The 56,793-nt window shown below is 73.2% G+C and carries 52 protein-coding genes and 1 rRNA gene (1 of these 53 only partly in view); 33 read left to right on the top strand and 20 right to left on the bottom strand.

Annotated elements, in window-relative coordinates; translation table 11 throughout:
• Positions 1-561, bottom strand: the 5' end (the start) of a protein-coding gene (locus AB0C87_RS39555) for a SpoIIE family protein phosphatase (RefSeq protein WP_353832472.1). 1,767 nt of this gene lie to the left of the window's left edge; the window shows 561 of its 2,328 coding nt (coding positions 1-561); its start codon is at positions 559-561; its stop codon lies off the left edge, out of view.
• Positions 562-747: 186 nt separating this feature from the next.
• Complete coding sequence (locus tag AB0C87_RS39550; RefSeq protein WP_353832471.1) at positions 748-1,449, bottom strand: iron dependent repressor, metal binding and dimerization domain protein; 702 nt, start codon at positions 1,447-1,449, stop codon at positions 748-750.
• A gap of 99 nt (positions 1,450-1,548) precedes the next feature.
• Between AB0C87_RS39550 and AB0C87_RS39545 the strand changes: the two genes are divergently transcribed.
• The gene (locus tag AB0C87_RS39545) at positions 1,549-2,253 is read left to right on the top strand and encodes a UdgX family uracil-DNA binding protein (protein ID WP_345173206.1); all 705 of its coding nucleotides are present in this window, start codon (positions 1,549-1,551) and stop codon (positions 2,251-2,253) included.
• Positions 2,254-2,260: 7 nt separating this feature from the next.
• Here AB0C87_RS39545 and AB0C87_RS39540 read toward each other — a convergent pair whose 3' ends face one another.
• Complete coding sequence (locus AB0C87_RS39540) at positions 2,261-3,658, bottom strand: MFS transporter (protein WP_360581746.1); 1,398 nt, start codon at positions 3,656-3,658, stop codon at positions 2,261-2,263.
• On the bottom strand, positions 3,655-4,314 hold the full coding sequence (gene pdxH, locus AB0C87_RS39535; protein ID WP_345173203.1) for a pyridoxamine 5'-phosphate oxidase: 660 nt from the start codon (positions 4,312-4,314) through the stop codon (positions 3,655-3,657). The genes AB0C87_RS39540 and pdxH overlap by 4 nt, the downstream gene beginning before the upstream one ends.
• 183 nt (positions 4,315-4,497) lie before the next feature.
• Here pdxH and AB0C87_RS39530 point away from each other — a divergent pair, with 183 nt between their 5' ends.
• Complete coding sequence (locus AB0C87_RS39530; protein ID WP_345173201.1) at positions 4,498-5,610, top strand: citrate synthase 2; 1,113 nt, start codon at positions 4,498-4,500, stop codon at positions 5,608-5,610.
• A gap of 117 nt (positions 5,611-5,727) precedes the next feature.
• Here AB0C87_RS39530 and AB0C87_RS39525 read toward each other — a convergent pair whose 3' ends face one another.
• Positions 5,728-8,610, bottom strand: a complete 2,883-nt coding sequence (locus AB0C87_RS39525; protein ID WP_345173200.1) for an ABC transporter substrate-binding protein — start codon at positions 8,608-8,610, stop codon at positions 5,728-5,730.
• Positions 8,611-8,772: 162 nt separating this feature from the next.
• On the opposite strand from AB0C87_RS39525, the gene AB0C87_RS39520 reads away from it, so the two are divergent.
• The gene (locus tag AB0C87_RS39520; RefSeq protein WP_345173198.1) at positions 8,773-9,156 is read left to right on the top strand and encodes a hypothetical protein; all 384 of its coding nucleotides are present in this window, start codon (positions 8,773-8,775) and stop codon (positions 9,154-9,156) included.
• Positions 9,157-9,200: 44 nt separating this feature from the next.
• Entirely contained in the window at positions 9,201-10,337 is a 1,137-nt protein-coding gene (gene serC, locus AB0C87_RS39515; protein ID WP_360581745.1) for a phosphoserine transaminase, read from the top strand.
• 48 nt (positions 10,338-10,385) lie between these two features.
• Here serC and AB0C87_RS39510 read toward each other — a convergent pair whose 3' ends face one another.
• Entirely contained in the window at positions 10,386-11,297 is a 912-nt protein-coding gene (locus AB0C87_RS39510) for a hypothetical protein (RefSeq protein ID WP_345173196.1), read from the bottom strand.
• 625 nt (positions 11,298-11,922) lie between these two features.
• On the opposite strand from AB0C87_RS39510, the gene AB0C87_RS39505 reads away from it, so the two are divergent.
• From AB0C87_RS39505 to AB0C87_RS39455, 11 genes are all read left to right on the top strand, one after another.
• On the top strand, positions 11,923-13,182 hold the full coding sequence (locus tag AB0C87_RS39505; RefSeq protein WP_345173194.1) for a hypothetical protein: 1,260 nt from the start codon (positions 11,923-11,925) through the stop codon (positions 13,180-13,182).
• A gap of 65 nt (positions 13,183-13,247) precedes the next feature.
• Positions 13,248-13,922 carry a Flp pilus assembly protein CpaB gene (cpaB, locus tag AB0C87_RS39500; protein WP_345173193.1) on the top strand — a complete coding sequence of 225 codons (675 nt, stop codon included), beginning with the start codon at positions 13,248-13,250 and terminating at the stop codon, positions 13,920-13,922.
• 5 nt (positions 13,923-13,927) lie between these two features.
• On the top strand, positions 13,928-15,505 hold the full coding sequence (locus AB0C87_RS39495) for an AAA family ATPase (protein ID WP_360581744.1): 1,578 nt from the start codon (positions 13,928-13,930) through the stop codon (positions 15,503-15,505).
• A 5-nt stretch (positions 15,506-15,510) separates the two neighbouring features.
• On the top strand, positions 15,511-15,888 hold the full coding sequence (locus AB0C87_RS39490) for a TadE family protein (RefSeq protein WP_345173190.1): 378 nt from the start codon (positions 15,511-15,513) through the stop codon (positions 15,886-15,888).
• Between the two features lie 3 nt (positions 15,889-15,891).
• Complete coding sequence (locus tag AB0C87_RS39485; RefSeq protein WP_345173189.1) at positions 15,892-17,247, top strand: CpaF family protein; 1,356 nt, start codon at positions 15,892-15,894, stop codon at positions 17,245-17,247.
• Entirely contained in the window at positions 17,244-18,176 is a 933-nt protein-coding gene (locus tag AB0C87_RS39480) for a type II secretion system F family protein (protein WP_345173187.1), read from the top strand. The genes AB0C87_RS39485 and AB0C87_RS39480 overlap by 4 nt, the downstream gene beginning before the upstream one ends.
• A 15-nt stretch (positions 18,177-18,191) precedes the next feature.
• Entirely contained in the window at positions 18,192-19,082 is an 891-nt protein-coding gene (locus AB0C87_RS39475) for a type II secretion system F family protein (protein ID WP_345173186.1), read from the top strand.
• A gap of 22 nt (positions 19,083-19,104) precedes the next feature.
• The gene (locus tag AB0C87_RS39470; RefSeq protein WP_345173184.1) at positions 19,105-20,358 is read left to right on the top strand and encodes an ATP-binding protein; all 1,254 of its coding nucleotides are present in this window, start codon (positions 19,105-19,107) and stop codon (positions 20,356-20,358) included.
• Positions 20,359-20,361: 3 nt separating this feature from the next.
• The gene (locus tag AB0C87_RS39465; RefSeq protein WP_345173183.1) at positions 20,362-21,120 is read left to right on the top strand and encodes a response regulator transcription factor; all 759 of its coding nucleotides are present in this window, start codon (positions 20,362-20,364) and stop codon (positions 21,118-21,120) included.
• A gap of 159 nt (positions 21,121-21,279) precedes the next feature.
• Complete coding sequence (locus AB0C87_RS39460; RefSeq protein ID WP_345173181.1) at positions 21,280-21,558, top strand: hypothetical protein; 279 nt, start codon at positions 21,280-21,282, stop codon at positions 21,556-21,558.
• A gap of 328 nt (positions 21,559-21,886) precedes the next feature.
• On the top strand, positions 21,887-23,206 hold the full coding sequence (locus tag AB0C87_RS39455; RefSeq protein WP_360581743.1) for an OmpA family protein: 1,320 nt from the start codon (positions 21,887-21,889) through the stop codon (positions 23,204-23,206).
• Positions 23,207-23,261: 55 nt separating this feature from the next.
• Here AB0C87_RS39455 and AB0C87_RS39450 read toward each other — a convergent pair whose 3' ends face one another.
• The 3 genes from AB0C87_RS39450 to AB0C87_RS39440 all read right to left on the bottom strand — a co-directional run bounded on the left by AB0C87_RS39450 (position 23,262) and on the right by AB0C87_RS39440 (position 28,607).
• Positions 23,262-25,529 (bottom strand): fused MFS/spermidine synthase, encoded by a 2,268-nt coding sequence (locus tag AB0C87_RS39450; protein WP_360581742.1) that lies wholly within the window; start codon positions 25,527-25,529, stop codon positions 23,262-23,264.
• Between the two features lie 235 nt (positions 25,530-25,764).
• On the bottom strand, positions 25,765-26,838 hold the full coding sequence (locus tag AB0C87_RS39445) for a hypothetical protein (RefSeq protein WP_345173177.1): 1,074 nt from the start codon (positions 26,836-26,838) through the stop codon (positions 25,765-25,767).
• Between the two features lie 104 nt (positions 26,839-26,942).
• Positions 26,943-28,607: a hypothetical protein gene (locus tag AB0C87_RS39440; RefSeq protein WP_345173175.1), complete on the bottom strand. Its 1,665-nt coding sequence runs from the start codon at positions 28,605-28,607 to the stop codon at positions 26,943-26,945.
• A gap of 247 nt (positions 28,608-28,854) precedes the next feature.
• On the opposite strand from AB0C87_RS39440, the gene AB0C87_RS39435 reads away from it, so the two are divergent.
• From AB0C87_RS39435 to AB0C87_RS39410, 6 genes are all read left to right on the top strand, one after another.
• Positions 28,855-29,289, top strand: a complete 435-nt coding sequence (locus AB0C87_RS39435; protein WP_360581741.1) for a hypothetical protein — start codon at positions 28,855-28,857, stop codon at positions 29,287-29,289.
• Between the two features lie 180 nt (positions 29,290-29,469).
• Positions 29,470-30,669, top strand: coding sequence for an NlpC/P60 family protein (locus tag AB0C87_RS39430; protein WP_353832458.1), 1,200 nt, complete (start codon positions 29,470-29,472; stop codon positions 30,667-30,669).
• A gap of 91 nt (positions 30,670-30,760) precedes the next feature.
• Positions 30,761-32,185, top strand: coding sequence for a hypothetical protein (locus AB0C87_RS39425; RefSeq protein WP_353832457.1), 1,425 nt, complete (start codon positions 30,761-30,763; stop codon positions 32,183-32,185).
• 10 nt (positions 32,186-32,195) lie between these two features.
• Entirely contained in the window at positions 32,196-32,726 is a 531-nt protein-coding gene (locus AB0C87_RS39420; RefSeq protein WP_345173169.1) for a hypothetical protein, read from the top strand.
• Between the two features lies 1 nt (position 32,727).
• Positions 32,728-33,132 carry a hypothetical protein gene (locus AB0C87_RS39415; protein WP_345173168.1) on the top strand — a complete coding sequence of 135 codons (405 nt, stop codon included), beginning with the start codon at positions 32,728-32,730 and terminating at the stop codon, positions 33,130-33,132.
• Complete coding sequence (locus tag AB0C87_RS39410) at positions 33,132-33,551, top strand: DUF3592 domain-containing protein (RefSeq protein WP_353832456.1); 420 nt, start codon at positions 33,132-33,134, stop codon at positions 33,549-33,551. Before AB0C87_RS39415 ends, AB0C87_RS39410 begins: the two co-directional genes overlap by 1 nt.
• Before the next feature lie 31 nt (positions 33,552-33,582).
• Here the strand turns inward: AB0C87_RS39410 and AB0C87_RS39405 are convergent, their stop codons facing one another.
• Positions 33,583-33,957 carry a hypothetical protein gene (locus AB0C87_RS39405; protein WP_353832455.1) on the bottom strand — a complete coding sequence of 125 codons (375 nt, stop codon included), beginning with the start codon at positions 33,955-33,957 and terminating at the stop codon, positions 33,583-33,585.
• Between the two features lie 312 nt (positions 33,958-34,269).
• On the opposite strand from AB0C87_RS39405, the gene AB0C87_RS39400 reads away from it, so the two are divergent.
• The 4 genes from AB0C87_RS39400 (at position 34,270) to AB0C87_RS39385 (ending at position 38,379) form a co-directional block, all read left to right on the top strand.
• A complete protein-coding gene (locus tag AB0C87_RS39400; protein WP_360581740.1) occupies positions 34,270-34,893 on the top strand; it encodes an A24 family peptidase in 624 nt (207 codons plus the stop codon).
• Between the two features lie 10 nt (positions 34,894-34,903).
• Positions 34,904-35,035, top strand: coding sequence for a hypothetical protein (locus AB0C87_RS39395; protein WP_268248262.1), 132 nt, complete (start codon positions 34,904-34,906; stop codon positions 35,033-35,035).
• Between the two features lie 49 nt (positions 35,036-35,084).
• Positions 35,085-36,098, top strand: a complete 1,014-nt coding sequence (locus tag AB0C87_RS39390; RefSeq protein WP_360581739.1) for a hypothetical protein — start codon at positions 35,085-35,087, stop codon at positions 36,096-36,098.
• Positions 36,099-36,264: 166 nt separating this feature from the next.
• Positions 36,265-38,379 (top strand): hypothetical protein, encoded by a 2,115-nt coding sequence (locus AB0C87_RS39385; RefSeq protein ID WP_360581738.1) that lies wholly within the window; start codon positions 36,265-36,267, stop codon positions 38,377-38,379.
• Here AB0C87_RS39385 and thpR read toward each other — a convergent pair.
• The 3 genes from thpR to AB0C87_RS39370 all read right to left on the bottom strand — a co-directional run bounded on the left by thpR (position 38,316) and on the right by AB0C87_RS39370 (position 41,288).
• Positions 38,316-38,939: an RNA 2',3'-cyclic phosphodiesterase gene (gene thpR, locus AB0C87_RS39380; RefSeq protein ID WP_353832451.1), complete on the bottom strand. Its 624-nt coding sequence runs from the start codon at positions 38,937-38,939 to the stop codon at positions 38,316-38,318. The genes AB0C87_RS39385 and thpR overlap by 64 nt on opposite strands.
• Positions 38,940-39,055: 116 nt before the next feature.
• Positions 39,056-40,333 carry an MFS transporter gene (locus AB0C87_RS39375; RefSeq protein ID WP_345173594.1) on the bottom strand — a complete coding sequence of 426 codons (1,278 nt, stop codon included), beginning with the start codon at positions 40,331-40,333 and terminating at the stop codon, positions 39,056-39,058.
• Positions 40,334-40,817: 484 nt separating this feature from the next.
• Entirely contained in the window at positions 40,818-41,288 is a 471-nt protein-coding gene (locus AB0C87_RS39370; RefSeq protein WP_345173153.1) for a MarR family transcriptional regulator, read from the bottom strand.
• Positions 41,289-41,389: 101 nt separating this feature from the next.
• Between AB0C87_RS39370 and AB0C87_RS39365 the strand changes: the two genes are divergently transcribed.
• On the top strand, positions 41,390-41,962 hold the full coding sequence (locus AB0C87_RS39365; RefSeq protein WP_345173151.1) for a TetR-like C-terminal domain-containing protein: 573 nt from the start codon (positions 41,390-41,392) through the stop codon (positions 41,960-41,962).
• A gap of 4 nt (positions 41,963-41,966) precedes the next feature.
• Entirely contained in the window at positions 41,967-42,227 is a 261-nt protein-coding gene (locus AB0C87_RS39360; RefSeq protein WP_353832450.1) for a DUF2530 domain-containing protein, read from the top strand.
• A 6-nt stretch (positions 42,228-42,233) separates the two neighbouring features.
• On the opposite strand, the gene AB0C87_RS39355 is transcribed toward AB0C87_RS39360, so the two are convergent.
• A complete protein-coding gene (locus tag AB0C87_RS39355) occupies positions 42,234-45,206 on the bottom strand; it encodes a hypothetical protein (RefSeq protein WP_360581737.1) in 2,973 nt (990 codons plus the stop codon).
• 4 nt (positions 45,207-45,210) lie between these two features.
• Positions 45,211-46,071, bottom strand: a complete 861-nt coding sequence (locus AB0C87_RS39350; protein WP_345173145.1) for a DUF3027 domain-containing protein — start codon at positions 46,069-46,071, stop codon at positions 45,211-45,213.
• Positions 46,072-46,229: 158 nt separating this feature from the next.
• On the opposite strand from AB0C87_RS39350, the gene AB0C87_RS39345 reads away from it, so the two are divergent.
• Positions 46,230-47,624, top strand: a complete 1,395-nt coding sequence (locus AB0C87_RS39345; protein ID WP_345173143.1) for an MFS transporter — start codon at positions 46,230-46,232, stop codon at positions 47,622-47,624.
• Between the two features lie 48 nt (positions 47,625-47,672).
• On the opposite strand, the gene AB0C87_RS39340 is transcribed toward AB0C87_RS39345, so the two are convergent.
• Positions 47,673-48,068, bottom strand: a complete 396-nt coding sequence (locus AB0C87_RS39340) for a cold-shock protein (protein WP_345173141.1) — start codon at positions 48,066-48,068, stop codon at positions 47,673-47,675.
• A gap of 176 nt (positions 48,069-48,244) precedes the next feature.
• Positions 48,245-48,886, bottom strand: a complete 642-nt coding sequence (locus AB0C87_RS39335; protein WP_345173139.1) for an HAD hydrolase-like protein — start codon at positions 48,884-48,886, stop codon at positions 48,245-48,247.
• A 212-nt stretch (positions 48,887-49,098) separates the two neighbouring features.
• Between AB0C87_RS39335 and AB0C87_RS39330 the strand changes: the two genes are divergently transcribed.
• Positions 49,099-49,464, top strand: a complete 366-nt coding sequence (locus AB0C87_RS39330; protein WP_353832448.1) for a hypothetical protein — start codon at positions 49,099-49,101, stop codon at positions 49,462-49,464.
• Between the two features lie 4 nt (positions 49,465-49,468).
• Here AB0C87_RS39330 and AB0C87_RS39325 read toward each other — a convergent pair whose 3' ends face one another.
• Positions 49,469-49,951, bottom strand: a complete 483-nt coding sequence (locus AB0C87_RS39325; RefSeq protein ID WP_345173135.1) for a GNAT family N-acetyltransferase — start codon at positions 49,949-49,951, stop codon at positions 49,469-49,471.
• A gap of 170 nt (positions 49,952-50,121) precedes the next feature.
• Here AB0C87_RS39325 and AB0C87_RS39320 point away from each other — a divergent pair, with 170 nt between their 5' ends.
• The 4 genes from AB0C87_RS39320 to AB0C87_RS39305 all read left to right on the top strand — a co-directional run bounded on the left by AB0C87_RS39320 (position 50,122) and on the right by AB0C87_RS39305 (position 55,594).
• The gene (locus tag AB0C87_RS39320; RefSeq protein WP_345173134.1) at positions 50,122-50,739 is read left to right on the top strand and encodes a TetR/AcrR family transcriptional regulator; all 618 of its coding nucleotides are present in this window, start codon (positions 50,122-50,124) and stop codon (positions 50,737-50,739) included.
• Positions 50,740-50,833: 94 nt separating this feature from the next.
• Entirely contained in the window at positions 50,834-53,194 is a 2,361-nt protein-coding gene (locus tag AB0C87_RS39315) for a helicase-associated domain-containing protein (protein WP_360581736.1), read from the top strand.
• Positions 53,195-53,332: 138 nt separating this feature from the next.
• On the top strand, positions 53,333-53,764 hold the full coding sequence (locus AB0C87_RS39310) for a DUF4190 domain-containing protein (RefSeq protein WP_360581735.1): 432 nt from the start codon (positions 53,333-53,335) through the stop codon (positions 53,762-53,764).
• Between the two features lie 177 nt (positions 53,765-53,941).
• Positions 53,942-55,594 carry a DNA repair helicase XPB gene (locus AB0C87_RS39305; RefSeq protein ID WP_360581734.1) on the top strand — a complete coding sequence of 551 codons (1,653 nt, stop codon included), beginning with the start codon at positions 53,942-53,944 and terminating at the stop codon, positions 55,592-55,594.
• Between the two features lie 72 nt (positions 55,595-55,666).
• Here the strand turns inward: AB0C87_RS39305 and AB0C87_RS39300 are convergent, their stop codons facing one another.
• Together AB0C87_RS39300 and rrf are read right to left on the bottom strand one after the other, a co-directional pair.
• On the bottom strand, positions 55,667-56,626 hold the full coding sequence (locus AB0C87_RS39300; RefSeq protein WP_360581733.1) for a hypothetical protein: 960 nt from the start codon (positions 56,624-56,626) through the stop codon (positions 55,667-55,669).
• Between the two features lie 79 nt (positions 56,627-56,705).
• Positions 56,706-56,793 (bottom strand): 5S ribosomal RNA (rrf, locus tag AB0C87_RS39295); the annotation flags it as partial.

The following is a 56,793-nucleotide window of genomic DNA, read 5'->3' as shown; positions in this document are numbered from 1 at the left end:
GTGCCGCGACACCCGCCGGTAGAGGCGGTCTCCGCTGTAGAGGTCGATGAAGCAGTGGTCGGCGAACTGCGGGACGAGCGTGTCGGCGACGCGGCGCAGGGTGCTCTCCAGCTCCAGGGACCCGGCGAGCCGCTCCCCGATCCGCTCCAGGAGGCCGTAGCGGTCCTGCTCGCGCTGGTTGGAGCGCAGCGCCTCGCGCGCGAAGATCACCACTCCGTCGACGGCGCCGGAGGGGTGGCGCAGCGGGACGGCGTGCGCCCGCGTGTACACGGTGGTGCCGTCGGCGCGCAGGTTGCAGAAGGTGCCCTCCCACACCCCGCCCTTGAGGACGTGCTTGGCCAGCTCGGTGGCCTGCTCGTGGTCCTCCTCGGCGATGCCGAGCGACAGGATGGAGTGGCCGATGATCGCGTCGCCGCCGAAGCCGAACAGCTGCCGGGCGAACGCGTTGCCGTAGATGATGTTGCTGAACCGGTCGCAGACGATGACCGCCATCTCCATCTGCGCGAGGACGGTCTCGGGCGGCAGGTGCGCCTCGTCAGGCGCTTCCCCCCAGTGGCTCATCTCCCCATCCCGATACCCGTCCCGATCCTCGCCCCGATGACCACCGCGCGTCGCGGCGCGGACGTCCTACGTGGTTGCCTCGTCGTATTGAACGACGAACCCGCCGCCGGGATACGCCCGAAAGGCGCGATGTTATGGAGATCTTCGGTATAGACCGTCGAGGCGGGGGTGCACACGCCGACCGTGTCAGCGCCTGCTGACGAAGACGTGCTCGGCGATGCCGCGTGACAGCTCCGTCGCGGGACTGTCGTCCTCGTCGTCACCGATCACCCGTACCCCGTCGTCGGTCGCCCGGAGAATCACCTCTCGTCCCGGTTGTATCCCTATCTGCTTGAGTCTAAGCATCAGGTCGCTGTCGCTCTGCACCTGCTCGCTGATCCGGCGGATCACCGCGCCCGCGCCCTGCGGGCTCGCCACCGCGGTCATCACCGCGAGCGGCGGCTCCTCGGCGTCGTCGCCGTGCCCGCCGAGCTCGTCCAGGCCCGGGATCGGGTTGCCGTGCGGGCAGGTGGTCGGGTTGTCCAGCAGCGCGACCAGGCGGCGCTCGACGTCCTCCGACATCACGTGCTCCCATCGGCACGCCTCGATGTGGACGTCCTCCCAGGGCAGTCCGATGACGTTGACCAGGAGGCATTCGGCGAGGCGGTGCTTGCGCATGACGCGCGTCGCGAGACCCCGCCCGCTGTCGGTCAGTTCGAGGTGCCGATCGCCCTCGACCCGCAGCAGCCCGTCGCGCTCCATCCGCGCGACCGTCTGGCTCACCGTCGGGCCGCTCTGGGAGAGCCGCTCGGCGATGCGCGCGCGAAGAGGGATGATCCCCTCTTCCTCCAGCTCGAAGACCGTCCGGAGATACATCTCCGTGGTATCGATCAGGCCGTGTGAGGTCACAGCTCCCTCCAGTCTTATGGGCAAGAGTCTACTTGCTCGGGCCCCACGTCGCCGGGCCCTGCGAATATCCCCCTGAAGCCGGGTACCAGGAAACGCGAGATGAACGCGAAACCTTCCCACGACGCGGAGCCGTTCCTGCCCGGGACACCCGAGGAGCGGGCCGACCTGGACGCGCTGCGCCGCGCGGCGGCCGACTGCCGGGGCTGCGACCTCTACCGGAACGCCACCCGCACGGTCTTCGGCGAAGGCTCCCCCGGCGGGCGGATGCTGCTCGTCGGCGAGCAGCCCGGCGACCAGGAGGACCGCAAGGGCCATCCCTTCGTCGGCCCCGCGGGGCGCGTCCTCGACCGGGCGCTGGAGGAGGCCGGGATCGAGCGCGGCGACGTCTACGTCACCAACGCCGTCAAGCACTTCAAGTTCAAGCGGCAGGAGGGCGGCGAGCGGCGCATCCACGAGACGCCGAACGCCGGCGAGATGCGGGCGTGCCGCCCCTGGCTCCTCGCGGAGCTGCGGCTCCTGGACCCGGAGGTCGTCGTGGCGCTGGGGGCGACGGCGGGCAAGGCGCTGCTCGGCTCGTCGTTCCGGGTGACCAGGCAGCGCGGGCGGCTGCTCCCGCTGCCCGACCTGGAGGCGGTCGGCACTCCGGCCGCCGGGCGGGAGTCCGGGGACGAGCCGTCCGCCGAGGACGGCGCACGGCTCCTCGCGACGATCCACCCGTCGGCGGTCCTGCGCGCCGAGGACCGGGAGGACGCCTACCAGGGCCTCCTGGACGACCTGAGGATCGCCGCCTCGGCCCTGCGCTGACGGCGGCTCAGTCCTCGACCCGCACGGGCTCGGCCGGCACGGCCTCGGCGGTGCGGGTGTCGTAGCGGAGCAGGGAGGGGACGGCGAACCCCGCGACGACGACGAGCGCGGCGCAGGCCAGCCCGCCGCCGACCCAGGAGGCGGTCGCGCCCGCGACGCTCGCGGTCGCCCCCGCCCGCACGTCCCCGAGCCGGGGGCCGCCCGCGACGACGACGGTGAAGACGCCCTGGAGCCGTCCGCGCATCCGGTCGGGCGCGTACGTCTGGAGCATGGACTGGCGGAAGACCGACGACACCAGGTCGGCCGCGCCGCCGACGGCGAGCAGGACGACCGCGAGCCAGAGGCGGCCGGCCAGCCCGGCGGCCGCGACGGCGAGGCCCCAGACGGCGATGGCCGCCACGAGCGCGATCCCCTGCCGGTGCACGCGCCCTATCCAGCCGGACGACAGGCCGCCGAGGAACGCCCCGACCGCGATCGCGGCGAACAGGTAGCCGACCGCGCCCTCGCCGCCGAACCGGGTCTCGGCCACCTCGGGGAACAGGGCGCGCGGCATGGCGACCGACATCGCGATGACGTCCACCACGAACGACATGAGGAGCACCGGCTGCGTCGCGAGGTAGCGGAGCCCGGCAAAGACCGACCGCAGGCCGGGCGTGCCGGTGACGTCGCCGAGCGGCGGGATCGGCGGCAGCCTGAGCGCCGCGTACAGCACGACGGTGAACAGCACGGCGTCGAGCGCGTACGCCGCCGCATAGTTCCAGTGGGCCAGCAGGACGCCGGCGAACAGCGGCCCGGACAGCATCCCGAACTGGCTCGCGGTGAAGTTGAGGGTGTTGGCCGCCGGGACGAGCGGCCGGTCGACCAGCCGGGGGACGATCGCACTGCGGGTGGGCGAGGACACCGCGAACCCGACCGCCTGGACCGCCACCACGACCATGATCAACGCGAGGCTGCCGACCCCCAGCAGCGCCTGGACCAGCAGCAGCAGCGTGGCCGCCCACATGACGCAGGACGAGGCGAACAGCAGCCTGCGGCGGTCCATGTGGTCGGCCACCGCGCCGCCCCAGAGCCCGAAGACGATCAGCGGGACGAGGTTGACGACGCCGAGGGCGCCCACCCAGGCCGAGGAGCGGGTCATGTCGTAGACCTGGACGGGGACGGCGACGGCGGTGACCTGGAACCCGACGAACGACACGCCCTGGCCCAGCCACAGCCGCCGGTAGGCCGGGTGCCGGAGCGGCCGGGTGTCGATCGCGAGCCCCCGCAGCCGCCTGCGGCGGACCGTTCCAACGGGCGGCGGGGGTTTCTCCGGCTCGGCGTCGTCCTGCTCGGCGGACCGGCCGTGCCTTCCGGTCTCCCGTGCGTCGGCGCCGTCGGCGGGGGGCGGCTGCTGTTCGGGTGTCACGGAGCCAGTCTCTCCGTCACCCATCCCTCCGGGTCCCCGGGGGTCGCCCTCCGGTAGCGGATCCGGTCGTGCAGCCGGTCGCGGCGGCCCTGCCAGAACTCGATCGTCTCGGGCTCCACGCGGTAGCCGCCCCAGAAGTCCGGCAGCGGGACGGCGCCGGCCGCGTCGCCCTCCGGCGCCTCCGCCCCGCCGAAGGGGGACGCGGCCGGATCCGGCCAGCGCTCGGCCGCCTCGGCGTAGCGGCGCTCCAGCACCTCGCGGTCCCGGATGACGCCCGACTGGTCCTCGCTGGCCCACGCGCCGATCCGGGACCCGTACGGGCGGGTCCGGAAGTAGGCGGCCGCCTCCTCGCGCGAGAGCTCGGACACCGGCCCCGCGACCCTCACCTGCCGGTACAGGGGATGCCAGGGGAACACCAGCGCCGCGCGCGGGTTCTCCGCGAGGTCGCGGCCCTTGTGGGACGTCAGGTTCGTGAAGAACCGGAAGCCCTGCGGCCCGTAGCCCTTGAGCAGGACCGTCCGGGCGCTCGGGACCCCGTCGCCGGAGGCGGTGGCCAGGATCATCGCGTTCGGCTCGGCCAGCCCGGCGGCGTGCACCTCGGCGAACCACACGGCGAACAGGGCGAGCGGGTCGGCGGGGAGCGCCGACTCGGACAATTCGCCCACCTCATAGGATCTGCGGAGCCGTGCGGGGTCCGGCGTTGGGGAATCCACAGCGTCAGAGCCTCTCACCCCGAGCCCTGTGCAACTTGCAGGACCCCGGGGTACTGGTCAGTAAGGCGGGCAGGGTTCAATGGCACGGCACCGCCTTATCACACGGGACGAAAGGCAGGACGACACATGTCCGACTTCAAACCCGGTCTCGAAGGAGTCGTCGCCTTCGAGACGGAGATCGCGGAACCGGACAAGGAGGGCGGCGCCCTCCGCTACCGGGGCGTCGACATCGAGGAACTCGTCGGGCGTGTCTCCTTCGGCGACGCCTGGGGGCTCCTCGTGGACGACAGCTTCACCCCCGGCCTGGCCCCCGCCGACCCCCACCTGCTCCCCGTCACCTCAGGGGACGTGCGGGTGGACGTGCAGAGCTCCCTCCCCACCCTCGCCACCGCGTACGGGATGAAGCCGCTGCTCGACATCTCCGACGAGGAGGCCCGCGCCGACCTCGCCCGGGTGTCGGTGACGGCGCTGTCGTTCGTGGCGCAGTCCGCGCGCGGCGTCGGCAAGCCGATGGTCCCGCAGCGCCGGATCGACGAGTCCGGAACCATCACCGAGCGGTTCATGGTCCGCTGGCGCGGTGAGCCCGACCCCAAGCACGTCCGGGCCATCGACGCGTACTGGGTCTCCGCCGCCGAGCACGGCATGAACGCCTCCACCTTCACCGCCCGCGTCATCGCCTCCACCGGCGCGGACGTGGCGGCCAGCATGTCCGGCGCGATCGGCGCCATGTCGGGCCCGCTGCACGGGGGCGCCCCCGCCCGCGTCCTGCCGATGATCGAGAAGGTCGAGCAGCTCGGCGACGCCCGCAAGGTCGTCACCGACATCCTCGACTCCGGCGACCGGCTGATGGGCTTCGGGCACCGCGTGTACCGCGCCGAGGACCCGCGCGCCCGCGTGCTGCGCCGCACGGCCAGGGAGCTGGACGCGCCCCGCTTCGAGGCCGCCAAGGCCCTGGAGGACGCGGCGCTGGCCGAGCTGCGCGAGCGCCGCCCGGACCGCCCCATCGAGACGAACGTGGAGTTCTGGGCCGCGGTCATCCTCGACTTCGCCGAGGTCCCGACCTCGATGATGCCCGCGATGTTCACCTGCGGCCGCACCGCCGGGTGGGCGGCGCACATCCTGGAGCAGAAGCGCACCGGCCGCCTCGTCCGGCCGAGCGCCCGCTACACCGGCCCCGGCAGCCGCTCCCTCGACGAGGTCGCCGGTGCGGCGGAGGTCCTCAAGCGCCAGGCCGGCTGACGCGGCCGGTCCCCCGCCCCAACGCGCCTGAGGCCCCCGGTCGAACCGGGGGCCTTTGCCGTGCACGGAGGCGCCGGCCCGTCCGAGCCGCTTCGCGCAGGCGCCGCCGTGCCCGGGCTACTTCACGGCGGCGCCGCTCCCCTCCCCCGGCGGGCAGTCGGCCCGGCCCTGCCCGCGGGCGACGAGGCGGCCGCACACCTGCCTGACCTCCGTCGTCCCGTCCTGCCGGATCGTCGCGAGGATCACCGGCCGGTCGATCACCTGGTGGCCGGCGCCGCGGGAGGCGAACCGCAGCACGCCGCTGGCGCCGTTGCGCAGCACGTCGTGGTCGGGGTCGTTGAGCGCCGCGAACACCGAGCCCGCCGACGGCAGCGCCTTCTCCTGCCAGTACACCTTGCTCGCCACGGTCGCCACGAGGGTCGCCGCGTCGTAGCCGACGGCGGCGCGGGTGATGGACGGGCGCCGCCCCGACGGATCGTCCTCGTCGTCGGTCATCTCCCGGACCCCCGGGTCGTAGTCGGAGTAGAACGTCTGCGGCGACTGGTCGCCGATCCACCGCCACGTCCACGCCTCCCGGGCGGCCAGCGGCGTGAAGTACAGGTCGAAGGTGTTCTTGCGGCCGAGCTCCTCGGCGTTGTCGCTGACGTACTTGGCGATCTCGTCGTCGGCGAGGACCAGCGGGCGCTTGGGGCAGGAGAGCTCCAGCACGTTGACGAACGAGCGGAACTCGTCCGACCGCCCCGCGTAGTAGAAGAGGTCGGGCTGGTCCTGGCAGGCCTCCCTGACCGACTTGTTCAGCTCGCCGGGGTTCCTGTACGGGCGCATCAGCGCCTTGCCGGGCCGGAACGACCGCTGGAAGTCGGTCGCCAGGTTCGCGCTGTAGAGGTCGTCGGGGTCGCCGTCGTAGATGACGACCGCGTCGTCCACCTTCCCGCCGCCGACGTCGCCGTGCCGCGCCCAGTACGCGGCGTGCCGGGCGGTCCGCGCGTTGGGGGACGCGAGCCGGAAGTAGTAGGGCGAGTATCCGGCGTCGCCGTCGAGCAGCGCCGTCCCGTCGTAGCTGTTGGCGGTGCCGACGAGCGGAAGCGCCGACTTGGCCAGCAGCCTGATCGCCTCCTGGGTCTGCCGGCGGCTCTGCTCGAACCCGATCACCGCGACGATCGAGCGGTCCTTCAGCGCCCGCGCGCGGATCTGCTCGGCGACGTCCCCGGCGTAGCGGAACTTGGCGCCCGCGTTGGCGACCAGCACCCGCAGCCGCAGGTCGTCGCCCTCGGCCGCGTCGTTGAACCGCTTCTGCGCGATCGCCAGCCCGATCAGCTCGCCCTGCACCCCGGCGAGCAGGTCGATCCGCTTGTTCTTGATGGACGGGTCGGCAGTCACCGGGCCGAGGTAGACCACCGTCGCGTACGGCTTGCGGGACTCCATGACGTGGTCGTTCAGCGACTCGATCCGGTCGAGGACCCTGTTGAGCCGGTTGTCGTTGTTCTTGCCGCCGGAGTCCTCGCCGAAGCGGAACGACCCGTCGGTGATGCCGACGCACTCGCCGTTCGCCATCCGCCTGATCCCGAACGGCGAGCAGTACCGCTCCACCTGCACGGAGATGACGGAGACGGACGCGGCGGCGACCGCGACCATCGCGATCCACGGCAGCGCCGGATGGGCGAGCCGGGGCCTGCGCCGCACCGGCCGGACGGGCGGCAGGTCGCCGCCCGGGTCGCGGGTGACGTCCACGCGCAGCTCGCGGCGCGATCCGAGGGCGCCGACGCGCCGCTGCTCGCGCGTGTAGCGGTCCCACAGGCCGCGCGCGGCGATGACGCTCTGCGGCTCGTCCGAGCCCACGTCCACCCGGACGGCCCGCGCGAGCCGCTCCAGCAGCCGGGGCCCGGACGGGTCGGACGGCTCCGCCGGGGCGGCCGGGTCGACTCCGGCGACGACGACGAGCGGGTCGAAGCCCGGCGGCCGGTCGCTCGCCTGGCCGTCGGCGCGGACCCGCTCGACCAGCTCGACGAACGCCACCCCCGGATGCCCGGCGGACAGGTGCTCGAAGATCAGCACCGGGTAGCGGACCCGGGCCCACGCGGCCCGCCGGTAGTCGCGCCGGTAGTTGCGGCGCAGGTCCTCCAGGAACGCGGCGACGAGCAGCAGGTCGAGCTGCTCGCCGTGGTCGTCCGGCTCGACCGGGCGGGGGTCGAACACGCCGAGCGCGAAGCCGAGGAAGCCGGTGGAGTCGCGGTCGACGTAGGGCTGGCGCAGGAACCAGCCGAACCGCCGCACCCCGTACCAGCCGCGCGTCCGGGCGACGATCTGCACGGTCACGAACGCCAGGCCGACGACCGCCGCGAGCACGGCGGAGGCGAGGTCGAGCGCCGCCGCCGTCCCGGCGCTGATCAGCGCGACGGCGGCGATGCCGATCGGAGCGATCTGCTCCAGGAACGATAAGAAGGTGGCGCGCCTGCCGGGCACCTCTTCGAGGTCGCGCAGGACGTCGCGCCCGCGCCGCCGGATCACCCGGTTGAGCTCGCGGCGCCGCGCGTTCTCGTTGTCGCCGACCGGCGGGTGCGTCAGCCGCCGGACGAGCAGGTGGTTCTCGCGCTCGGACGAGGAGGCGCCGCGCGGCGGGGGGCGCTCGCCGGCCAGCCGGATCTCCCGCAGGTCGCGCAGCCACAGCGCCATCTCCAGCAGCGGGAAGCGCAGCGCCGGCTCGCCCCGGGCGCGGCTGCTCGGCTGCGACAGCTCGCGCTTGGCCTCCCGCAGCACGCCCGCGACGCCGGTGGCGGGCGTGTCGGCGGCGATGTGCGACACCGGGGCCCGCTCGTCCTCGCAGCGCGCCTTGAGGATCTCGGCGGCGTGGGAGGCGGCGCGCTCCGGCCCGAGCAGCAGGAGCAGGGGCCGCAGCCGCTCCCGCCACCGCCACGGCGGCCGCTCGCGCAGCCGCTCGAACAGGTCGAGGACCCCGCGCAGCCGATCCTCGCTCAGGATCCGGTCGCCGTCGCCCGCCATGCGCCACGCCTCGCTTCCGTGCCTCGCCCGCTTCTGCCCCGCAGCCCCCCGACTCGCCGTCCCCGTTCAGGTTGGACGCGCGGAACGGTCGATCGGATCGAAACTTTCCGCTGATCATGCGCCGGTTCCCGAAACCCGGCCACTTTGCCATCATGGGGCGGCATGAGAGCAGCCCGCGGCGGAGACGACGAGCCCCTCGAAGGCGACATCGGCCCCGCGGCCGGCGCCGTGTCCGGTGCGGGGCACGGCCGCGCGGCGGCGCCCGCGCTCTCGGAGGCCGCGGAGGCGGCGCAGGCGCTGAGGCGGTTCGACGCGGAGCGCGAGGAGCGCCGCCGCGCCACCAACGCCGTCGCGGGACGGATCGCGGTCGCGCTCGCCGCCCTCTTGCTGGCGTTCCTCACCTACGACTCCACCGCCACGGCCGTGCGGGCGCACTCCCGGGGCGACGCCTGGATCTACCCGCCGGCCGTCGTCGGCGGCGTCTGCGCCGCCGGGCTGGTCGCCCTGCTGACCTGGGGGTGGCGCCGCCGGCGTCTCGGGATGTGAACTCGACCCACGATCTTCGCCGCAGGTCAGATAGCCTCGGGTGAGTGACCGACAGCGCGAATCCCACCATCGACATCCCCGCCGATCTCAGGCCCGCCGACGGCCGTTTCGGGTGCGGTCCCTCCAAGGTCCGTCCCGCGCAGCTCGCCGCCCTGGCCGAGTCCGGCTCGACCTACATGGGCACCTCGCACCGGCAGAAGCCGGTGAAGTCCCTCGTCGGCCGCGTCCGGGAGGGGCTCGCCGAGCTCTTCTCGCTGCCCGAGGGGTACGAGGTCCTGCTCAGCAACGGCGGCACCACGGCGTTCTGGGACGCGGCCGCGTTCGGCCTCGTCCGGCAGCGGTCGCAGCACCTGACCTTCGGCGAGTTCTCCAGCAAGTTCGCCAAGGTCACCACGGGTGCGCCCTGGCTGGGGAACCCCACCGTCATCTCCGCCCCGCCCGGCACGCACCCCGAGGCGTCCGCCGAGGAGGACGTGGACGTCTACGCGCTCACCCACAACGAGACCTCGACCGGCGTCGCCATGCCGATCAGGCGCCCGGCGGGCACGACCGCGCGGGACGGCCTCGTCCTGGTGGACGCCACGTCCGGCGCGGGCGGCCTGCCCGTGGACGTGTCCGAGACCGACGTCTACTACTTCGCGCCGCAGAAGTGCTTCGCGGCGGACGGCGGCCTGTGGGTCGCGCTCGCGTCCCCGGCGGCGCTTGAGCGGATCGACGAGATCGCCTCGTCCGACCGGTACGTCCCGGAGTTCTTCAACCTGAAGACGGTCGTCGACAACTCCGCCAAGGACCAGACGTACAACACCCCGGCCGTGGCCACGCTGCTGCTGTTCGCCGAGCAGATCGAGTGGATGAACGGGCAGGGCGGCCTCAGCTGGACGACGTCCCGCACGGCCGACTCGTCCCAGCGGCTGTACACCTGGGCCGAGAAGACCTCGTACACGACGCCGTTCGTGGTCGACCCGGCGCAGCGTTCGCAGGTCGTCGGCACGATCGACTTCAGCGACGACGTGGACGCGGCGGCCGTGGCCAAGGCGCTGCGCGCCAACGGCATCGTCGACACCGAGCCGTACCGCAAGCTGGGCCGCAACCAGCTGCGCATCGGCATGTTCCCGGCGATCGACCCGGGCGACGTCGAGGCGCTGACCGCCTGCGTCGACTACGTCGTCGAGCGCCTCTGAGACGAGCCGGAGCCCTCGGGGGGCCACGCCGCTCCCCCGAGGGCCGGTTCAGGCGACGGTCAGCAGACCGCCGGTGCCGCCCGCCTGCCGCACCACGCGATGGAGCAGGCCGGCTCGGTCGCCCTCGGCGTCGGCCGGGGTGAAGCCCGTCCAGACGCGCGGGTCCATGTCGGTGTCCCGCGCCGTGGGCACGAACGCCGCCGTCGCGAGGACCTCGGGCAGGTCGCGGCGCCCGGGGCGGCGCTCCATGCCGACCTTCAGGTAGGTGCCCTCGCGCAGCAGCACGACGGCGGCGAAGCGGACCCGGGTGTGCCGCTCGACCTCCCGGAACCAGCGCGGGTTCGACGCCCAGTAGATGTTCTGGTCGGTGTCCACGGCCATGGTCAGCGGGCTGAGCGCGCCGCGCGCCAGGTGCACCTCGGTGGGACGGTCGCGCTCGACCCACGCCAGCGCGACCCGTCCGACCAGGGCCCCCAGAACGCCGGTGATCTCGGCCGGGGGCCGGCGGCCGGCCAGCAGCCGGAGGATCGGCTCGCTGCCGGTGGCGCCGGACGCGGGCGGCGGCGCGAACCGCGCCCGCAGCCCGGCGGCGTCGATGTCGCCGTCGTACGCGCCCACGACCGTGGCCGGCGAGCCGGCGACGACCATGGGGCCGGCGTCGGCGGCCTCGGCCGGAGACCCCTGCGCCGCCCAGCGGGTGTGCCCGACGGCCGCGGCGGCGCGGTCGAGTTCGTGCAGGAACTCCGGCCGCCAGACCCCCGAGAACCGGCCGCGCCCCTTCACCACCCGGCAGCCCCCGCCGCCGGCCCCGCCGAGCCCCGGGGCGGCGCCGAGCAGCGCCAGGCCGGCCGAGTCGGTCCCCCGCTCCTCGGCGAGAGCGCCCAGCATGACGAACACGTCCGACGCCCGACCCGGGTCGGCCGCGAACGGCGAGCGCACCACCCCGAACAATCCGCACATGCAGGATGAGATGCGGATCGCGGGCGGGCGGTTCACCCCCGCGGCCTGGGCACGCACCGTGACCGGCCTTACCGGTGCTTATCACCCCATCAGCCACATTGGCCCCGATTAATTCCCACCATTGATCAGGGGCCCGGCACCCCGCCCTGTCCAGGGCCCTGGGGCCTACTTCTATGGCCGCATGTGGACCTTTCGTCCGCCGTTGATCAACGCTCCGCACGTCAGAGAGAATGGCCAGGCGGGGGCGACCTCTGGAGAGGAGAGTGAAAATTCCACTCTTCTGGGAGCGCACCGGCGACGGCGGCGGACGACTCCCGCGATCATCCGCTCCGACCAGGCGAAACACCATTCTCACCGACCCCCTGTCAGGACGGATGTGACAGGTTTTCTCGAACGTGTCACCACCATCGGGAACCTTGGTGGCGGACGCGGCATCGAACAATGCGATGCTCCCCGGTTTTGACGCCGGCACCCCTGCCGGAAGGACTAATCCCTTGAATGGTGACAGCCGTAATGACTATAGTCATCGATTCCGTGACCAGACGAATATATCGTCTGCCGTTCGGTCGCCGTTCAGGACGGGAGGGTTCCGCCCGGTGAGGCCTAGAGATCATCTGAGGTGCCCGTGACCGCGGTGGTGCTGGTCGGCGACTTCCCCAGCACGGGAGTCCTGCAGGCCACGGTGGCTCAGCGGGTGGCCGTGGAGGGCCGCGGCGACGAGGCCGCGCCCGCCTTCGTCGACCACATGGAGTACGCCCTCCGGCGGCGCGGCGCCGTGCTGGTGCTGTACCCGGCGTGGAAGAGGAGCCGTGCGCAGCGGCTGGTGCGCCTGGCACGCTCCGCGCTGCTCACCGACCGGATCGCCGGCCTGCCGCTCGACGTGCCGCCGCTGGCGCTGTCCCTGGTCGCCGACCAGTTGACGTTCGCGTCGGCCCACGCGCGGCCCGGAGTCCTCGCGACCCTCGCCCACCGGCTCTGCGCGACCCTCCACGCCGGAGCCTGGGTGAACAGCGTGGCGCGCCTTGAGCACGTCAAGACCGGACTCGGGGCGCACGTCTCGTCCTACCTGCCCGGCGGCGGGTTCTCGGTGACGGCAGGCGCCCACCCGGAGGTGCACCGCATCACCGCCGCCAAGCCCGTCCCGCGCCTGGCGTCGCGGCCCGCCGACCCCGTGCTGATGCTGGTGGCCGACGCGAACGGCGACGCCGGTTGGCTCCAGAGCAGGATGCGGCCGGTGCTCGCGGCGGTGACGTCGACCGCGGTGGCGCCGCAGCCGATGAGCGCGGAGTACTGGGGGACGAAGAAGTACACCGAGTTCGTGGCGTTCAGCGGTCACCCGCACGCGCTGCGGAGCCTGCTGGCCGGTTCTTCGTACAGGGCGTGCGGATGGTGCGGCGAACCGACCGCGCTGCCCGAGTGCCCGTTCTGCCTCATGGTCCAGCCGGTCCGGGAGGCGGCGCCCACCGAGGCCGTTCCCCCTGGTCACCCGCAGCGGCCGCACCCTCAGCCCTCTGGGGCCCAGCCTCCCCGTCCCCAGCCCCAGCCCCCGGCTCCCCAGCATGTCCAGCGACCGGCCGCCCCACCGCAGCCGTCCTGGCCGCAGGCTCCGCATCCCCCCGCGCCCCACCCCGTCCAGCCTCCCCAGGTCCGGCCCGACGAGGAGGCGCCGCCGACACGCCCGCAGTACCCGCGCCAGGACGGCGGTCCGCCGTCGGCGCCCCCCGACCAGACCGATGACGCCCCGTCCCTCACCACGCTCCTCGACGACGCGGCGCCCCGGCGGGCCGCGGCACCGGACTCCCCGCCCGAGCGGACGCCCCGGACGACCCCCGACGACGAGTGGCGCGATGGAACCGTCATCTTCCGTCCGCAGCGCCGCCGGTAAGCCTCCCTGCCCCCCGACCAGAACGGAGTCCCATGAACCCGCGCCAGCGACGTGGAGTTCTGCTGATGATCCTGGCTGCGCTCGGCGCCGTTGCTGTGTTCATCAGCATCATCGGCTATGTCGGCTCTGTTCGGGCCGAGGTCGGTGTGAAGACCGACGTGCTCATGCTCAAGCGCGCCGTCCCCGCCTTCAGCCCGGTCACCGCGGCGGACCTCGACCGCATCCGGGTGCCGAAGCGGTGGTCGCCGGAGACGATGGTGACCGACACGGCCGCGCTCAACGGCAAGGTCGCCGCCGCCGATCTTCCGGCGGGGGCCTACTTACAGACGGGCATGCTCGTCCCCGGCCCGACCCTGCAGCCCGGCCAGCGCGAGATCGCGATCATGATCGACGCCGAGACGGGCGTGGCGGGCAAGGTCCACGAGGGCATGCCGGTCGACATCTACGCGACCTACCAGACGCAGAAGGGGAACCAGCAGCAGTCCTGCGCGGCGCGGATCGTCCGGGCGGCCAGGGTCATCCAGATCGGGCAGACGACCCAGGTCAAGGACGAGAAGAACAGCTCGGTGACGCAGTCCCAGGTTCCGATCACCTTCGCGCTGAGCGCGCAGGACAGCCTCAAGCTCACCCGCGAGGAGAGCTTCGCGACGAAGATCAGGCTCGCCCTCATCGGCGGGTCCGGAACCGGCCTGGACGGCACCCGGCTCCCGCCGGTCTGCGAAACGCTTCCGGCGAGGTGAGACCGGTGAACATCCACGTCCTCCTCGGCGTCGAGGACCGCGATCTCGCCGCCGCCCTCAGCGGGCAGTTCCGCGAGATCCCCGACATCGAGCTCGTCGCGGTCGAGACGACGTCCAACCATCTGGCGGGGACGGTCGCGACGACCCCGAACCTCGACGTCGTGCTGGTGCACCAGGGGCTCGGGCCGCTGCCGGCGCTCGACCTCATCCGCGACCTGGTGATCCGCCAGCCCCAGCTCGCCGTCATCCTGATCGCCGACGACGCGACGGCCGAGATGCTGGCGGCGGCGATGGCGGCCGGCGCGCGCGGGGTGATCTCCAACGAGCCGACCCTGTCGGAACTGCAGAACCGCGTCCAGCAGGCGTCGGAGTGGTCGCGCAGCATGCGCCGGCACTTCACCTCCGCCGAGATCCCCGGCCGGCCGGGCCGGATGGCCAGGCTGGTCACGCTCACCGGCGCGAAGGGCGGCGTCGGCACGACCACGCTGGCGATCCACCTCGCCATCGCCGTGTCCAGTGCGGGGAGGACGGTGTGCCTGGTCGACATGGACCTGCAGAACGGCGACATCCCGGGCTACCTCGACGTCCAGCACCGGCACAGCCTCGCCGACCTCGCCGCGGCCGCCGGCGACCTCGACGGAGCGGTCGTGGCAGAGGCGCTGTTCGTCCACCCTGCCGGACCGCACCTGCTGCTCGCGCCCGCGCACGGCGAGGACGCGGAGGAGATCTCGGCCCGTGCCGTGCGGCAGATCCTCACCGTCATCCGGTCCCGGTACGACGTGGTGATCGTGGACGGCGGCACCCATCTCGCCGACGCCAACGCGACGGCGGTGGAACTCGCGGACGAGGCCGTCATCGTCACCACCCCCGACGTGCCGGCGCTGCGCTCGGCCCGCCGGCTGGCGCAGATGTACGCGCGGCTCGCGGTCCGCAAGGAGGACGAGGTGAGCGTCCTGCTCACCCGGCACGACAGGCGCAACGAGATCCAGCCCGAGCTGGCGAAGAAGATGGTCGGCTCGCCGCTGCGCGGCGTCACGGTGCCGGCGGTCTTCCGCGCCCTGGAGGAGGCGGCCAACACCGGCTCGCCGGGCGCGGTGAAGAACGCCGACTTCCGCAAGGCGATCGGCAAGGCGGCCCTGGACCTCGGGCTGCTCGACGCCGGGGGCGGGCAGGGCGCCGGCGCGGCGGCGGCGCCGGACACCGGCGACCGGGGCGAGGCCGCGATCGGGTTCGCCGGCGTCTTCCCGCTGATCCTGCTGGTCCTCGTGCTGGTGTGGCAGATCGTGCTGGTCGGGCTGACCTCCACCTACTCCAGCCACGCGGCGAACGAGGCCGCGCGGGCGGTCGCCGTGATCGGCTACGACAAGCGCGACACTCCCGAGGCGCGAGCCAACCGGGAGGAGGTGCGGCGCCGCGCGGTGGCCCGCATCAAGGGCAGGTGGAAGGACCGCGACCACCTCACGCTCGACGTCGTGAACGGCTACGCCGTGGTCACCATCGACACGCCCGTCCTGATCCCCGGGCTCCGCAGCTCGTGGGGCATCCGGACCCGAAGCAAGATCGTCTACGAGGGCGAGGGGTGAGGGACGTGGCGGCGCACGACGCCCGGCGCCGGGACGCGGGCGCGGCCGCGATCGAGTTCGCGGGCGTCCTCCCGATCGCGCTCTTCGTCATCTTCGCGGCCTTCCAGGCGTACATCTCCTTCACCACGGTGTCGCGCGTGGAGAACATCGCCCGCACCGGAGCCCGCGAGGCCGCCCAGCACTACGACCCGTCCCTCTGCGTCGAGTACGCGAACCGGGTCAGGCCCTACTGGCTGAACGACTACAAGATCGATGGAGGGCGGACCGAGGTGGCGGGAGCCGACGCCGTGTACTGCCATGTCGAGGCCAAGCTGCCGCTGCTGTTCAAGGGGGTCCCCTTCGACTACACCGTGAACCGCACCGTCACCATGCCGCTGGGATAGCCGATGGCACTCAAGGACCGTCTCGACGACGACCGGTCGTCCAACGACCGGATGAGCAAGAGCACCGTCCAGCACTGGCGGCAGCGCCTGCTGGAGGAGGTCAACCTCGACGAGCTGGCGCGGCTGACGATGGCGCAGCGGCGGGCCCGGCTGGAGAAGGTCGTCGGCCTGCTGGTGACGCGGGAGGGGCCGGTGCTGGCGGCCGGGGAGCGCGCCAACCTGATCCGCCGGGTGGTGGACGAGGCCCTCGGCCTCGGCGTGCTGGAGCCGCTGCTCGCCGACCCGACCGTCACCGAGATCATGGTGAACGGCCCGGACTCGATCTTCGTGGAGCGGGCGGGCCGGGTCCACCGGCTGGACGCGGGGTTCGCCAACGAGGACCAGCTGTACCAGACCATCGACCGGATCGTGGCCCAGGTGAACCGGCGGGTGGACGAGTCGAGCCCGATGGTGGACGCCCGGCTGCCCACCGGCGAGCGCGTCAACGTGATCATCCCGCCGCTGTCGCTGGTCGGCCCGATCCTCACGATCCGCCGGTTCCCGCGCTCCTACAGCATCGAGGAGCTGGTCTCGATGGGCTCCATGGACCAGGCCACCGGCATGCTGCTGGCCGCGTTCGTGCGCGCCCGGCTCAACCTGGTCATCGCCGGCGGCACCGGCACCGGCAAGACCACCATGCTGAACGCGCTGTCGGCGTTCGTGCCCGAGTCCGAGCGCATCGTCACCATCGAGGACTCGGCGGAACTGCGGCTCAAGCAGGAGCACGTGCTGTCGCTGGAGTCGCGTCCGGCCAACATCGAGGGCAAGGGCGCGATCACCATCCGCGACCTGGTGCGCAACGCGCTGCGCATGCGGCCCGACCGGATCATCGTCGGCGAGGTCCGCGGCGGCGAGACGCTGGACATGCTCCAGGCGATGAACACCGGCCACGACGGCTCGCTGGTGACCGTGCACGCCAACTCCACCGAGGACGCGGTGTACCGGCTGCAGACGCTGGCCAGCATGAGCGACGTGCGGCTGCCGTTCGAGGCGATCCGCGACCAGATCGGCAGCGCCGTCAACGTGATCGTGCAGCTCAACCGGGGCCCGGACGGGTCGCGGCGCATCGTCGAGGTGGCGATGCTGGAGCACGCCCGGCGCGGCGAGATCACCACGCGTCCCGTGATGCGGTTCGAGTCCGATCCGATCGGCGCGGACCGGGTGGTGCGCGGGCGCTTCCGGCCGGTCCCGCTGCCGCGGGACCTGCTGACCAGACTCTTCCACGCCGGGGAGAGCGTGCCGCCCGCGTTCGCCGGCGCGCCGTCCCCGAACGGGACCGCGCATCCCGGTGGCCGCCCGCGAGGGGAGCAGTCCCGATGAGCCTTCCACTTCCGGTGATCCTGGCGATGCTGGCCGCCGTCCTCGCGCTGGCGACCTGGGGCATCGGCGACCTGGTCGCGGGCTGGGGGCAGCAGCGCCGGCTGGTCGCGCGCTCCGAGATCGGCGGCGACGGCGACCGCGTCGACGGCCTGCTGGGACGGCTGGACGTCGCCCTGCGGCGCACCGCGGTCGGGCAGGCGCTGGCCCGGCGGCTCGCGGCCTCGGGGATGCGGATGCGGGTGTCCACGCTCGTGCTGCTGATGGCGGGCAGCGGCCTGGCGGCGATCGTGCTGATCAGCCAGTGGATCGCGCCGGTGTTCGGGGTGGCCGCCGCGATCGGCGTCGGCTTCGCCTTCCTCGCCTACCTGCGCCGCAAGGAGGACCGCCGGCGCGAGGCGTTCATCGCCCAGCTGCCCGAGCTGGCCCGGGTGCTGGGCAACGCCACGCACGCCGGGCTGGTGATGCGCACCGCCATCGAGATCGCCGCCGACGAGCTCGCCGATCCGGCCGGGGAGGAGGTGCGGCGCACCGCCGACGCGCTGCGCCTCGGCCAGTCGGTGGAGGACGCGCTGCGCGACCTCGGCGGGCGGCTGCCGTCCCGGGAGCTCGGCGTGCTGATCAGCACCCTGCTGGTGTCGGCGCGGGCGGGCGGGTCGCTGGTCACCGCGCTGCGCACCATCGCCAGCACCCTGGAGGAGCGCAAGGAGACCCGCCGCGAGGTCAAGACGATCATGGGTGAGGCGGTGGTGACCAACTGGGTCGTCGGCGGGTTCAGCGTGGTCGGCGTCATGATGATCAACTTCATGGTGCCGGGGGCCCTGCGCACCATGAGCGAGCACCTCGGCGGGCAGGTCATCCTCGCCGCGGCGGCCGCGATGTTCGTGGTCGGCCTGGTCGTCATCGGCCGGATCACCCGGATCGACGTGTGAGGCGGTGGACGAACAATGATCATTCTGGCCATGGCGGGCGCCGCGGCGCTGTGCGTCATCCTGGCCGCGTGGGGGTTCGGGCTGGTGGCCGCGGGCCAGCGGGTCGCCGCCTCGGCGGTGCCCGAGCCTCCCAAGGCGGACAAGAACGAGGTGTTCATCCTCGACGCCATCGCGGACCGGGTGGGGCGGCCGTTCACCGGCGCGGCGATGGAGCTGCTCAGCCCGTGGCGGGCGGCGATCCGCAGACGGATCGACGCGGCGGGCCGTCCCGGCGGCATCACCGTCGAGGGCTACGCGCGCCGGACCGCGGGCTACGCCGTCTTCTTCCTCACCTTCGCGCTGCTGCTGGCCCTGAACGGGCATCCGCTCTACGGCACCGTCTGCCTGATCGGCTGCCTGCAGAACGAGTTCGTCATGTACGGCAAGAGGGTGGCCAGGCAGGACGAGATCCAGCGCTCCATGCCCGACTTCCTCGACGTGCTGGCGGTCACCGTCAGCGCCGGTCTGAGCTTCCGCCTGGCGCTGCACCGCGTCGCCGAGAGCATGCCGGGCGCGCTGGCCGACGAGTTCATGGTGGCGCTGCGCCAGATGGAACTGGGCACGCCGCGCCGTGAGGCCTTCGAGGACCTGCGCGACCGCAACAACTCCGAAGCGGTCAACCAGTTCGTGACGGCGCTGCTCCAGGCGGAGGAACTGGGCGCGCCGCTCACCACGGCGATGATGGACATCGGCAACGACATGCGCCGCGAGTCGGCGCAGTGGGCCAAGCGCAAGGCGCAGCGCACCACACCGAAGATCACGGGGATCACTCTGGGGCTGACCCTGCCGGCGCTGATGCTCGTGGTCATGGGGGCCGTCTACTACGGGTCGGGAGTGGGGGCCGGTGGTGGGCTCTTCGGCAACTGACCACGTCTTACCCACAGGGGGCATGATGGGCGACGCGCCGGCACCGCTGGGCGGCACCCGGGCCGCGGCCTGGGAGCGGCCCGTCCAGGGGGAACTGACCGAGCAGGTCGGCGGAGCCTTCCAGATGCTCCTGCAGATCCGCATGTTCATCGCGGCGGTGACGCTGTCGCTGGTCCCGCTCGAAGTGGAGTACCTGGACGTCTTCCTTCTCGTCCTGACGGTGGCGCTGCTGTCCTGGCTGGCCGGGCGGTACTGGCGCTACGTCGCACCCCGCCTCGCGCGCCACCCCCTGCTGTTCGCGCTCGACATGGCCGCCTCGTTCACCGTGCTCGGCCTCGGCGGCACGTCCGGCCCGTACCTGCTGGCGACCGTCGCCACCGCCGCCCTCGCGGGCCTGCTCTACCACTGGCGCGGCATGCTGACGGTGGCCGGGCTCCAGACCCTCTGCTACTACGTCACGTTCGTGTTCACCATCGACTCCGCGCCGGACGCGCAGCCCCCGACCTTCCAGGACGTCCTGGGGCAGCCGCTGTGCTACCCGCTCGCGGGGTTCGCCGGGGTGGCGCTGCGCCGCCTGCTCGACGCCAACGCCGAGCAGGAGTCGGCCCGGCGGCTGGCCGAGGTGAAGGCGGCCGCGGCGGAGGAACGCGCCCGCCTGGCCCGCGAGATGCACGACTCGCTGGCCAAGACCCTGCGCGGCATCGCCCTGGCCGCCACGGGGCTGCGCGTGTGGGTCGAGCGGGACCGGGACCGGGCGCTGGACGAGGCCGACCGGATCGCCACCGCCTGCCAGGTCGCCTCCCAGGAGGCGCGGAGCCTGCTGTCGGAGCTGCGCCGCGACACGATCCCGCGCTCGCTGTCGCAGGTGGTCGCCGAGACAGCGCGGGACTGGTCCGACGCCGCGGGCGTCCCGGTGGTCTGCGAGATCGCCCCGGACATCGATCTGCCCTTACGGGTGCGGCACGAGGCCGTGGCGATCCTGTCCGAGGCGCTGACCAACGTCGAGCGGCACGCCGGAGCCGGCTCGGTGCGGGTCCGGCTGGCCCGCGGGGACGGCGAGGTGCGGCTGACGGTGTGCGACGACGGAGCGGGATTCCGCCCGCCCGAGCTCACCGCGCTGGCGCGGGAGGGCCACTACGGCCTCATCGGCCTGCACGAGCGGGCCCAGCGGGTCGGCGGCGTGGTGAAGATCCTTTCGACCCGGGGGAAGGGCACCACCGTTCTGGTCCGGCTGCCCATCGACGAACGAGCGCACCGATTGGCCGAGGTGAGTTGAACGATGGCCCGAGTCGTGGTGGTCGACGACAATGTCGTCGTGCGGTCCGGATTAGTGTCGCTGCTGGAGGCCTCGGGCATCGAGGTGGTGGGCGAGGCCGGCGACGGCCGGACCGCCATCGAGATCGTCGAGCGGGTGCGGCCCGACCTGGTGCTGCTGGACGTGCAGATGCCGCTGGTCGACGGCGTCACCGCCGCGCAGACGCTGAGCCGCCTCACGAGGGTGATCATGCTGACCTACACCGAGGATCCGCGGATCGTGCGGGAGGCCATCGGCAACGGCGCCTCCGGCTACCTGGTGCACGGCCAGTTCTCCGCGCAGAAGCTGGCCGACGCGGTGCACGGCGCGCTGCGCGGGGCGAACCCCCTGTCGGAGGCCGCGGTGTCGGCTCTCGTGGGGGCGTTACGCGAGGTCTCCGCCCGTCCTGAGCCGCCCGGCGCCGACGCCGGCACCGAACCCGGCGGGGAGCCGCGCGACGACACGCCCGCGGCGTCCGGGCCGTCGGGACCGTCCGGGCCGGCCGGAGCGCCGTCCGACGACGGCGAGCGGCGGGTCGCACGGTTCGGGCTCTCCGCCCGGGAACTGGACGTGATGCGCCTGATCGTGCAGGGCAGGACCAACGTCGAGATCGCCGGCCACCTGTTCCTGGCGGAGAAGACCGTGAAGAACCACGTGAACCGGATATACGCGAAACTCGGCGTCACCTCCCGCGCCGCCGCCATCGCGCAGTGGATGGGAACCGCAGGGGAGGACACCCGGTGACCGCGTCCGGGAATTCCCGCCCCTTAGGTCCGAGGGCCCTATCGGAATTGGGTCCGCGCCGGGTCCGTGATTGGGTCGACGGGCCCTGGGAGGGCACCGCCGATTTCCGTAATGTTCCAGTCAATGGAGCAGATGGAAACGGCGGTCAGGAGGCAGAAAATGAGCCCGATCCTTCCCCTGTACGTGCACACCGAGACTTTCATGCGGAATCGTGCCGACGACGTCCAGGACTTCGTCCGGACCCGGATCGCGCGCATCCGCGACGCGGAGGACCGCGGGGCCAGCGCGATCGAGTACGCCGGCCTGGTGCTGATCGCGGGCATCATCATCGTCTTCCTCATCACCGCCGCCAAGTCGACCATCAAGCCGAAGGTCGAGGGGGCCATCAACGAGATCTTCGGCGGCGGCGGCGACGGCGGGGACCCGAAGAAGAAGTAACGCCTCGACTGACCGCGGTCGCCGAGCTGCGGCGCACTCGACAGGGAGAGCCACCGGAGGGTGGCTCTCCCTGTCTTTTTCATGTGGATTATCCATTCCGTGTGACGGGAGCAGACAGATGTTCGAACCTGGCCGGGGACATTCTTGGGGCTTTCGAGCCGGAGTGGGCGCGGCCGCCCTTCTCCTGGCCCTGTCCGCTTGCGGCGGTGGCGACGACGGTTCCGACCCGCCGAAGAAGACCGGCGGACCGGCCGGCAAGGCGCCCGGCACCGGAATCTCGGTGCCCATGGCGCACCGTGCGGGGCCTGCGCACGTGGAGCTCCTCGCGTTGAGCCGGACCTCCGGCAGCGCCGTCACCGGGCAGTTCCGCATCGTCAACGACGGACAGAGCCAACTGAACCTGCATATCAGCCTGTTCGAAGGCGGCCGTGAGGGCGACATCCGAAGTCTGGAGGCCAACGGCATCGGATTACTCGACGGCGCGGGCGGCAAGCTCTACATGCCGTTGAGGAAGGCCGACGGCACCTGCCTGTGCTCCTCACTCGCCGACAAGGAACTCGCCCCCGGCGCCTCGCTGGACGTCTACGCCGTGTTCCCCGCGCCGCCCGCCGGGGTGAACAGGGTGACGGTGACGCTTCCGCTGACGGTGCCGATGCAGGACGTTCCGCTCTCCAATGGCCCCGTCCGGGCGCTGCTGGACCAGACCGATCCGGCCTCGGTGTCGCTGGCGTCGCCGCGCATCCTCACCGTGGCGGGAGTCGCCGAAGGCGACGAGCAGTCCGTGGACGACGACGGCGACAAGCGGGCCGTGCGGTTGTCGTCGGACGTGCTGTTCGCGCTGAACAAGGCCGATCTGACCCCACCGGCCGACAAGCTCCTGCGCGGCGTGGCCAAGCAGATCGACGCCTCCCGGGGCAGCACGGTCAAGGTCGACGGATACACCGACTCCAGCGGCAACGACGCCATCAACCAGCCGCTGTCCGAGCGGCGCGCCAAGGCCGTGGCCGACCGGCTCAAGCAGCTCGTCACCCGCACCGGCGTGACCTTCCAGACCGCCGGGCACGGATCGGCCGACCCCGTGGCCCCGAACGACACCGAGAGCGGTCGCCGCAAGAACCGGCGGGTCACCGCGAGCTTCACCATGCCTTCCCCGCCAGCCGCTCCGGCGGGCGGGCGGCCCTACCGCTGGGCGCCCGGCAAGCCGGCCTCGTCCAAGACGGCCGCCTTCACCGCGGCGGAGGCCAGGAACCTCCAGGTGGAGGTGAACTCCATGCACCGCGATCCGGCGGGCCTGACCACCTTCGTCTGGACGCTGCGCAACAACGGCCGGTCCCAGGCGGACGTGGGCTCGGCGTTCCAGCTGGACCTCCAGTACAACGGCAGGCTGAGCCCCGTGTCGCAGAGCACCGACGGCATCTCCATCCGCGACACGGCCGGCGACGTCTGGTACTACCCGCTGCGCGCGTCGAGCGCCGAGTGCGTCTGCACCTCCCTGCCCCGGGCCGACGCCAAGAAGGTCCTCGCCCCCGGCGAGAGCGTGACCTACGCGGGCGTCTACCGGCTTCCTCCCGAGGCCCGGACCGTGGACATCGACTTCCCCTGGTCCGGCCAGGAGGGGCTCCGCATGAAGGGCGTCGCGGTCAGGTAGCCGACACGGACCGGCGTGGTCCGCGCGGCCCGCGAGGCCGCACGGACCACGCCCGTCAGCGGCGGTTCATCTTCAGCAGCTCGAACAGGGCGGAGTGGGCGTCGGTCCACACCGGGCCGCCGCTGCGGATCCCGTGCCAGCGGGTGGAGCGGGCGGCGAGAGGACGCAGGTCGTCCGCCGACCGGGCCATCGCCACCCACTCGGACGAGAACGACAGCCTGTCGCCCTTCGGGGCGGTGTCCGACGCGGTGAGCGTCGCCATCCCGGCCGCCCGGCCGGTCGCGCCCAGCATGGGGGCCAGCTCCAGGTTGCGGTTCGACACGTTGAAGACCAGGACGCCGCCGGGCGCGAGCTTGGCGGCGTACAGCCCGATGGCCTGCCGGGTGAGCAGGTGGGTCGGCACCGCGTCGGAGCTGAAGGCGTCCAGAAGGATCATCCCGTACGAGCGGTCCGGTGCGCGCTGGAGCTCCAGGCGGCCGTCGCCGACGATGGTCCGCACGCGGCAGGGGCAGTCGCGGAGGTAGGTGAAGTAGCGCGGGTCGCGGGCGATGCGGACCACCGCCGGGTCGATCTCGAAGAAGTCCATCCGCTGGCCCGGGCGACCGTACGCGGCGAGGCCGCCTGCGCCGAGCCCCACGACGGCCACCCGGCCGGACCGCGGCCCCGCGCCGTACGCGGCGAACACGTCGCCGATCGGCCCGCGCCGCGCGTAGTACGAGACCGGCGTCATGCGCTGCCCGGGCGCGCGCAGCTGGAAGCCGTGGACGGTCGTCCCGTGCACGAACGTGGCCCGCTCGGGGGTGAGCCGCACCTGGTACTGCCCGAAGAACGTGCGCTCCCGGTCGATGCTGTGCGACTGCTTGACCGTGAACGGGACCAGCACCGCCGCCACCGCCACGGCCGCCAGTACACGGGGCCGCCGGACGATCAGCAGGATCCAGGACGCGGCGAGCGCGAACCCGGCGCAGCGCAGGGCCGTCGTGTCCATGAAGCACAGCAGCAGCGCGGCGAGCGGCGCGGTCACCAGGAACGCCCACCGGGTGGGCGCGGACCCCGGGATGCTCCGCGCCGGCCACCGCGCCGCCAGGGGCAGGAGGCCGAGGCTCGCCACGACCACCGGCAGTTCGGCGGTCCAGTTGAACACCAGCGGGGCCACGATGCCGTTGAACAGGCCGCCGAGCGCGCCGCCGACCGAGGTGACGAAGAAGAACTCCGTCAGCCGCCGGGGCGCCGGCCGGTCGGCGGCCAGCAGGTCGTGGCAGGTGAGGCCCGCCAGGGCGAGCAGCGCCAGGTCGAGGGCGATGGCCGCCGGGGCGTACCCGATGCCTCCTCTGATCAGCGTCCAGGGCAGCACGACCGCGGCGATCGCCGACGCGACCACCGCTGCGGGCAGCCGGCGATGCGTGCGCAGGGCGAACGCCACGATGAAGGTGACCAGGTACAGCGCCAGCGGGATCACCCACATCAGCGGCACGGGCGCGATGTCGGTCGACATGTGCGCCGTGACGCCCAGCATGAGCGAGGACGGCACGAACGCGAGGAACAGCCAGCGCCCGCGGCGGCGCCATCCGATGGGCTCCTCCCCCGCGCCGTGAGCGGCGGCCTCCTCCGCGGGCCCGGTCTCGGGAGCCTCGCTCTCGGGAGCGCCGGCCGCGCCGGGCCGGACCGCCCGGCGGACCACCACCGCGCACGCGGCCATCAGCGTCACGAAGACGCCGTAGCCGATCGCCCACCAGGTCGCCTGCCCGCCCACCTCGGCCGCCGGCTCGATGAAGAGCGGGTAGGACAGCAGCGCCAGCAGGCTTCCCGTGTTCCCGGCCGCGTAGAGGAAGTACGGGTCGCCGGAGCGCGGCAGGTCGGACCAGGAGTACCAGCGCTGGATCAGCGGGCTGGTCGCCGCGACCGCCGTGAACGGCGCGCCGACCATGACGGTCAGCACCAGCAGCAGCCACAGCGCGGGGGGAGCGGACGCCGGGGCCCCCGCCCATTCCGGCGCGGCGATGGGAAGCAGCGGGAGCGGCAGCAGAATGAGGACCGCGTGGAGGATCGGCTGCTTTCTCGCGCCCAGCCGCTGAGCGAAATGCGCATATCCGTAACCGAGCAGCAAGGCCCCCTGAAAGAACAGCACCGCCGTGTTCCACACCATCGGCGATCCGCCATAGGCCGGCAGGATCATCTTGGTGACCATCGGCTGCACCACGAAGAGGAGGCCGGCCCCGACCAGGCTGGCCAGGGTGTAGATCCCGACCAGGGCGGGCAGCCGCCACCGTCCGCTCCGCGCTGCCCGCTCGCTCCGGCTCGGGGACTCGACGACGACGCTCAACTGCGCGCTCCTCGCGATAGATCGGTGTCCGCATGCGGCGGTATTCGTCGATGAAGACCTCTCCGCGGCCGAGCGTAACTGTGCCCAGGACTCATTTTTGAGGGCCCGGAGACCCAAATGCGACGCGGTTTATCCGGGGCGGAGAACCTGGGTCCGCGGGCCTAGCGAAACCACTCCGAGCAAAGGTGAGGAGTCGGCCGGGGCGGGCGGGCGGCGGCGGAACGGGCCGCCTCGCTCAGCGGTCGAGGCCCCAGCGGTAGATCACATCGCGGCCGCGGGTCAGCCATGTTCCGTCGCCGAACGGCACGGCCGGGGTGAGGTCGTCGAGGTGGCTCTCCTCGGGGTAGGCGACCATCCCCAGCGGGCGTCCGGATCTCACCAGCCAGTGGCTGGACGGGCGCCACCGCTCCGCTCCGAAGAGCTCGGTCTCGATCTCGTCGTAGGCGTCCTCCAGTTCGAGGAGCAGGAGATCGTCGCTCAGATGGCCACCGCTGTGGCCGGTGATATCGGGGGCGATGTGCACCGGTTCCGTGTCCCGTTCGGAGGCGAGGAGGTCGGCGCAGGTGACCACGGTGGCGGTGTCCTTCCCGCGGGCGGAGTGCCACCGCACGTCGGTGGTGTCGCCACCGTCGCTCAGGCCGACGGTGACGAACCCCGAACCGGAAGGGTCGCCGTCCAGGAGTGCGCGGTCCGCGGCGTGCGAGACCGCTCCGCCGGAGCCGACCCGGAAGGTCATCGCTCGGGCGGCGACGCGGAGGCCCACCGCTAAGGGGCGCGCGTCAGGCCCTAAGGCGAGGTCGACCGAACGCTGACGGCCGCCGGCCGGGACGACCAGCCGGTCGAGTTCGTCGCCCGCGACGCTGAAGAGCGCCAGGTCGATCGCGTCGTTCGGGTCCGCGCCACCGGCGGGGACGGCCAGCCACACCCGCGGCTCGGCTCCGGACGGCCGGACCCAGCGCACGTAGCGGACGGGGTTGCCGGCCGGGCCCGTGCACGGGCGTTCCCACAGCAGGGTCCCGTCCCGGGTGACGAGCCGGTAGGAGTTCTCGTCCACGAGCACGGCGTGGGACAGGTCCGGGGCGACCGGACCGGCCCCGATGATCGGTCGTCCCCTCGCGCGGCCGGGGAAGAAGGCCACCGGCTCGGCGGACCGGGCGCCTTCCGCCGTCATGTCATGGACGGCCAGGCCCTTCTCGGTGCGGACGAGCAGGCGCGGCACGGGACCGGTGCGATCGATCACCCCGGCTCCGCTGCCCAGGAGCCTGGCGTTCTTCGTGCGGTACACGAGCAGAAGCCGTGGACGGATCACTCTGCCTACCTCCTCCCGGCGGCGCCCGCCGCCGAAGACGATGCTCGGGGACCACGACTCGCCCCCACCGTGCCACACCCCGAATCGGCGGCACGGTGAGGCCGTCATGGCGGATTCAATGCCTTGACCGGATCGGGATACATGGTGTAGAGGTACGGTTTCCCGTTCGCGTCCAGCTTGTAGATCGCGCGGATCGTCGCGTTCTGGAAGTTGATCGCCTTGAACTGCGTGGGGTCGGCGGCGTTGCGGTACCACCCCTTCATCCGGCTCGCCGCCCCGGCCGGCAGGTCGTTGATCGAGAGCTCCACCGCCTGCGTGCCGCTCGGGGGGAAGGTCGTGAGCTTCGCCCGGGCGGCGCCCTCCGCCAGCGCGAAGTCGAGCGGGTCGCTGAACTTGGTGGAGAAGGGCCCGACCTTGTGCGTCCCGCCGGTGATGGCGTCGGTGTTGTCGAGCGTGCCGTCCGGACGGCGGGGGTTCGGGTTCATGGGGTCGACCTTGGTGGCGTTGTCGCCCTTGACGTACCCCTGGTAGTTGCTGGTCGGGCCGTAGAGCTGCGGTGTCCCGTCCGGGTTGTACTTGGGCTCGCCCAGACGGAGCCTGATGCGGTCGTCGGGCGGGTCGAGGTGGCGCTGGACGCCATGGGCGCCGGGCCCCGCGTTGCGGAGCTGCGCGATCTTCTTCAGGGCGGCCTCGCGCAGGGCCTGGTCGACCCTGGTCTTGCTCGCGTCGGCCTTCTCGCACGGGGTCGGCGCGGCCGCCCGCACCTGGACGGCGAGTCCCCGCGCGCCGCGCAGGACCGGCAGTGTCAGCGCGCCCGCGGGGGCCGTGAAGGATCCCCCGCGGGGCGGGCCTAAGGCGCCGGGTTTGCAGCCGGCCGCCCGCTTGGCGTCGTCGGCCTTCCGTTTCGCCTCGTCGGCGGCCTTGCGCGCGCCGACCAGATCGCCGGACTTGGCGGCCTTGCCGGCGCGTTCCGCGGCGCCGGCCGACTCCTCGGCCAGCTTGCCGGCCTTGCCGAGCTTCGAGGCGGCCCTGCCCAGCCTGCCGAGCTTGCCGATCTTGCCGATGCCCTTGCCGACGTCGTAGTAGGGGATGGCCCAGGAACCGACGTTCCAGATGGTGCGGCCGGTGGCGCCGAGGTAGTTGCCGTCCTTCCACATGTCGACGGTCTCGTCGTCGACCACCATCTGGCGGAGGGCGTCCCAGGGATGCTCGAAGACGTACTTGCCGGCGTCGATGATCGTGCCGGGGTCGGTGACGAGGTCCACCAGGCCGGTGACGTCGTCGACGATCGCCTTGCCGAGGCCGTCCCACACCAGTTGCTTGATGCCGGTGCCGAGGCCGCTGAAGAAGTTGCCGACCTGGTCACCGAAGCCTTGGGTGACCGCTTGCAGCGGCGATAACCCGGTGTACGCCTGGTTCCAGCCGGGCCCACCGCTGTCGTTGCCGCCGTTACCGGTTCCGCCGTCGGTTCCGGTTCCGCCGTCAACGCCGTTCCCGCCGTTCCCTCCCTCGGTGCCCTGGCCCGTGCCGCCGTCCGGATTCCCCGTCCCCCCGTGGAGGCCGTTCCCTCCCCCGCCTTCGGGTGACACGCAGCCGTCGCCCTGGAACACCTTGCAGATCGCGCCCCTGGTTCTGGGCGAGACCACGTTGGGAATGGACATGGCCAGCAGCCCGACGATGATCGCGGACGCGACGAGCACCAGGCTCGCGTACTCGATCGCGGAGGCGCCGGAATCCCTTTTTCGGCCCTGCCAACGACCGCACCACATCGCGCGAACCCCCGATACCCCGTGCATATCAAGATTGATGAGAGTAGACGGAGTTCTTCGGTGGGGCTTGGGCCCTAGGACCTAATTAAGTGGCCGGTGGTTAATGCCGCGCCACCATGGTCGGCACATGGCACGCCGAGGCTGGGTCCGCAGGCCCAGAACCGCACGGAAATGCCAGAACGTTCACGATCGGGCGGGGCCCGGGGGCCCTGGGGATTGCCTCGTTAAATGTTTACCGTGCTGAAGTATGCGCGCTGTGCTTTCGGCCTGGTTCTCGGCCGCGCTCGTGGCGGCGCTCGCGGTCTGCACGCTGAAGGTGACGGCCCCCGCGATCGAGCGCGGCGAACCCGTCGACGAGTACGCCCAGGTCCTGCGGGTCCACCTGCCCTGGCTGCTGTTCTGCACCTTCATGGCCGTCACCGCCGGCAGCTACGTGCGCGACCGGGACGGCGGCCGCGGCCGGGTCCTCGCCGCGCTCCCCGTCCCCCTGCTCGGCAGTCTCGCCGCCGCCGTCCTCGGCATCCCGTTCTCTGACACCGCGGTCGGCCTGATCCTCCATCTCATCGAGGCGGTCCTCGGCGTCGCTCTCGGACTGGCCCTTTCCAGAACCCTTTCCCGGCGCTGGGCGGCCGAGGCCGTGGAAATCCGGGAACGCCGCGGCCGGCGAAAGGCCCGCCGGTGAGCGGCGGGCCCGGAATTGGGTCCCTGAAAAGGCCTGGGGGCGCGGTCGCCCGCGGCCGAAGCGGGCCGGCGGGCCGCCCGCGCCATTCCTCATTGGGCCTCAGGGCCCTGTCTTCCCGATCAACGGCTCCTTAGAGTTTTCCGGGGGTCATGGGGCCGATCTCGCGAAGATGGGGCGCAGATGCTGCGACGGATCAGATCCGCTGGCGGACACGGGGGCGACGCGGGGGTCGCCACGTCGGTCCTGGTCATGGGCGTGGCCATCATGCTCGCCGGCGGCTTCCTCATGTTCGGCCGGATCGCCCAGGCGGGCGACATGCGGAACCAGGCGCAGATCGGCGCGGACGCGGCGGCGCTCGGCACCCTCGCGCCGCTCCGCGACAAGGCCGTCGACCAGTTGGTCGGGTGGGGCCGCGACCCGTCGTCGGTCGGCTACTGGATGGTGGACTCCCCGCCCGAGAAGGTCGCGGAGAAGTACGCGGACAAGAACGAGTCCCGTGCGACCAGGGTGCGGTTGAGCGGGATGCTGGGCTACACGGCCATGGTGGAGGCCGCCACGAAGCTCTGCCAGCTCAAGCGGGAGGACGAGCTGACCGAGAAGGAGAAGGACGATCTCCGGAACGGTCGGAACCTGTGCACCGACAGGGCGGGGAGGAAGGGCATCGGCCGGTCGGGGACGGCGCGGGCCGTCGCGAGGATGATCCCGCCGCAGTGCGAGTACAGGACCGGGCCGGGCCCGGAGGGCTCCACGGGCAGCGGACCGGTCGTGGAGATCACGTGCGGCGACCGCCACGTCCGGGCCTTCCCCAACGGTGACCGGGCGGCCATCACCCGGCTGTTCAAGATCAGGCTGGTCGACGACGAGGACCCCGTCGCCTACACCGGCGCACCCGACGGGCTGAGCGGCGGCAGCGGCGCGGTCGTGTCCGAGTGCGCGAAGACCGGCAAGAAGCCGGCGGAGGACCTCGAGTTCGGCGCGGCGGTGGTGGCCTGGTCGCTGTGCTGGCTGGGCACGCCGTACGCGTGGGGCGGCGGCAACTACAGCGGGCCCACCAGGGGCATCTGCTGCTCCCCCGGCGGTTATGACGGGCGCCTCTACTTCGGGTTCGACTGCAGTGGCCTGACGCTGTACGCGGTGTACCAGGCGTCCCGGGGGCGGATCGCGCTCGGGCACTACACCGGCGACCAGGTCAGCGACCCGCGCGGAAGCTATGTGCCGACGAATGCGCTCAAGCCCGGCGACCTCCTGTTCTTCGGCGCGCCCCCGCATCACGTCGCCATTTATTACGGGGACGGGAAGATGGTGGAGGCTCCGCAGACGGGGGACGTCGTGAAGATATCCCCTCTGCGGCCGGTGACCTCGGCCCGCCGATTCGGCTGAGCGCCTACGGCAGGGGCCTATAGCACATCGGGCCCCCACCCGGGTCCGCAGGCCCTGGAAGTCGGGAAAAGGCCGGTCTACCGTTCCCGGCATGCGTGAGGGATCTCGCCGAAACGTCGGCGCACAATGGCGGGACGCCGGAGCCAGTGCGATCGAGTACGCGGCATTGGTCGGCATCGGATCGATCCTTATCGGCATGCTCGTGCTGATGATGCCCAATCCCGTCCTCCCGGCGGCGAAGAAGGCGATCTGCGAGATCTTCGGCTCCGGCTGCGAGGCGCCGGAGTACGACTACAAACCTCCGGCTTCGGCGTGCGTCACCGGCTCCGACTCCAAGAAGGTCGGTTATTCGATCACCGCCTTCTCCGTGAAGTTCGGGCAGAACTTCCAGTTCGTGAAGGTCAAGTACGCCGACGGTTCGACGCGCATCACGATCGTGCCCGCCGACTACAAGCTCGGCGCGGAAGCCGAGATCGGCGCCAAGGCGCAGTTCGGCAAGGGGAGTTTCGGCGGGGATCTGGGCGCGAAGGTGGAAGGGTCCGTCAACTTCAAGTACGGCGACACCTGGGTCTTCCCCAACGACAAGGCCGCCGACGACTGGCTCGACGACGTGAAGTGGGACCTGGCGCGCAAGGAGGCGGAGAAGGTCAGCCCCGGGCTCTGGGCCTTCGACAAGATCACCGGATGGGAGCCCCGGACCCGCGACCCCGAGATCACCCAGTGGGAGGTCGGCGCCGAGGGCGTGTTCAAGGTGGCCGCCGCTCTCGGCAACCTGACCACGAGCACCTCGGGTGAGAAGAAGGTGAAGGACATGGCGACCGGACTCGAACTCGAAGGCAAGGCCGGGGACGCCGCGCTCGTCACGACGGACCGGAGCGGGTCGGCGAAGGACGGCTACCCGAAGACCACCTACACCTTCCAGGTGAAGGGGTCCATCAAGGGCGGCGCCAAGGTGCTCGGCTACGGGACGGGCGGGGAGGCCACCTACCTCGGCCAGACCAGGATGACCTTCGACAAGGACGGCAGATTAGCGAGCATCACCTGGCTCACGACGCAGGAGAGCAACTCCAACCAGAGTCTGAAGAACCCGGGGAAGAAGAACGGGAGCGGAACGGGCACCGGCAAGCAGGTGACCACCACCGCCACCACGGTCAACTTCGACGATTCGAACCGGGCGATCGGCGAGAAGTGGATCCGCGACAACGCCTTCATGATGCCGTTCCAGACGATCCGGAACGCCGTCGACGAGAACGGCTCGATCGTCTCCAAGGACCCCGGGCCCAACGCCGACCCGCTCGACCGGCTGATCTACGAGCGCGGCCTGGTCAGCAGGAACGTCTACACGGGCGAGGTGGACGAGTTCAAGATCGCGGCCGAACTGGCGGCGGAGATCAAGTTCGGTGTCGAGGGCGGCTACGAGGGGGAGAAGCAGAAGATCACCGACTCCCAGTACCTCGGCCCCCCGCAGAATGGTGAACGGACCTTCCAGCAATGGCCGGAATGCGCGAAGAACTGAGAGGGCGGCGATGGGTGCGAAGAGACTGACGACGGCGGCGGCGGGCGCTCTCGCGATCATCGCCGCGGTGGCCGGGTGCTCGTCCGGCGGGTCGGGGAAGACCCCCGGCGGATACGTCCGGGGCGACGCGAAGGTGCTCACGGTCGCCTACCCGAAGGACTGGGGGCGGGGGCCGGACGGCGGCGCCGCGCTGTCGGTGCAGTCCCCGCGGCGGACGGCCACCCTGTCGGTGGTCACCGATCTGGGCGAGCGGGGCCGTCCGGAGATGCTGGAGGCGACCATCGAGGCCGCCTCGATGATGAACGCCAGGGACTACCACCGGACGGGATCGAAGTCGATCAAGGTCGCGGGGGCGAAGGACGCCCGGCGCGTCGACTTCACCTTCAGCGGCTTCCTGGGGACGGGCGCCCCCGGGCAGGCCGCCGACGTCGGCGTGATCGGAGGGAACGGCAGGATGCACGTGGTCCGGCTGATCTGGCGGCGGGGGGAGCTCAAGGACGACGTCGTGGACGGCGTCATCGACTCGATCAGGGTGCGCTGAGATGGTCCGGATGCTGGGCGCCTGGGGCGCCGCGCTGATCGTCTGGCTGCTCGGCTTCTCGATCGTCGCGCGGCTGGCGGCCGGGGCCGGGGGCGGCGGCGAGCCGCTCTCCGACCTTGACCGGATCGTCCGTCTCGACCTCCCGTGGATCCTGGTCAGCGTGTCGATGGTCGTGGTGGCCGGCGCCGTCCAGCGGGACCGGGCGCGGCGGGTGCGCTGGTTGGCGAGCGTCCTCGCGGTGCCGCTGCTGGCCGTCCTCGCCGGGGTCGCGGCTCCGGTGGGCGGCGGCACCGACGCGCTGTCCGCGGTCCTGTACGTCGCCGAGGGAGTCGCCGGGACGGCCGGAGGCCTGGCCCTGGCCGCGCTCGTCGGCGTCGACCGCGAGGAACTCGGCGGGTACTGGTGATGCCGTCGTGGTCGTTCGGTCTCATGGCGCTGGGGTTCGGTGCGGCCTTCTGCGCGGTCGGCGTCCACCGCTACCGGGCGGGCCGGGCGTTCCTGGCCTCCGCGCACCGGGTCGCGGGAGTCGTCGCCGGGATCCACCGGGTCGAGAGGACCGACACCTACGAGTTCTTCCCGGTCCTGCGCTTCCGCACGCTGGACGGCGCCGAGATCGAGACGGTCGCCCAGACCAGGGGCGGGTCGTTCGAGCTGACCCGGCTCAAGGGCCGGCAGGTGGCGGTGTTCTACGACCCGCGCGATCCGCGCACGGCGCGGATGGACACCTCGTCCGGGAGGGGGACGGCGGGCTCGGTCGGCATGGCGGTCTTCGGCTTCTTCCTCGTCGTCCTCGGCGCCGGCCTGGTCTTCGCGAGCCTGGCCTGAGGACGGGCCCGCTCCGCGGCGCTTCCGGGGGTCAGAAGTAGGAACCGGTCGCGGGCGCCTTTCCGCCGAAGTAGGCCTTCGCCTCGGGGCGGAACAGCAGGACCAGGATGACGATCGGGAGGACCAGGTTGAGGACGCCCCGGGGGTCGCCCTCCCCGACCCTGGCGAGCGAGAGCAGGATGTAGAAGATCTCGAGCGCGATGATGCCGCGCCGCAGCCCCGTCCCGCCGTTCGGAACGCGCAGCGCCAGCATCAGGCTGAGGACGCCGGGAAGGGCGAACCAGAGCGCGGCGCCGATCGCGGCGGCCGTGACCCCGACGGCGGCGAAGAACGCCAGGGTCATGACGAGCGTGAGCCCGGCGGCGACGAACATCAGCACGCGCACGGTCCTGACCTGATTCGGCATGCGTCCACCATCGCGTGTCAAGGGCGCTTCGCACAATGCCCGGCCATGGTGCCGGCGGCAAATCGGGCCCTTGCACCAGCCATTTTAGGTCCCAGGGCCTAATGCGGAGCTTCAGTGAAAGCGTTCCGCATTCCACGCGGCATCATTATGGCGGGTGAGCCGCGCTTTTTCTCGATGCCCGCGCCCCGATTGGGCCCTGGGGCCCATGTGCGGGGCCGGTGCGGCGGATTGAATGGTGCGGGGCGCCCCGCAGCCGGCGTCCGTCCGGTCAGGTGCCGGGGCGTGGACAGGGGCGGATCGGGGCGAGGGTCGATGGTCGCGTTGGTGCTGGTGCCCGTCGGGCTCGTCGTCGGCGTTCTCGCGGCGCCGCTGGCGGCGCCGTACGTCAGTGACGTCACCCGCCGGCACCGCGCCGTCCTGGGCCTGGTCACCGCGGCGCTCTTCGGCGTGCTCGGATGGCGGGTCGGGTTCGAGCCCGTCCTGCCCGCGCTGCTGTACCTCGCGGCCGCGGGCGCCTTGCTCGGCTTCATCGACCTCGGCGTCAGGCGGCTGCCCGACCGGTTCACGCTCCCGTCCTACGGCGTCGCGGCGGTGCTGCTCGCCGCGGCGGCGCCGTTCACCGAGGACGGCGCGCGGCGGTTCGAGCACGCGCTCGCCGGCATGGCCGCGCTGTTCGCGCTGTACTTCGCGCAGGCCCTGCTCGTCCCGTCCGGGATCGGCCTCGGTGACGTCAAGCTGTCCGGCGTGCTCGGCCTCTACCTCGGCTGGTTCGGGCAGAACGCCTGGATCACCGGCCTGCTCACGACCTACCTGACGGGCGGCCTCGTCGCCCTCGGCATCATGATCGCCCGCCGCTCCCGCAAGGGCGACTTCCCCTTCGGCCCCTACATGCTCGCCGGCGCGCTCGTCGCGGTGCTGTCCCCGGGCGCGGGATGAGATGCAGATCATGGGTGGACGGTTCGAGGCGGCCGGGAGGCCGAATAAGCTCAGGAGCGTGAACCGCGCGCCCCAATGGCTGCTGCCCACCGTGCTGACCGCGCTCATCCTGGCCGTGGTCGTCGGGGCGCTGCTGGGCTGAGCGGCGCGGATCAGTGATCGTCGGGGCGCGGAACGGGGATGATCGATCCATGTCAGCACGCCGGGCCGCCGTCCGTGCGGGCACCGCGATCGCCCTCGCCGGCGCCCCGGTCTGCCTGCTCTCCCCCTCCGCCTCCGCCTCCGCGGGTCGTGGCGACGCGGTCGCCTTCACGATCAAGGACACCCGGATCACCGAGTCCAGCGGGCTCGCGGCCAGCTCCCTGCACCGGGGCGTCGTCTACACCCACAACGACTCCGGCGGCGTCCCGAAGGTCTACGCGCTGGGCCCGGACGGAAGGGTCGTCGCCGTGCTCACGCTCGCCGGCGCGGGAGCCCGCGACTGGGAGGCGATGGCGATCGGCAAGGACGGCCGCGGCCGTCCGGCGATCTTCGTGGCGGACATCGGCGACAACCTCGGCGGGGCCTGGCCGTACGTGACCGTGTACCGGATCCCCGAGCCGGCCCGGCTGGTGAGCCAGGCGCTGCCGGCGACCCGGTTCCGGATGAAGTACGAGGACGGGCCGCGCAACGCCGAGACCATGATGATCAACCCGCGCACGAACCGGCTCTACATCGCCAGCAAGCTGTTCGGCGGCAAGGTCTACGAGGCGCCGGCGCGGCTGCGGACCGGCGGCTCCAACGTCCTGCGCCAGGTCGGGGACGCACCGCCCATCGCGACCGACGGCGCCTTCGCCCCCGACGGGCGGACCTGCGTCATCCGCACCTACTTCGGCGCCCGGCTGTACTCGGTCGGCGCCGACGGCCGCCCCGCCAAGACGATCAAGTCGCTGGACCTGCCCCGGCAGGTGCAGGGCGAGTCGGTGACCTACACCCCGGACGGGAGGTCGCTGCTGGTGGGCTCCGAGGGCGTGAACCAGCCGGTCTACCGGCTGCCGCTGCCGGAGGAGGCGCGGCCGTCGCCGGCCTCCTCCCCCGGGAGCGCGGGCGCGGGCGACGACACCACGAGCGGCCGCCGGGACGCCACCAACACCCGGACGGCGCTGTTCCTCGCCCTCGCGATCGCGGGGGCGGTCGGCTACGGCCTGGTGCGGCGACGGCGGTGAGGGCACGGCGGCGGTTCCACGGAGGCTCGGCTCACGCGACCGGTGAGCCTCATGTGACGGCGGTGGAGTCCCGACCTGACCGGCGCGATGGATGTCGGTTCCGGAGGGCGACCGGATCGTGGAAGGGGGCGACGGTCCCGCGGGGACCCGTGTGAGGATGCGGACTGTGGAGCATGAGCTGGTGGGCCTCGCGGGATCCGGCGGCCGGTGGCGCCCGGTCGCCGCGGGTCCGTTCACCGTCCTCGCGGTGGCGCTGGCGCTGCTGCCGATCAGGCCGGTGTGGCTGTGGGCCGCGCTGATCGGCGCCGTCGCCGCGTTCCCGTGGCTGCTCGGCGCGGTCCCGGAGGCGCGCCGCCGCCGCCCGCGCCCGTACTGGCGGCTGTCGGCGGCCGGTCTGGAGCGCGTCGGCCCCGGCGGGCTGACGATGGTCTCCTACGAGCGGTCCCGGATCGACGGCCTGGCCATCACGACCGGCGACGGCGTCCTGACCGTCTTCCACCGGTTCGGCCGCACCGCCGTGGGCGGGATGACGGCGATGGGGCTGGAGCCGCTCGCGGTGTTCGTGGCGGCCCGCAGGCTCGGCATCCCCATGCACGTCCTGGACGGCGACGCCGCCGACCTGCTCGACCCGGCGCTCGACGAGGCCCTGCGCGTGTCCGGGCTGGAGGACGACGTCCCCGGCGGCGGCCCCCTGCCGCGCGACCACGCGGCCGAGAAGCGCCTGCTGGACCAGGAGGCGGCCCTGCTGGCCGCGGCGCACGAGCCGCCCGCGCGGGCCCCCTCCGGCCGCGCGTCCCGCGCGACGCCCGAGGAGCAGCGGCTGGCCACGCCGGAGCCGCTTCCGAGCCGCCGCCGGATCATGCTCCTCGGCGCGCTCACCGCCCTGCTCGGCGCCGTCATGATCGTCCGGATCGCGCTGGACGGGACGGGCCAGTTCGGCGCCCGGCTCGCCGCGGGCTGCTGGGCGCTCGCCGCGATCGGCGGCGTCCTCGCGGCGCGCCGCCGGCTGCTGCGGGCCGCACAGGTCCGCTGGACGATCACGGCGGAGCGGCTGCTGGTGCGGGCCCGCCCCGGCCGCCGCCGCGAGATCCAGGACCTGCGCGCCGAGAACGTCGCCGCGGTCGTCGTCGGGCCCGGCCTGCGGCTGGACCCGGTGAGCGGCGAGCCGCGCCGCGCCGACCTCGCCGCGCTGGCGTTCGGGCACCGGCTGGAGCTGGTCGCCCGGCTGCCCGCCCACGGCCTGGACGGCTTCCAGCTCGCGCACGCCCTCGACGACCACGGCTACCGCGTGATCACTCCCGGGGCGCGGTCGCCGCGCCGTCCCGACTACGGGCTCGAAGGGCTGCCGGAGATCTTCGCGCAGGTGCCCGGCGGGCGCCTGGTCGTGGAGGGCGACGGGCTCGGCTGGGCGGACGCCGCCGGCGACGTGGTGCTGAAGATGCCCCAGGACCGCATCGGCGGCATCGAGCTGCTGACCGTCTCCGGGCACGCCTGGGTCCGGCTGTACGACTCCGACGGCGACGAGTTCTTCTCCGCCCCCCTCTCGGCGCTGCGGATCTCCCGCACCGACCTGCGCGACTCCGCCCGCCGCGCCGGGCTCCCGGTCAACGACGCCGAGTACGACGCCTACCTGAGCGCCGCGTTCCACTCGGCCATGTCCTCGCTGTCGGCCCCCGGCCCCGAGCCCGCCCCGGCCCTGTCGGCGCAGGGCGCCGCGCACGAGGGCGCGGCCGCCCGGCCGGAGCCGCCGGAGGAGTCCGGTTTCGTCTTCCCCGCCCACACCCCGCCCAGCCCGGTGACCGCGCCGGGCACGGTCCTCGACGCCACCCGCCGGTCCCGCGTCGGCACCTACGGCATGAGCGTCCTGCTGTGCGAGGCGGTGGCGCTTCTGGGCGCGGTGTGGCTCGGCCCAGACCTGGGCGGGTTCAACGCCACGGCGATGTGGTCGATGCCGACCGGGGCGTTGGCCGGGCTTCTCGGCTACTGGCTGTACGACCGCAACCGGTCGCAGCTGCGCGTGTCGGCCGCCGGGGTCGCCGTCGTCACCCGGCGCGGCCGGGTCGAGTGGGACCTGCCCCGCGACCGCCTCGGCGGCGTCGGCATCGACGACGCGGTCGAGCGGATGCCCCGCCTGGTGGTGTGGGGGCCGTCCGGGCGGGTGCTGCGCCAGATCACGTTCCCGCCCGACCTCGGCGAGCTGCGCCGCGCCTGCGAGCGCTACGGAGTCCCCTGGGGCCCGCCGGACGCCGACCGTCCCGCCCCTCCGCCGCCGGAGCTGTGACGCAGCGGCCACGTCATCAGCGCCTCGTACTCCAGCTGGGCGTTGTCCTTGCCCGGCAGGTGGCTGCGCATCAGGTGGACCGAGTCCGCCGTCCACGGCATGCCCGCGAACGATGACAGCGCCTCGACGAGCGACCGCACGTCGACGGGCCGCCGCGACCGCGCCAGCGTCATGTGCGGGCGGAAGCCGCGGTGCTTGTCGGGGATCGTCCCGACCCGGCGGCCCGCGGCGGTGGTGGAGGCGGCCAGCCTCGCCAGGGCGCGGCGGTCGCCGTACAGGCCCGTCCACAGCACGCGGGCGTGCGCGCCGTTGCCGGGGAACGCGCCCGCGCCCGCCAGCGACAGCGTCATCCGCTCGTGGCGGCGGACGGCGCGCTCCAGCCTCGGGAGCAGGCGCTCCAGGGTGCGGTCGTCGACCTCGTCGAGGAACGTCAGCGTGACGTGCATCAGATCACGCCGGATCCAGCGCAGCTCGGAGACCGTGCCGAGATGGGGCCGGACGGCCTCCGCGAGCTCGTCCAGAACCTCCGGCGGCGGGACGAGCGCCACGAAAAGCCTCATGAACGCTTCCACAGGGCCACCCCGCCAGCTTTTCAGCAGGCGGCGTTCCTTGTCACGCAAATAGGGTCAACCGAATCGCCGTACCGCGCCGGTCTTATGGGGCCCGTGCGAGCCCTTTACCGCTCGGCGACCCGGGCGCGGCGAAACCGGGCGAGGGCGGGACGCACCGTCCCGCGCCCCGAAGACGCGGCCCGCTGCTCGTCGGTCCTCCACCGCAGGGCCAGGGCGCCCACCGCGAGGGCGGCGACCGCGGAGACCAGCCCGCCGAGGACGAGGGAGGCCCGCGCGCCGAAGTGCTCGGCCAGCCAGCCGACCGCGGGCGCGCCCAGCGGGTTCGTCCCGAGGAACACCAGCATGTAGAGGGCCATGACGCGGCCGCGCATCTCGGGCGCGACGCCGAGCTGCACGGACGCGTTCGCCGCCGTCATGATCGTCATCATCGCGATCCCGGTCGGCACCAGCAGCGCCAGGAACGACCAGTACGTGGGCATCAGGCCGGTGAGGACCTCCAGCGCCCCGAACGCCAGGCCCATCGCCACCAGCAGCCGCAGCCGGGGCCGGGCGACCCTGCGGGCGGCCAGCAGGGCGCCGCTGAGCGCGCCGAGCGCCAGCATGCTGGACGCGAGGCCGAACGCGGAGGCTCCGGTGTGGAAGACCTCCTTCGCCACCAGCGCGACCGTGGTGTTGAAGTTCATCCCGAACGTGGCGAGGAACCCGACGAGGATGAGCACGAGCATCAGGTCGCGGCGCCCGCGCACGTAGCGGAGCCCCTCGCGGAGCTGGCCCTTGGCGCGCTTGACGGGGGCGGCCTGGTTCAGCTCGTCCGTCCGCATGGCGTAGATGCCGAAGAGGACCGCGCCGAACGACGCGGCGTTCACCAGGAAGACCGGGCCGGTGCCGATCAGCGCGATCAGCACCCCGGCGACGGCGGGGCCGAGCAGCCGCGCGCCGTTGAAGGTGGCGCTGTTCAGCGCGATCGCGTTCGGCAGGTCGCGCTTGCCGACCATCTCGACCACGAAGGACTGGCGGGTCGGGTTGTCCACGACGGTCGCGACGCCGAGCCCGAACGCCAGCACGTACACGTGCCACACCTGCGCCGTGCCGGAGATCGCGAGGAGGCCGAGGACCAGCGCGAGCACGCCCATCGACACCTGCGTCAGCATCAGCACGCGGCGCTTGGAGTAGCGGTCGGCGATGACGCCGCCCCAGAGGCCGAACAGCAGCATCGGCAGGAACTGCAGGCCGGTCGTGATGCCGAGCGCGGTGCCGCTGCCGTGGGCGAGATCGAGGACGAGCCAGTCCTGCGCGATCCGCTGCATCCACGTCCCGGTGTTGGAGACGACCTGGCCCGCGGTGTACAGGCGGAAGTTGTGGTTGCGGAGCGAGCGGAACATGCCGGCGCGGCCCCCGGGGTCCTCGGCGGGCGCCTCGTCGCGGTCGGCCGGTTCCGGGCCCGGGGTCTCGGGGACGGCGGGTCCGGACGGTCCGGAGGGCTCCGAGGATCCGGCGACGGTGGGTGCGGACGCGGATTCCGGGACGTCCGCCACGGTCTCGTGGAACGTTCCGGCCTGGTCCGTCGCGGCCGCGGAGGGGGCGGCGTCCGGGCGCGCGGCGGGGCGGGCGGGCGCGTGCGCGGCGGGACGCGGGGCGGGGCGGCGACGGCGGGAGCGGGCAGGGCTCGCGAGGGCGGCGGCCCGGGCCGGATGTGCGGCTCGCCGCCCGCGGGCGCCGCGCGTCGCGGTCCCCTCGGGTTCGTCGGGGGTTTCGTTAGCAGAAGTCATTACCAAGGCTAACGGTAATCAACCCGCCCGCATTCCGGCAAGCGCCAACGAATCCGATCAAGTCGATCCAGGCGCCCGCGGGCCCCTGACGGCGGCTTCAGGAGCGGCTGAGCTTGTCGATGACGGGGGCGGCGCGGCGGAGGATCTCCCGCTCCTCCTCGGTCAGCTCGCCGAGGCGCATGGCGAGCCAGGCCTCCTTGCGGCGGCGCTCGTCGGCGAGCAGGGCGGCACCCTCGTCTGTGGCGTTCAGCACGACCTGGCGCCCGTCGGTCGGGTGCGGGCTGCGCGCGACGAGCCCCCGCTCCTCCAGGTAGGCGATGACGCGGGTCATCGAGGGCGGCTGCACCTTCTCGTGGTCGGCCAGCTCGCGCGGCGTCATCGACCCGTGCCGCTCGATGGCGGCGAGCGCGGCGAACTGCGTGAGCGACAGCGGGCTCGGACCGCCCTCGCCCGCCGCGGACGGCCGCAGCGTGCGCAGCCGGCGCGACAGCCGCGCGATCGAGATGCGCAGCTCCTCGGCCAGGCCGGGCGCGGACGCCGTGCGGCCCCGGATCGGTGGCAATGTCATCGTCTTCGGTCTCCTGTGCTGCCCATGCTGCCACGCCGCCACTTGACACTTTCGCTAAGCTCCTTAGCCTGTTAGCTAAAGAGACATAGAGGAGGGTCGCGATGCCCCGTGCGGGACTGTCGCCCGACGCGGTCGTGGACGCCGCCGTCGCCGTCGTGGACGCCGAGGGCCCCGGTGCCCTCACGCTGGCGGCGGTGGCGGGAAGGGCCGGGGTCGCGACGCCCTCCCTGTACAAGCATGTCCGCAATCTCGCGGAGTTGCGACACCTGGTGACCGCGCGCGTCCTGGAGGAACTCGCCGAACGGCTCGGGGAGGCCGCGCTCGGACGGTCCGGCGACGACGCCGTCCGGGCGCTGATGTACGCGTACCGGGCCTACGTGGTGGAGCATCCGGGCCGCTACGGGGCGATGGAGCAGACGGCGGACCCGGAGGGCGGCTCGGCCGGCGACGCCGCGGAGCGGCTGCTGAACATCCTGTACGGGGCGCTGCGCGGCTACGCCCTGGAGGGGCCGGAGCTCGTCCACGCGGCGCGCTGCCTGCGCTCGGCCGTCCACGGGTTCGCCGTCCTGGAGGCGGCGGGCGGCTTCGGGCTCCCCGCCGACCTGGAGGGCAGTTATGAGCTGCTCATCACGATGGTCACCGGCGGACTGGCGGGCCGAGGCCGCGTAGCCTGAGCGCATGAGCCCTCCGCGCCGCCCGGACCCGCCGCCGATGCAGACCAACGACGTCCGCATCGCGGCCGCCGGAACGGCCGCCTGGGCGGTGGCGCTCGTCGTGCTGCTGATCGTCGGGCTGCCGTCGCAGGACCGCTGGTGGCTGTGGGTGTGCGGCGCCGGCATCGGCATCGGGCTTTTCGCCATGTGGTACGTCCCCCGGCTTCAGGCCGGCCGCGCCCGGCAGGAGGCCGAGCGCGCCGCCAGGCGCGAGACGCCCTCCTAGGGCTCCCTAGGCCTCCAGGTCGTCTTCGGCGAGCAGGACGGGCAGCGTCTCGGGGGCCCGCAGGACGGCCTCCAGCAGGAGCCGGTCGCCCCAGTGCCCGGTGGACCAGGCGAGCGCCCGCGCCAGGCCGGCGACGCCGCTCGCGTGGACCTCGCCGTCCCTCGTCCACCACGGGACGTCCTGGCCGTCCACGATGAGGCGCTCGTGGGCGACGTAGTCGGCGGGGGCGCCGGGCATCACCGCCCTGACGGCCTCCGGGACGGGACGCCTCTCGCCGTCCGACCCCACGAGCCCCGGGATCTCCTCCCCGGCGAGCGGCAGGTCCAGGAGTTCGGCCAGGCGCGCGTCGCGCCCCTCCCCGGCGATGACGAGCGGCTGCCCTTCGAGGAGGGGGAGCAGGTCGGGGCCGTCGAGGACGAGGGCGTCCGCCGCGTCGACCACCTCGACGTCGCCGTCGACGACCGCCCGCACGCGCTCGGGCGGCTCGACGGCCGCGTCCGGGGCGTCGGCCAGCGCCGTCCAGAGCCCGCCCAGCTGGGACCGTCCCACCGGCCGCCGGGCATCGCCCAGGCGATCCAGCAGCTCCTGCGCGCCCCCGGGCTCATCGAGCAGTTCCACCAGTGACGTGCGGACGCCCAGGGCGAGCAGGAAGTGCTCGTCGAGGCCCTGCGGCGCGACGTCGTAGAGCCCTGCGAGCGCCTCGTCGCCGCCCAGGCGGAACTCGCCCGGCCTGCGGCCGTCCAGCACTGGACGGCGGCTCAGCCACCACGCCGTGTAGGACGGGACGACGACACGCCGCCCGTCGTGCAGGGCGACATGGGCGGGATCCACGATCGCGGACCGGCACGGCGGGGCGGCGAGAACCCTGAGCGCCGCCGCCCAGTCGTCGACGAGTTCGAGATCGCGGACCGCCGCGAACTCGGGGACGAGCGGGGGGAGGTCCTGCTCGCCGGTCCGGCGCAGCACCTCGTCCGCCCACAGGTCCTCGTCGTCGAGTTCGAGGCTCTCGGCCTCGTCGGCGAGGCCCGTGAGGTTGACGTCCTCGGCCCTGGCCAGCGCGAACCCGTCCAGGACGCCCGCGGCCGTGAGCGTCTCCGCGCCCCACCGCTCCAGGACCTCCGCGTCCACGACGCCGAACGGCGCGTCGCCGGCCATGATCTCGCGCAGCGGGCTCTCCGGCAGCAGCAGCTCGCCCGCCGGGTAGAGCTCGCCGTCCTCGCCGGGCAGGGCCAGCTCGGCCAGCCACGGCTCGTCGCCGGGATCGGCGTGCGCGGCCGCGACCAGGCCCAGCACGGCCTCGGCGACCGCGTCGGGATCGTCGGCGTCGAAGGACTCCTCGACGGCCGCCCGCACGGCGGCGTCCGCCAGCACGGCCCGCGGCCCGGCCTCGACCGCGCCGAGCCGCGCCAGGAGCGGGTGCACGGCGTCCGGGTGGACGAAGCGCAGCCCGAGCACCTCCAGGCCCGCCGGATCCACGCCGTCCGCGATCAGCAGGCCGCGCGGCCCCCGCACCACGCGCCCCGTCCCGCCCGCCAGCGGCACCGGCAGGGCCCCCAGAGCGTCGGTGGCGGCCCCGGCGAGTGCGTCGTACACCCGGTGCCACCACGCCGGTTCCCGGTCCACAGCGGCCAGCTCGTCGATCACGTCGGCCAGTTCCACCCGCCGCACCCCGAGCGCCGCCAGCGCCGGGCTCCGCGCGGGCCACTCCGGCGGCAGCAGGCCGCCCACGACGGTGTCCGTCTCCTCCTCGGCGCCCCGGCCGCCGAGCACCTCGACGAACGCGGCGGGCGCGTCCACCGCGATCGCGTCGCGCCCGCGGGTCCGGTGGGGCAGGACGGGCGCCTCCGGGAGCCGCTCCCGGATCCCCCGCCGGATCCGCGCGTCCAGCTCTCCGGCGGCGATCGGCCCCGGCACGAGCTCCAGCACCTTCGGGGAGACGGGCAGTTCGGCCAGCAGCCGCACGTAGGCCTCGGCGGCCCGGTCGGCGAGGAGGTCGGCCAGCGCGCCCGGCGCGACGTGCCGCCGGTCGGGCGCGAGCGGGAAGGACGCGATGAGCAGCGCGGGCAGGTCGAGGCGCTCGTCGCTGGGCGTGGGCGCGTGCAGGACGCCGGGCGTGTCGCCGGGGAGCCCGTCCTCGGGCAGGGCCCACCGCACCTGCCAGAACGGCCGGGCCCGCTCCTCCACGGGACGGTCCCGCAGGAGCTCCGCGGGGATCTCCCCGTGCGCCTCGACCGTCCGCCACCGGCCGCCGTCGATGATCACCTCGCCCGGGGCGCGCCGTTCGGCGGTCAGCGTCCGGACGTCCCCGTCGACGTCGATCTCGACGTGCTCCAGCGCGGGCAGCGCCAGCATGAGCGCCGCCCCCACCTGCCGGAGCTGCCGCCGGACCGGCTCCACCGCCTCGCCCCGCAGCGGCAGCCGCACGACGCTGTCGAAGCCCGCCGGGACCTCGGGCGGCCGGTCCAGGGCGAACGGCAGCCGCAGCAGCGGGACGTGCCCGCCGCGCCGCCCCAGCTCCCCCGCCAGCCCCGGAATCCCCTCGACCAGGTCCCGGGCCCGACTCAGCGACCACTCGACGCCCGCCGTCCCGGACGCGATGGCCGGGGTGTCGGTCACGCCGACGACGGCGGCGAAGCCGACGCCGAAGCGGCCGGCGGCGGCCGGCTCGTCGCGCTTGGCCGAGGCCCGCAGCGTCGAGAGGGCCTCCACCCCGGCGGCGTCGAGCGGCGCCCCGGTGTTCGCCGCGGTCAGCAGCGGCTCCCCGCCGGTGCGCAGCGCCAGCCTGAGGCGGCCCGGCACGGCGGCGCGCCGCGCGGCGTCGGCGGCGTTCTGCGCCAGCTCGATGACGACGCGGTCGCGGTAGCCGCCGAGGGCGTGGTCCTCCTCGGCGTTGGCGTCCTCGCGGAAGCGCGCCGGGGATTCGGCCCAGGCGCGCAGGACCCGCTCTCGCAGCGCCCGCGCGCCGAACACGTCCTCCATGGGATCAGCTGTGGCCGAGCGCCTCGTCGTCGAGGGACGCGGCGTCCTCGTCACCGCCGGTGGGGACGACCTCGTAGCCGAGCTCGTCGATGACCGGCGGGTTGTGCTCGGACACCGCCGGGAGGGAGACGGCCTCGGAGTGCGCGCCGCAGCCGTGGTCGGCGGAGACGACGCGGCCGTCGTCGGGCGCGTACTCGTTGGCGCAGACGCCGAACACCTGCCGCAGCGCGCCCGCCAGCACCACGTAGAAACCGCAGGTGGAGCACTGGGCGGGGGCGGACGCGGCGATCGGGGCGCGGGGCCCGGCGACGCCGTCGTACCAGCGGGCGGCGGCCTCGTCGCGGCCCTCCCGCGACAGCACCCGCACCCGCCCGAGGCCGAGCTCCCACTGGGTCTCGCGGTCGGTCGACTCGTCGACCTGCGTGAAGCCGGGCGCGAGCCGCACGTCGTCGGGCGCGGTCGGCAGCAGGTCGCCGGGGCCGAGGTCGCCCGGGCGCAGCCGCTCCAGCCACGGCACCCACGGCGGCGCGAGGAGCGCGTCGTCGCCGGGGAGCAGGACGCACTCGCTGACCGTGACGTTCCTGGCGCGCGACGCGCGGGTCACCGTCACGGCCCACCGCCAGCCCGTGTACGCGGGGTCGAGGCAGACGAAGTAGTGCGTGACCACCCGGTCGCCCTCGGCGCGCAGGCCGAGGTGCTCGCCGACCTGGGTCTGGCCGGCGGTCTCCTCGGCGGCCTCCCGGGCGAGGTCGACCGCCTCGGCGCAGGCGGAGTCGACGGCGGGTGTGCGGGACCGGCGGGCGGCCCCGGACGTGGTGCGCGCGGCGGCGGAGCGCGCGGGGCTGGACTGGCGCTGTGGGCTCACATGTCAATTCTCGCCCATGCGGGCACGTGGCCCGCACAAGGCGGGCGCCGTCCGCGAGGTGATCCCTCATTCCAGCGGGGAACGTACTCTCAGTCGAGGACTCCGATGGCCGCCCCCGGCCCCCGAGCCGGGACGACCGCGAGGAGAGAACAGGGCGGATGGCAGACCGGACACGGGCAGGTCGGTCCGCGCGCGCCGTCGCCGGGGGTGCGGCGCGGGCGTGCCGCGCAGCGCGCTCGGCGGCGCTCGGGACCGGACGGCTCACCCGCCGCGTCACCCACGCCCAGGGCGCCGGCCGCAGCGGGCTCGGCAGCCTGATCGAGGCGTGCGCGTTCAACTCCGCCGGGGACGCGCTGGTCACCGTCGCGCTCGCGGGAACCCTGTTCTTCGGCCTGGACGTCAACCAGGCGCGCAGCCAGGTCGCCCTCTACCTCGTCGTCACCATGGCGCCGTTCGCGCTGGTCGCACCACTGATCGGCCCCGCGCTGGACCGGGCCAGGCACGTCCGCCGGTACGCGATCGCGAGCACGTTCGTGATGCGGGCGCTGCTGTGCTGGGCGCTGGCGAGCGCGCTGCCCCACGGCGACCAGGTCACCTTCCTGCCGGCCGCGTTCGGCGTGCTGGTGCTGTCCAAGGCCTTCGGGGTGCTGCGCGCCGCGGTCACCCCCCGCGTCCTGCCCGAGGAGATCTCGCTGGTGACGGCGAACGCGCGCTGCTCGTTCGCCGGGCTCATCGCCGCGTCGATCACCGCGCCCGCCGGGGCCGGCCTCGCCGTGCTGGTCGGGCCGGGCTGGGTGCTGCGCATCGGCACGGTCCTGTTCCTGCTGGGCGCCGTGTTCACCATACGGCTGCCCCGGCACGTGGACGTCCCCGAGGCCGAACCGGCGGCGGAGAAGGCCGCCCCGCGCCGCGCGTGGCGGGCGCTGCCGCGCGTCGGCCCGGTCGTCGCCGAGGCGATGCAGGCGAACGCGGTGCTGCGCGCGTTCTCCGGCTTCCTGATCATCTATCTGGCGTTCCTGCTGCGCCAGGAGCGGTTCGACCCGGTGTCGCACCACGTCGCCCTCGGCCTGCTCGCGGCGTGCGCGGGCGCGGGCGGGCTGATCGGCACCGCGCTCGGCGCCTGGATGAAGGCGCGGGCGCCGCGGTTCATCGTCTCGGCGACGCTGGCGTGCGTCACCGGCGTCACCGCCGCGGGCGCCGCGTTCTTCGGGCTGTGGGCGGCCCTCGCCGTGGCGACCGCGGCCGGGCTCGGGCAGGTGCTCGGCAAGCTGTCCATGGACGCGGTCGTGCAGCGCGAGATCGGCGAGGAGGTGAGCTCGTCCACCTTCGCGGTCTCGGAGACCCTGCACCAGCTCAGCTGGGTCCTCGGCGGACTGCTCGGCCTCGGCATGTCGATCGTCGCCGACGGGCGGCTCGCGCTCGCGGTCGTCGCGGCGGCGCTGGCCCTCGCGTCCGGGCTGCTGGTGCTGCGGCAGGCCGGAGTCCAGCGCCGGGCCGGCGGGCCCGACCGCACCGGCCCGCTCAAGGACGCGCACCACGAGATGCGCGCCTGACCTCCGGCGCCGCGAGGCGCCCGGGCGGCCGGGAGCGGGCGGAGACGGTCAGGGCGCCAGGTCGTCGGCGACCGCGCGCAGCACTATGGCGATCTTCTTGGCCTCCGCGGGGGCCGGGTGCTTGCCCCGCCGGTAGGTGTTGGAGATGCCGTCCAGCAGCTTGATCAGGTCCTCGGTGATGACGACCATCTCGTCGGGCTTCTTGCGCCGCTGCTTGGCGATGGTCTTCTCCACCGACGGCAGCGTCTCCAGCACCCGCACCTGCAGGGCCTGCTGACCGCGGCGCCCCTCGACCACGCCGAACTCGATGCGCTGGCCCGGCTTGAGGGTCGTGACCCCGTCCGGCAGCGCCGACGAGTGCACGAAGACCTCACCGCCGTCGTCGCGGGTGAGGAAGCCGAACCCCTTGTCGGAGTCGTACCACTTGACCTTGCCAGTCGGCACCGGAGACCTCGTTCGGTAAGCGTCCTGAATCGACCCCAAGATTAGTGCCTCGCCGCGGGCCGGTGAACATGCCGGGGGCGCCGCGAGGCCTACGGGGCAACGCGATCGACGCTATCCCGGCCGCTCCGGAACGGCATCCGAATATCGCCGCGCAGCTCAGCCCGCCGGGGGGCGGGTCAGCCCGCCGGGAAACCGCCGAGCCAGCCGGGGAACGCCAGCAGGTCCGGCAGGACGACGTCCGCGCCGTAGGCGGTGAGGGCCGCCGAGTCGTACGCGCCGGTCGCGACGGCCACCGCCACCGCCGAGGCCGCCCGGGCGGCGTCCACGTCGCCGGTGTGGTCGCCGATGTAGGCGCCGGCGCCGTGTTCGCGCAGGGCGGCGCCCTTGTCGGCGCCGAACAGGCCGCCCACCACGGCGTCCGCCGCCAGCCCGAGGAACCGGACGGTCCGCTCGGTGTCGGCCTGGTTCTTGCCCGACACGACGACCACCCGCCCGCCGCGGGCCCGCACCGCCTCCAGCGCGGCGGCGGCCCCCGGCATGAGCACGGTCGCCGGGACCGCGACGTCGGCGTAGATCGCCCGGTAGCGCGCCGCCATCGCCGGCACCTCCTCCGGCGGGAACCAGTACGCCAGCTCCTCCTCCAGCGGGGGCCCGATGCGCCGCACCACCTGCGCGGTGTCGATCGGCACGCCCGTCTCCGCCGCCAGGGCCGCGTAGACGGCGCTGATCCCGGCGCGGGTGTCGGCGAGGGTCAGGTCGAGGTCGAAACCGATCGCGAGGCCGTCGCGGGACGGCGCGGAGGAGGAAAGATCGAGCACGTCCACAGGGTAAGGGGGTGGACACACGGAAGGACCCGCGCTCTCCTGGTAGTGGCGATGCGACGGGATCCGAGTAGGAGAGCGCGGGACCGTGTCTCGGATATACCCGGGCCCTCGACCACAAACCACCTGACCAGGGAAAACGCAGCATACGAACGCACCACCCCCGCCCCAAGGACGACCCGGGCCCGGCCCGGTGAAGGAGGCCGCACATGGCAGGGACCCAGACCGAGCCGGGCGGTGACCACCGCGCACCGCGCGCCCGCCGGCTGCCCGCCGCCGCGGCGACCCGCCGCCGCGCCGCCGGCCTGCTCGCGGCGGCGGTCTCCGTCGCCACCACGCTCGTGGTGGTGATCCTGGCCGTGCACATCGTCTTCGTCGCGTTCGAGGCCAACACCTCCAACGACCTCGTCCGCTGGTTCGGGGACCGGGCCACCGACCTGTGCTGGCAGTTCAGGGACGTCTTCCAGCCGGAGAACCCCAAGGTGGAGGTCGCCGTCAACTACGGCCTGGCCGCCCTCGTCTACCTGGTGGTCGGCCGCATCCTCGTCGGCCTCGTCCGCCGCCTGGGCCGGTAGCGGGCTAGTCGCGGCCGGGGAAGCGGACCTTGTCGAAGGGCCACGCCGTGCTGAGCCATTCGCGGACGAACCCCTCCAGCTCCTTCTCCAGGACGGAGTTCTCCTCGTCCGCGCGCACCCAGAACACCACCACCGCGTCCGAGCCGGGACGGTCCGACGGGGCGACGTGGATGCGGCCGAGCTGCTTCTCCCCGTCCGGTGTGATCACGACGTAGCTGAACGAGCGCCGCAGCTGCCCCTGCTTCTGCAGCCACGCGACGTCGATCAGGGCCTGCTCGAAGGTGAACTCGCGGTCGGGCCAGCCCCACTCGGGCCCGAACCGGCCGGCCAGCCGGTCCAGGCTGCCGATCACGGCGCCGTAGTCCTTGACCACGTCGTGCACGGTGATCGGACGGATCTGGAAGTCGGGCCCGGCCACCAGCGTGGGCACCACGAAGTCCTCGGGCAGGAAGGCCCCGTCGGCCGCCTTCCGCGGAGACTTGAACATCGCCGACCTTTCCGACGACGCCCCTTCCGGCGACGGGGCGCGGACGAAGGAACTCTAGTCCGCGGGCACCCCGCCGCGAGCGGCATCACGGATTCGGGCGCGCCGCGCGCGACGCGGGGGACCGGCCGCGTGAACATGCCTTACTGTTCTTGCGGAGGGAATTCATCACCATGACGACATCTACGCGCGACCGCATCGTGGCCGAGTCGCTCCGGCTGTTCGCCGACCGGGGCTACGCGGCGACGTCGGTCGCCGAGATCGAGGCCGCGGCCGGCCTGTCCCCGGGCGCGGGCGGCCTCTACCGGCACTTCCGGTCCAAGGAGGAGGTGCTCTCCTCGGCCATCCGCGAGCACATCGAGCGGACCCGCCGGCAGATCAGCGACGTCCTCACGCAGTCCACCGCCTTCGAGGAGCGCCCGCTCGAAACCCGGCTGCGCATGACGTGCCAGGCCGGGCTCGCCAAGATGCGCGAGGAGCAGGACCTCATCCGGGTCCTGTTCCGCGACCTCGACCAGTTCCCGAACCTGGTGGCGGAGATGCGCGAGGGCATCGTCAACCCGCTGTACGACGGCATCGCCACCTGGCTGGCGGCGCAGCCCGAGTTCGAGGGCTTCGACGAGGACTGGCCCGCGGTCGCGTCGATCCTCGGCGGCGCCGTGGTGAACTACTGGCTCGCGAACGAGGCGATGTACGAGCCGCCGACGCGCATCGACGAGAAGCGGTTCGTGGAGAGCTGGGCGCGCCTCGGCCTCGGGCTGGTGCATCTGGACCGCACGCCCGCCACCTGATCGCGGCCGGCCGGCGTTCCCCACCTCGCGCGGGCCTCTAACCTGGAGGCCCGCGTGCCTGCGGCATGCACGCGACTTAAAGTTGGGGAACGGCATGGAAACGTATGCGGACTGGTTGCGCGCGCGCGGCGACGACGAACTGCGCGCGCTGCTGGCCGCGCGTCCCGAGCTGCTCGCCCCCGTCCCCGCCGACCTGACCGCGCTCGCCGCCCGCGCCGCCACGCCCGCCGCCGTGTCCCGCGCGCTCGACCGCCTGGACCGCTTCACCCTCGCCGTCCTGGAGGCCCTGCTCGTCCTGTCCGCCCCGGCCGGGCCCGACGCGCTCGCCGCCGCCCTCGACGCCACCCCCGGGCAGGCCGAGGGCGCGCTCGCCACCCTCCGCCGGTTCGGCCTGGCGTGGGGGGACGGCGCCCCGGCCACGGCGCCCGGCGTCCGGCAGAGCCTGCCGCACCCGGCCGGGCTCGGGCCGCCCGTCCGGGAGGTCTTCGCGGGCTACCCCGCCGAGCGGCTCACCGACCTGGTCACCGACCTGGACGGCGAGGCCCCGCGCGGCTTCGCCGACTCCGGCCGCCTCCTCGCCCGGCTCGCCGAGCTGCTGAGCGATCCCGCCGCCCTGATCGAGGACGCCGGGCCCGAGGCGCGGGCCGCCCTCGACCAGCTCGCGTGGGGGCCTCCCGTCGGGCGGGTCGCCGACGCGCGCCGTCCCGTCCGGCTCGACACCGCGACCACCCCCATCGAGCGGCTCCTGGCGCGCGGCCTCCTCGCCGCCGAGGACGACCGCACGGTCACCCTGCCCCGCGAGGTCGCCCTGCACCTGCGCGGCGGGCGGCTGTTCCGGGACGTCCCCGCCGAGCCGCCGCCGCTCGCCCCGGCGGCCGAACCGCGCCGCGAGGACGTGGTCGTGCGCGCCGCGGCGGGCGAGGCCGCGGGCGCCGTCCGGCTCATCGAGGACCTGCTGGAGCGCTGGGGCCTGGAACCGCCGCCCGTCCTGCGCAGCGGCGGCCTCGCCGTCCGCGACCTGCGCGCCGCCGCGACGCTCCTGGACGTCCCCGAGTGGAAGGCGGCCCTGCTCGTCGAGGTCGCCTACGCGGCGGGCCTGCTGACCCGCAGCGGCGACCTCGACGGCGAGTGGCTGCCCACCCCCGCCTACGACCTGTGGCTGATGCGCGACACCGCCGGGCGCTGGACGGAGCTGGCCCGCGGCTGGCTGAAGTCCGACCGCGCCGCCGGGCTCGCCGGCGACCGCGACGACCGCGACCGGCTCATCAACGCCCTCAGCGAGGCGATGGTGCGCAGCAGCGCGCCGTCCACCCGCCGCGCCGTCCTCGACGTCCTCGCCGGCGCGGGCCGCGGCGTCGTCGTCGGCGAGGACGCGCTCCTGGCCCGGCTGGCGTGGCTGCGGCCCCGCCACGGCGGGCCCGCCCGCGACCGCCTCGTCGGCTGGACGCTCCGCGAGGCCGCCGCCCTCGGGCTCACCGGCTTCGGCGAGCTGGCCCCGTTCGGCCGCGACCTGCTCGCCGGCGACGACCCCGAGCCCGCGCTGGAGAAGTACCTCCCGGAGCCCGTCGACGAGATCCTCGTCCAGGCCGACCTGACCGCTGTCGCGCCCGGCCCGCTGGTCACCGAGCTCGCCCGGGAGCTGGCCCTCGCCGCCGACGTCGAGTCGACCGGCGGCGCCACCGTGTACCGCTTCACCCCCGAGTCGATCCGCCGGGCCCTGGACGCGGGGCGGACCGCCGCCGACGTCACCGACCTGCTGACCCGGCACTCGGCGACCCCGCTCCCGCAGCCGCTCCTCTACCTGATCGACGACGTCGCCCGCCGCCACGGGCACCTGCGCGTCGGCGCCCTGTCGTCCTACGTCCGGACCGACGCGCCCGCCACCCTCGACGAGATCCTCGCCGACCGGCGCGCCGCGCCGCTGCGGCTGTACCGCCTCGCCCCGACCGTCCTGGCGTCCGGGCTGCAGCGCGCCGACCTGCTCGACGGCCTGCGCGCCATGGGCCTCGCCCCGGTCGCCGAGGCGCCCGGCGGCGGCGTGATCGTGACCCGGCCGGACGCGCAGCGCGCCGACCCGCCGCCCACCGCCGAGATCGTCCGGTTCCGTCCCGACGACCGCACCGACGCCTCGATGATCTCCGCGGCCGTGCGGGCGCTGCGCGCCGGCGACGAGGCGTCCCTGCACGGCGCCGAGCACGCCCGGCAGGCCCCCTCCGGCGAGCCGCCCCGCTCACCCGCGATGGCCACCGTCGAGCGGCTGCGCGGCGCCGTCGAGCGCGGCGGCCGCGTGTGGATCGGCTACCTCGACCAGCAGGGGCAGGCGTCCAGCCGCATCGTCGAACCCGTCCGCGTCGAGGGCGGCTTCCTTACCGGCTACGACGCGACCCGCGCCGCCGTGCACCGCTTCGCGCTGCACCGCATCACCGGGGTCTCCGAGCTCGACGACGCCTCCTGAGCCGTCCCGGCGCGATCCGCCGATGTCCGGAACCGGACGCCGCGAACGACGGGAACCGGCGAACCTCGCATACGGTCCAATCAACAACCCATCGGACGGGATAGCGTGTCCGGGCGAACGGTGCGAGGGAGGCTCCCGATGAGCGGGTACGGAGGGCGTCCGCCGTCGGGCTGGGACGACCCCTACGACGGGAACCGGCAGTGGGACACGGGCGGCCCGTACGGGCAGGGCTACGGCTACACCCAGCCCGGCTACGGCCAGCCCGGCTACGGGTACGGGCCTCCGGGGGTCCCCCACCAGGCCACGAGCAACGGCTTCACCATCGCCGCGCTCGTCTGCAACGCCGTCGCGATCGTCATGTGCTGCAACATCGTGGCGATTCCCGGCGTCATCACCGCGGCGATCGCCCTCGGCCGCGTCCAGACCGACCCGGAGTCCGCCCGGAGACTGACGATCTGGAGCTGGTCGCTCTTCGCCGCGTCCCTCGTCATCGGCATCGCCCTCCTGATCGTCTGGGTCCTCTTCGGCATCATGTCCGAGCCCGACTACGGCTCCACCGAGGGGATCTGACCCGCCGCGCGCCGCGCCGCCGGACGACGGCGCGCAATAAACGCGGTGGCCGGGGCGTTGAAGACCCCGTCCTCTCCGGAACGCGCGAAGTGCGGTCGCCGCTCGGGTAGCGTGCGGCAGCGATGCCGGTGTCCGGACGAGGCATCGATCTTCCGAAACCCGACGGGGGCTTCTGCTTTGACCGACGGTCCGCTCATCGTCCAGTCCGACAAGACGCTGCTGCTGGAGGTCGACCACGACCTGGCCGGCGCCTGCCGCAAGGAGATCGCCCCGTTCGCCGAGCTCGAACGGGCGCCCGAGCACGTCCACACCTACCGGGTGACGCCGCTCGCGCTGTGGAACGCGCGCGCCGCCGGCCACGACGCCGAGCAGGTCGTCGACACCCTCATCCGGTTCTCCCGGTACCCCGTCCCGCACGCCCTGCTCGTGGACGTCGCCGACACCATGGCCCGGTACGGGCGGCTGCGGCTGGAGAAGGACCCCGTGAACGGGCTCGTCCTGTCGTCCTCCGACCGGTCGGTCCTGGAGGAGGTGCTGCGCGCCAAGAAGATCAAGGGCATGATCGGCGACCGGGTCGGCGACGACGCCGTGGCCGTCCACCCGAGCGAGCGCGGCGCCCTCAAGCAGGCCCTGCTCAAGCTCGGCTGGCCCGCCGAGGACCTCGCCGGCTACGTGGACGGCGAGGCCCACGCCATCTCCCTCGCCCAGGACGGCTGGGAGCTGCGCTCCTACCAGAGCGAGGCCGCCTCGGCGTTCTGGCACGGCGGCTCCGGCGTCGTCGTCCTGCCCTGCGGCTCCGGCAAGACGATCGTCGGCGCCGCCGCCATGGCCCGCGCCCAGGCGACCACGCTGATCCTCGTCACCAACACCGTCTCCGCGCACCAGTGGAAGCAGGAGCTGCTGCGCCGCACGTCCCTCACCGAGGACGAGATCGGCGAGTACACCGGCACCAAGAAGGAGATCCGGCCGGTCACCATCGCCACCTACCAGATCATGACCACGCGCAGGAAGGGCGCCTACGCGCACCTGGAGCTCTTCGACGCCCGCGACTGGGGCCTGGTCGTCTACGACGAGGTCCACCTGCTGCCCGCGCCGATCTTCCGGATGACCGCCGACCTCCAGGCCCGCCGCCGCCTCGGCCTCACCGCCACCCTCGTCCGGGAGGACGGCCGCGAGGGGGACGTGTTCTCCCTCATCGGCCCCAAGCGGTACGACGCGCCGTGGAAGGACATGGAGGCGCAGGGCTGGATCGCGCCCGCCGACTGCGTCGAGGTCCGCGTCACCCTCACCGACTCCGAGCGCCTCGCCTACGCGACCGCCGAGCCCGAGGAGCGGTACCGCTTCTGCGCCACGACCGACACCAAGACCAAGCTCATCCAGGCGCTCGTCGACCGGCACCGCGGCGAGCAGACCCTCGTCATCGGCCAGTACATCGACCAGCTGGACGAGCTCGGCGCGCTCCTGGACGCGCCGGTCATCAAGGGCGAGACCCGGATCCGCGAGCGTGAGCGGCTGTTCGACGCCTTCCGCAGCGGAGAGATCAGCGTTCTCGTCGTCTCCAAGGTGGCGAACTTCTCCATCGACCTTCCCGAGGCGTCCGTCGCCGTCCAGGTCTCGGGCGCCTACGGGTCCCGGCAGGAGGAGGCGCAGCGGCTGGGTCGCCTGCTGCGGCCCAAGGCGTCCGGCGCGGGAGCGCGCTTCTACGCCGTCGTGGCCCGTGACACCCTCGACCAGGACTACGCCGCCCACCGGCAGCGCTTCCTGGCCGAGCAGGGCTACGCGTACCGGATCGTCGACGCCGACACCGTCCTCGCCGGCGACGAGTTCTGACGCCTCACCGCGACACCGCCCACCGGCCGAGAGCCAGCCGGTGGGCCGGACGGCGCCTTCTCGGGATCGGCGTCAGCCGCCGCCCGCTCCTCGGTCGACCCGGCGAACGGGCCGACCGTCCGGGTCCGAGGTCAGCCAGGAACCATCCCCCAGCGGCTCCAGATCGTAAGAATGGCGGGAATGCGCCTCGAACCGGTCGACCACTCCCCCGGTGCGCAGATCGATCCGATAGTGGACGTGCCATTCCCGTTCGTCGTCCGGCACATCGTCCTCTTCCCGCTCGCCGCCGATGGTGACGATGGCCGTGTCGGCGTCCAGATATCCGCCGCTCCACTCGAAGGCCGCGGCCTCGGGGTCGTGGCCGAACGCCGCCACCGGCAGGCTCAGCACCACCTCGCCGCTCGGACACTCGTGGAAGGCCACATCGGCCTGCCCATGGTCGATGCTCATGAACTGCCCGCCGCCCGGCGCCAGGGCCATGACGCACCGGTCCGCCCACGGGTACTGCTCCACTTCCAGCGTCGACCCCTTGAGGGAGCCGGCGAAGACGAGCGCACCGTCCTGGCCCTCGCCCACGTCCAGCAGCATCCGTGACCCGTCCGGCAGTGGCAGGTGCTCTCCGCCGTGCCCGCAGGACCCCAGATCGGCCTGCGCCCGGACCTTTCCGGACCCGGCGTCGAGAACCACCCAGGTATCGGGGCTTCCGCGGCCCGCCATCGCATCCGGCCGATACACCCAGACGAGCGTCCCGTCCGGCGAGAAGGCGACCGTCGGCCTGTGCCCGTACTTCTCGGTCGACCTGGGTAGCAACGCGTATCGCCACAGCTCGGCACCGTCGCGGCGCAGGCGGACGATGTCGTGCTGCGTCGCGTAGACGAGAGAGTCGCCCAGAGGGGCGACGGCGAGACTGCTCATGTCCAGGTCGGCGCCGACCTCAACGGACCAGGCCGCCTGGAGGGGGCCTTCCGCGGCGGCGTCGACCTCGTAGACGCAGAGACGCCCGTCCAGAGAGCGGGCGAACAGGTGATCCATGGCGCGCAGGCTAACAGCGCACAGGGACAGAAAATGGAAAAGGGCCCCGCCGTGACGGCGGGGCCCTTTCCTAATATGTGTCCGGCGGCGTCCTACTCTCCCACACGGTCTCCCATGCAGTACCATCGGCGCTGAAGGGCTTAACTTCCGGGTTCGGGATGGGACCG

Origin of the sequence: Actinomadura sp. NPDC048021, from assembly GCF_040653135.1 — a bacterium.
Lineage (GTDB): Bacteria > Actinomycetota > Actinomycetes > Streptosporangiales > Streptosporangiaceae > Spirillospora > Spirillospora verrucosospora.
The sequence above is the reverse complement of the archived record's forward strand: the minus strand, read 5'-3'. Positions and strand labels throughout refer to the sequence as shown.

Coding starts and splice junctions, on each gene's coding strand:
- AB0C87_RS39480 (WP_345173187.1), top strand. CDS start 17,244: ATGAGCCTTCCACTTCCGGTGATCCTGGCGATGCTGGCCGCCGTCCTC.
- AB0C87_RS39415 (WP_345173168.1), top strand. CDS start 32,728: ATGGTCCGGATGCTGGGCGCCTGGGGCGCCGCGCTGATCGTCTGGCTG.
- AB0C87_RS39395 (WP_268248262.1), top strand. CDS start 34,904: ATGGGTGGACGGTTCGAGGCGGCCGGGAGGCCGAATAAGCTCAGGAGC.
- AB0C87_RS39390 (WP_360581739.1), top strand. CDS start 35,085: ATGTCAGCACGCCGGGCCGCCGTCCGTGCGGGCACCGCGATCGCCCTC.
- AB0C87_RS39315 (WP_360581736.1), top strand. CDS start 50,834: ATGGAAACGTATGCGGACTGGTTGCGCGCGCGCGGCGACGACGAACTG.
- AB0C87_RS39420 (WP_345173169.1), top strand. CDS start 32,196: ATGGGTGCGAAGAGACTGACGACGGCGGCGGCGGGCGCTCTCGCGATC.
- AB0C87_RS39425 (WP_353832457.1), top strand. CDS start 30,761: ATGCGTGAGGGATCTCGCCGAAACGTCGGCGCACAATGGCGGGACGCC.
- AB0C87_RS39320 (WP_345173134.1), top strand. CDS start 50,122: ATGACGACATCTACGCGCGACCGCATCGTGGCCGAGTCGCTCCGGCTG.
- AB0C87_RS39485 (WP_345173189.1), top strand. CDS start 15,892: ATGGCACTCAAGGACCGTCTCGACGACGACCGGTCGTCCAACGACCGG.
- AB0C87_RS39325 (WP_345173135.1), bottom strand. CDS start 49,951: ATGTTCAAGTCTCCGCGGAAGGCGGCCGACGGGGCCTTCCTGCCCGAG.
- AB0C87_RS39375 (WP_345173594.1), bottom strand. CDS start 40,333: ATGTTCCGCTCGCTCCGCAACCACAACTTCCGCCTGTACACCGCGGGC.
- cpaB (WP_345173193.1), top strand. CDS start 13,248: ATGATCCTGGCTGCGCTCGGCGCCGTTGCTGTGTTCATCAGCATCATC.
- AB0C87_RS39430 (WP_353832458.1), top strand. CDS start 29,470: ATGCTGCGACGGATCAGATCCGCTGGCGGACACGGGGGCGACGCGGGG.
- AB0C87_RS39475 (WP_345173186.1), top strand. CDS start 18,192: ATGATCATTCTGGCCATGGCGGGCGCCGCGGCGCTGTGCGTCATCCTG.
- AB0C87_RS39405 (WP_353832455.1), bottom strand. CDS start 33,957: ATGCCGAATCAGGTCAGGACCGTGCGCGTGCTGATGTTCGTCGCCGCC.
- AB0C87_RS39525 (WP_345173200.1), bottom strand. CDS start 8,610: ATGGCGGGCGACGGCGACCGGATCCTGAGCGAGGATCGGCTGCGCGGG.
- AB0C87_RS39510 (WP_345173196.1), bottom strand. CDS start 11,297: ATGTGCGGATTGTTCGGGGTGGTGCGCTCGCCGTTCGCGGCCGACCCG.
- AB0C87_RS39520 (WP_345173198.1), top strand. CDS start 8,773: ATGAGAGCAGCCCGCGGCGGAGACGACGAGCCCCTCGAAGGCGACATC.
- AB0C87_RS39355 (WP_360581737.1), bottom strand. CDS start 45,206: ATGGAGGACGTGTTCGGCGCGCGGGCGCTGCGAGAGCGGGTCCTGCGC.
- AB0C87_RS39400 (WP_360581740.1), top strand. CDS start 34,270: ATGGTCGCGTTGGTGCTGGTGCCCGTCGGGCTCGTCGTCGGCGTTCTC.
- AB0C87_RS39360 (WP_353832450.1), top strand. CDS start 41,967: ATGAGCCCTCCGCGCCGCCCGGACCCGCCGCCGATGCAGACCAACGAC.
- AB0C87_RS39310 (WP_360581735.1), top strand. CDS start 53,333: ATGAGCGGGTACGGAGGGCGTCCGCCGTCGGGCTGGGACGACCCCTAC.
- AB0C87_RS39545 (WP_345173206.1), top strand. CDS start 1,549: ATGAACGCGAAACCTTCCCACGACGCGGAGCCGTTCCTGCCCGGGACA.
- AB0C87_RS39470 (WP_345173184.1), top strand. CDS start 19,105: ATGATGGGCGACGCGCCGGCACCGCTGGGCGGCACCCGGGCCGCGGCC.
- AB0C87_RS39465 (WP_345173183.1), top strand. CDS start 20,362: ATGGCCCGAGTCGTGGTGGTCGACGACAATGTCGTCGTGCGGTCCGGA.
- AB0C87_RS39370 (WP_345173153.1), bottom strand. CDS start 41,288: ATGACATTGCCACCGATCCGGGGCCGCACGGCGTCCGCGCCCGGCCTG.
- AB0C87_RS39435 (WP_360581741.1), top strand. CDS start 28,855: ATGCGCGCTGTGCTTTCGGCCTGGTTCTCGGCCGCGCTCGTGGCGGCG.
- AB0C87_RS39365 (WP_345173151.1), top strand. CDS start 41,390: ATGCCCCGTGCGGGACTGTCGCCCGACGCGGTCGTGGACGCCGCCGTC.
- AB0C87_RS39410 (WP_353832456.1), top strand. CDS start 33,132: ATGCCGTCGTGGTCGTTCGGTCTCATGGCGCTGGGGTTCGGTGCGGCC.
- AB0C87_RS39440 (WP_345173175.1), bottom strand. CDS start 28,607: ATGTGGTGCGGTCGTTGGCAGGGCCGAAAAAGGGATTCCGGCGCCTCC.
- thpR (WP_353832451.1), bottom strand. CDS start 38,939: ATGAGGCTTTTCGTGGCGCTCGTCCCGCCGCCGGAGGTTCTGGACGAG.
- AB0C87_RS39530 (WP_345173201.1), top strand. CDS start 4,498: ATGTCCGACTTCAAACCCGGTCTCGAAGGAGTCGTCGCCTTCGAGACG.
- AB0C87_RS39300 (WP_360581733.1), bottom strand. CDS start 56,626: ATGGATCACCTGTTCGCCCGCTCTCTGGACGGGCGTCTCTGCGTCTAC.
- AB0C87_RS39345 (WP_345173143.1), top strand. CDS start 46,230: ATGGCAGACCGGACACGGGCAGGTCGGTCCGCGCGCGCCGTCGCCGGG.
- AB0C87_RS39460 (WP_345173181.1), top strand. CDS start 21,280: ATGAGCCCGATCCTTCCCCTGTACGTGCACACCGAGACTTTCATGCGG.
- AB0C87_RS39330 (WP_353832448.1), top strand. CDS start 49,099: ATGGCAGGGACCCAGACCGAGCCGGGCGGTGACCACCGCGCACCGCGC.